The organism is Geodermatophilus bullaregiensis, assembly GCF_016907675.1.
Lineage (GTDB): Bacteria > Actinomycetota > Actinomycetes > Mycobacteriales > Geodermatophilaceae > Geodermatophilus > Geodermatophilus bullaregiensis.
In genome coordinates this window covers 4,564,304-4,621,399 of the sequence record NZ_JAFBCJ010000001.1, presented here as the reverse complement: position 1 = coordinate 4,621,399, position 57,096 = coordinate 4,564,304, and the positions used below count along the sequence as shown (strand labels likewise).

Here is a 57,096-nt window from a genome sequence, read left to right as displayed (position 1 = left end):
GGAGGGTCACGTCGCGTCGATCTTCCCGCACTCGCCCGCGGCCACGGACGAGCGGCCGGTGGTCGCCGTCCGGGACTGCCCCAAGCCCCCGCCGACCCGGCTGAGCCTCGGCTTCCCGGCCATCACCAGCGCCGAGGAGGTGTGGCTGCTGGTCTCCGGCGAGGGCAAGGCCGACGCCGTGGCGAGCGCGCTGGGCGGGGCGGACCCCGTCGACCTGCCCGCGGCCGGGGCCCGCGGCCGCCGGGCCACCCGCTGGCTGCTCGACGCCGCGGCCGCCGGCCGCCTGCCGGGGGCGGAGGCCTGAGCCTCCGCCCCTCAGGGGTTCACGCGCCGCGACGAGCGCGGAGCTTCGCCAGGGCCTCCTCGAGGAGGGCGTCGCCGTCGGCGTCGCTGCGCCGCTCGCGGACGTAGGCGAGGTGGGTCTTGTAGGGCTCGGTGCGCGGCGCCGGGGGCGGCGTCTGCTCGTCCTGGCCGGCCGGCAGGCCGCACCGGGGGCAGTCCCACAACTCGGGGACCTCGGCGTCGGAGGCGAAGGCCACCCGCGTCTCGTGCCCCTGACTGCACCAGTAGGCGATCCGGTTGCGCGGCGCGGCCTCACCGCGCTCGGCCTCACCCATCGGACCCGCACCGACCCGTGTCCCCCGGATCGCGTTGCCACCAGCCACGAGCGCCCCCCTCAGGACCGACCTGCTCTGCGACGTGCCATGACGTCGTTCCGCGGCGCGGGTCGCACCGCCCGCGCAGTCTATGGCCTGGGACGCGTCTGCTCGATCACGTTTTCGCCGCAACGCGTGCGGAGCGTGACGCTCAGACCTTGAGCAGGATGCCGAGAGTCACGATGCACACCGTCCAGATCGCGCCGGTGAACACGGTGAGCCGGTTGAGGTTCTTCTCGACGACCGAGGAGCCGGACAGCTGCGAGGACACCGCACCGCCGAACATCGAGGACAGGCCGCCGCCCTTGCCCCGGTGCAGCAGGATCAGCACCACGAGCAGCACGCTGGTGAGGACCAGCACGACGTTCAGGGCGAGCTCGACCATGGGCTCCAGGGTAACCGGTGCCCGCGGGCGTCCCGGTCAGCGCACGCCCGCGGTGGCCAGGTCGTAGCCGGCGTAGGGCTGCATGACCACCCCGTTGCGCAGCCGCTGGCCGGCCAGCAGCTGCAGGCGGGTCTCCACGAGCGGCACGTAGGCGTCGGTGGCGCGGGCCGCGGTGGCCACCTCCGCCCACGCCGTCCGGGCGGGTCCCGGGTCGGCGGCCCGGCGGGCGGCGTCGACCAGACCCGAGAGCGCCGGGTCGGTCAGCCGGGCGTAGTTGGTGTTGCCCACCGCGCTCACCGACCGGCCGTCGGCCAGGGGGACGAGGAAGGAGCTGGGGGTCGGGAAGTCGGCGCTCCAGGTGGCCAGCACGATGCCGTAGCCGTTGCGGGCCACGTTGTCCGGGCTGCCGACGTCGGTGGCGTAGAAGCTCGCCGCCGGCAACGGGGTCACCCGGGCGTCGATGCCGACGGCGGCCAGCTGGTCGGAGACCTCCTCGGCGACCCCGATGCTGGTCTCGGCGTCGGGGACGGCCAGCACCGTGCTGAACCCCTGCGGCTGGCCGCAGGCGGTCAAGGCGGCGCGGGCGGCGTCGAGGTCCGGGCCCGGGTCGGGCTCCTCCGGCCCGCCGGCGAGCGCCCGCGGCCACAGCTGCGAGGTGCGCACGGCGTTGTCCCCGCCGCCGAGCGCGTCCTGCACGGCGCGCCGGTCGATGGCCGCGGCCACCGCGGCCCGGCAGTCGGCGTTGCCCATCGGCGCCACGTCGGTCGGCAGCGCCAGCATCCGCACCGCGCCGCTGGTGACGTCGTCGACGCGGTCGGCCAGAGGCACCTCTCCCCCGGCCCCCTCGGCGAGCCGGGACGTGGTGGCCGCGTGCACGCCCATCCCGGAGACGTCGACGTCGGCCGACCCGGCCAGCAGCGCCTGGTCGCGCTCGAGGTTGGACATCCCCGTGCGGACGACGACGCGGTCGGGCAGCGCCGAGCGGATGGGGTCGGCCGCGCGGTCCCACTGCGGGTTGCGGTCGAGGACGATGCCGGTCTCGGGGTCGACGGTGGTCACCGCGTAGGGGCCGGAGGAGACCGGGTCGCGGCCGTAGTCGGCGCCGGTGTCGTTCTCCACCGGCACCGGGCTGCTCGAGGGCAGCGCCAGCACGTGGGGGAAGTCGGGCCGGGCGGTGCGCAGCCGGAAGACGACGGTCAGGTCGTCGGGCGTCTCGACGGCGGCCAGCCCGAGCCGGCCCGGGGTCTCGTCCTGGTAGGGCCCGGCGTAGGGGTTGGCGGGGTCGTCGAGCAGGTCGACGACGTAGGTGGGGCCGCCGACGACGACGTCCGAGGCGAAGGACCGCTCGATGCCGTACTTGACGTCGCGCGAGGTGATCGCCCGGCCGTTCTCGAACCGGGCGCCCTCGCGGATGGTGAACGCCCAGGTCAGCCCGCCGTCGGTGGTGGTGCCGACGTCGGTGGCGAGGTCGGGCACCAGGTCGCCGGTGCTGCCGGGCTCGGAGGAGTAGGTGACCAGCGTGCGGGTGTAGAGCCGCATGAGGTTCCACACGCCCGGCTGGTAGGACCGCTGCGGGTCGAGACTGTCGATCTCGCCGGTGACCACGCGCAGCGTCCCGCCCGTCGCGTCGGACGCCGAGCGGACGCCGTCGACCCCGGCGTCGGGCCCGTCGCCGAGGACGGGGACGGCCGTGGCGCCGTCGCGGCCGCCGCCGCAGCTGACCGCGAGGACGACGACCAGCACCACGACGCCGGCCAGGGCGAGGACGCGCCCGGCCGTGCCGCGCAGCCACGCCGGCCGGCGGCCCGGGGGCCGGGTGGACGTGCTCCCGGAGGAGCGCTCGCGCGTGCTGTCCACCCACCCGCCCCCACTGGGCCGCCGGCGGCTGCGACTAGCTGCCCTCAGCGGCGATCCGACAGATCTGCGCGAACTCCTCGGCGTCCAGGCTCGCGCCCCCGACGAGTGCGCCGTCGACGTCCGGCCCGGCCAGGATCCCGGCCGTGCTGGCGGACTTCACCGACCCGCCGTAGAGGATACGGACGACGGCGGCCGTCGCGGGGCTGAAACGCTCGGCGAGCCGTGACCGTAGGGCACCGCACACCTCCTGCGCGTCCTCGGGGGTGGCCACCTCGCCGGTGCCGATCGCCCACACCGGCTCGTAGGCGAGGACTATCCGCTCGGCCTGCTCGGCGGAGACTCCGTCGAGCGCGGCGTCGAGCTGGGCGGTGCAGTGGGGCACGTGCCCGCCGGCGCGGCGGACGTCGAGCCCCTCCCCGACGCACAGGATCGGCGTGAGGCCGTGCCGCAGGGCGGCCTGCACCTTGGCGGCGACCTCGGCGTCGTCCTCGCCGTGCAGCGCCCGCCGCTCGGAGTGCCCGACGACGACGAAGCCGCAGGCCAGCGCCGCGAGCATCGCGCCGCTGACCTCACCGGTGTAGGCGCCGGAGTCGTGCGCCGAGAGGTCCTGCGCGCCGTACCCGACGGCCAGCTGGTCGCCGTTGACGAGGGTCTGCACGCTGCGCAGCGCGGTGAACGGCGGCAGGACGACGACCTCGGCGCCGTCGAGCTGCTTCTCGGTGAGGCTGAAGACGAGCTTCTGCACCAGGCCGATGGCCTCCAGGTGCGTCATGTGCATCTTCCAGTTGCCCGCGATCAGCGGGCGGCGGCCCTCGCGGCGGGCCGGCGGCTGCGTGCGGGCCATCAGGTGCCCCCTCCCTCGGCGAGCACCGCCAGGCCCGGCAGCTCCCGGCCCTCGAGGTACTCCAGCGACGCGCCGCCGCCGGTGCTGATGTGCCCGTAGGCCGACTCGTCGAGGCCGAGCTGCCGGACGGCGGCCGCGGAGTCACCGCCGCCGACCACCGACAGCCCGTCGACGGCGGCCACGGCCTCGGCGACGCCGCGGGTGCCGGCCTGGAACGGCGCCAGCTCGAACACGCCCATCGGGCCGTTCCAGAAGACCGTCCGCGCGCCGGCCAGCTCGCGGCCGAAGGCCTCGACCGTCCGCGGGCCGACGTCGAGGCCCAGCTGCTCGTCCGGGATCTCCTCGACCGGGACGATCGTCGTCTCCACGTCGGCGCTGAACTCCGGCGCGCAGACGACGTCGACCGGCAGGACGATCCGGTCGCCGGCGTCGGCCAGCAGCCGGCGGCAGGTGTCGACCTGGTCGGCCTCCAGCAGCGACTTCCCGACGCCGTGCCCCTGCGCGGCCAGGAAGGTGAAGCACATGCCGCCACCGACCAGCAGCCGGTCGACCTTGGGCAGCAGCGCCTCGATGACGGCGAGCTTGTCGCTCACCTTCGACCCGCCCAGCACGACCACGTAGGGCCGCGCGGGGTCGGTGGTCAGCCGGGTGAGGACGTCGAGCTCGGTGGCCACCAGCCGGCCGGCCACGTGCGGCAGCCGCTGCGCGACGTCGTACACCGACGCGTGCTTGCGGTGCACCGCGCCGAAGGCGTCGTCGACGTAGACGTCGGCCAGCGCGGCCAGCCGGTCGGCCAGCCCGCCGCGCTCGGCGTCGTCCTTGCTCGTCTCGGCGGCCTCGAAGCGGACGTTCTCCACGAGGAGGACGTCGCCGTCGCCGAGGGCCGCGGCCCGGGCGCGGGCGTCGTCGCCGGCGACGTCGGCGGCCAGCGGCACGTCGGTGCCGAGCAGCTCGCCGAGCCGGGCGGCCACCGGGGCCAGCGAGTACTGCGGGTCGGGCGCACCCTTGGGCCGGCCCAGGTGGGCGGCGACGACGACGCGGGCGCCGCCCTCGCGCAGCGCCTGCAGCGTCGGCAGGCTGGCCCGGATGCGCCCGTCGTCGGTGATGGCGCGCGTCTGCTTGTCCAGGGGGACGTTCAGGTCGGCGCGCACGAGCACGCGCCGACCCGAGACGCCCTCGGCGAGCAGGTCGTCGAGGGCGCGCATCTCAGAGGGAACGTCCGACGAGCTCGACGGAGTCGACGAGCCGGTTCGAGTAGCCCCACTCGTTGTCGTACCAGCCGAGCACCTTGGCCATCGGGCCGAAGACCTTGGTGAGCTTGGAGTCGTAGATGCACGACGCCGGATCGGTGACGATGTCGGAGGAGACGATCGGCGCGTCGGTGTACCTGAGGTACCCGGCCAGCGGCCCGGCCGCGGCCTCGCGGTACGCGGCGTCGATGTCGTCGGCCGAGGCCTCGCGGGTGAGCTGGACGGTGAGGTCGGTGGCCGAGCCGGTGGGCACCGGGACGCGGAGGGCGTAGCCGTCGAGCTTGCCCTGCAGCTCGGGCAGCACCAGGCCGATCGCCTTGGCCGCACCGGTGGAGGTCGGGACGATGTTCAGCGCGGCGGCGCGGGCGCGGCGCAGGTCCTTGTGCGGGCCGTCCTGCAGGTTCTGGTCGGCGGTGTAGGCGTGGATCGTGGTCATCAGGCCGCGCTCGATGCCGAAGGCGTCGTTGAGCACCTTGGCCAGGGGGGCCAGGCAGTTCGTGGTGCAGGACGCGTTGCTGATGATCGTCTGCGAGCCGTCGTACTGCTCGTGGTTGACGCCCATGACGATGGTCAGGTCGTCGCCGGTGGCCGGCGCGGAGATGATGACCTTCTTGGCGCCGCCGGCGTCGACGTGCTTGCGGGCGTCGTCGGCCTTGGTGAAGAAGCCGGTGGACTCGACCACCACGTCGACGCCCAGGTCTCCCCACGGCAGGTTGCCCGGGTCCCGCTCGGAGAGCACCTTCACGGTGGACCCGCCGATCTTGATGCCCTCGCCGTCGGCGGCGACGTCCTCGGACAGCACGCCCAGGACGCTGTCGTACTTGAGCAGGTGCGCGAGGACCTCGGGGCTGGTCAGGTCGTTGACCGCCACGATCTCGACGTCCTTGCCGCTGGCCGCGGCCGCTCGCCAGAAGTTGCGCCCGATCCGGCCGAAGCCGTTGATGCCCACGCGTACGGTCACAGCTGACCTCCATGCTCGACTGTCGCCCCGGTCGGCCGCGCGGCGCGCGGCCCCGACTGGGGACGACCCTATCGGGCAGGGCGCGAGCCGTCCGGTCGAGTCTCAGCCGCCGGGCACCAGCTCCGGCACGGGGGCGCCGGCGGCCGCGGCGACGACCCGGTCGCGCCCGGTGGCCTTGGCGGTGTAGAGCGCCCGGTCGGCGGCCTCGAGCAGGGCGGCGGCGTCCGCCCCGTCGGACGGGCAGACGGCGACCCCGACGCTCGCCGTGACGGCGAGGGCCTCGCCGCCGAGCAGGTGCCGGGCGGCGGCGATCTCGGAGCGCACCCGCTCGGCGCGCTCGAGGGCCTGCGCGCGGCCGGCGCCGGGCAGCACGAGCACGAACTCCTCCCCGCCGAGCCGCGCGGCGGTGTCCCCCTCCCGCACGGCGCCGTCGAGGACCGCGGCGACCGCGGTGAGCACCCGGTCCCCGGCGGCGTGCCCGAAGCGGTCGTTGACGCGCTTGAAGTGGTCGACGTCGACGACGAGCACCGACAGCTCGCCGGACCGGGGTCGCCGGGCCAGGTCGGCGGCGAGCGCGCGGTCGAGGTGGCGGCGGTTGTGCAGCCCGGTCAGCGGGTCGCGGACGGCCTCCTCGGCCAGTTCCGCCCGCAGCCGCTCGATGACCGCCACCTGCTCGGCGAGCTGCTCGTTGAGCCGCTCGACGGCGGCCTGCCGCTCCTGCTGCTCGCTGACGTCGCGGACGACGAGGATCCGCCCCAGTGCCCGGCCGCGCGGGTCGCTGACCCCCGATGCGCGCACGTCGAGCCACAGCCCCGGCACCACCTCGGCGACGCGGTGCCCGTTGCGCTGCTCGGTCCGGTCCAGGACGGCGACGGTCTGCGGCCCGGCCAGCTCGACCAGCGGGCGGCCGACGAGCTCGCCGGCCAGCTCCGGTCGCAGCCGGTGCAGCATCCGGGTGGCCGCCGGGTTGACGTCGATGACCAGGCCCGCGGGGTCGACCACGAGGACGGCGTCGGGGACGGTGTCGACCACCTGCTCGCGGGCGACCGGCACGACGCGCAGCAGACCGAGGCGGAAGAGCGCCCAGCAGTCGACCAGGCCGGTGACCAGGAGGAACAGCGGGGTCGGGTCGGTGCCCTGCCCGTCGAGCTGGCTGACCACCGCCACCACGCCGCCGGTGCTGGAGAACGCGGCCGAGGCGAGCAGGACCCCGATCTGTCGGCGGAAGACGCCGGTGGCGCGCACCCAGCGGCGCACCAGGTGGCCGTAGGCGGTGCCGGTGAGGACGTAGTTGTAGGCGGTGGCGGCCAGGAACAGCGGCCCGAGGGTCACCTGCGCCTCGGCACCCACCGGGCCCGGCGGGACGTCGGTCATCACCAGCTCGCGCGTCGCCGGGAGGGCCGCGGCCAGGACCACCAGCACGGGGACGACCGCGAGGTGGAACCGCGTCCGGGGGGTGGCACGCCACGAGGGGTCGGACACCGTCCGGGCCGTCGCGTAGGTGCCGACGACCGCGAGGCTGATCGCGGCCAGCAGGACCGGCGCGTAGAGCCGGTGGACGACGTCGGACCCGACCAGGAGGACCGCGGCGTCGGTGGCGGACCAGAGGGCGACCCCGGCCATCGTGGCGGTCAGCGCGGTCGCGGCGGGCGTGCGGTGCCGGTGCCGGTGGGCCAGGACGGCGGTGCAGACGGCCACCAGGGCGGCGCAGCAGAACACCACCTGCAACACCGTCGTCATGGCGGCTCCCGCGTCGAGGGGCGCGACTCCGTTGCACGCCACTGCTGCGGGATCGACGCCGGGGCGGGCCGGCTGGAGGTCCCCTCACCCGGCCGGGTGAGGGGACCTCCCAGGCGCTACTGCGCGAGCATGTCCTCGGTGACGACCGACTCGGTGTCGGGGATGCCGAGGTCCTTCGCCCGCTTGTCGGCCATCGCCAGCAGACGCCGTATGCGACCGGCGACGGCGTCCTTGGTCATCGGCGGGTCGGCGCGCTGACCGAGCTCCTCCAGCGAGGCCTGGCCGTGCTCGAGGCGCAGCCGGCCGGCGACCAGCAGGTGCTCGGGGGCGTCCCCGGCGAGGATCTCCAGCGCCCGCTCGACCCGGGCGCTGGCGGCGACCGCGGCGCGCGCGGAGCGGCGCAGGTTGGCGTCGTCGAAGTTGGCCAGCCGGTTGGCGGTGGCCCGGACCTCGCGGCGCATCCGCCGCTCCTCCCAGGCCAGGACGGCGTCGTGCGCGCCCATGCGGGTCAGCAGCGCGCCGATCGCGTCGCCGTCGCGGACGACGACCCGGTCGGCGCCGCGGACCTCGCGGGCCTTGGCGGCGATGCCCAGCCGCCGGGCCGCGCCGACCAGGGCCATGGCCGCCTCCGGGCCGGGGCAGGTGACCTCGAGCGAGGAGGACCGGCCGGGCTCGGTGAGCGAGCCGTGCGCCAGGAACGCCCCCCGCCAGGCGGCCTCGGCGTCGTTGATGCTGCCGGACACCACCGACGGCGGCAGCCCGCGCACCGGGCGGCCGCGCTGGTCGACCAGCCCGGTCTGCCGCGCGAGGCCCTCGCCGTGCTTGGCGATGCGCACCAGGTAGCGCACGCCGCGGCGGATGTTGCCGCCGGCCAGCACGCTGACCCCGCTGGTGTAGCCGTAGACCTCGCTGATGTCCCGCCGGAGCCGGCGGGCCACCGACCCGGTGTCCAGCTCGGCCTCGATGACGACGCGACCGCCCACGATGTGCAGTCCGCCGGAGAAGCGGAGCAGCGCGGTGACCTCGGCCTTGCGCTCGGAGGTCCGCGTGCACTCCACCCGGGACAGCTCGTCCTTGACCATGGCGGTCATCGCCACGACGACCACCCCCTCGCCTGCTGCGGCGCCATACGCGGCGTCACCTCTCCCCCTCGAACCGTCCGGTCACCGTCGGTACCGGTGTACCGGCTGCGACCCCTACCCGTCACCGCGCTCCGACCACCGAGGTCAGTGCGGCGGACAGCCGCGTGGGGTCGTGGCGCGGTGAGCCGTCGAGCTCGGCGACCGGGGCCAGGACGAGCTCGGCGCCGCACTCGCGCACTGCAGACAGGAGACCACAACGGTCAACCACCGATTCCGCATCCGCGATCACGGTGTGCAGCGCCACACCGCCCAGGTGGGCGTGCAACACCCTCAGGTGCTCCTCCGGCGAGAAGCCGTCGGTCTCCCCCGGCTGCGGCTCCAGGTTGAGCACCACGACCACCCGGGCCGGGCTCGCGGCCAGCGCCGCGCGCAGCCTGGGCACCAGCAGGTGGGGCAGCACGGAGGTGTACCAGGAGCCGGGGCCCAGCGACACGACGTCGGCCGTGGCGATCGCGGCGAGCACGTCGGGGTGCACGGGCGGGTCGGGCGGCGCGAGCAGGATGTCGCGCACCCGGCCGGGGGTGGAGGCGATGGCCACCTGGCCGCGGATGGTGCGGGTGCGGGCCGGGTCGTCGGGGTCGATCGTCTCCACGTGGGCGACGAGGTCGAGCGGCACGTCGGCCATGGGCAGCACCCGCCCGCAGGCGCCGACCAGCTCGCGGGCGGCGTCGAGGGCACGGACGGTGTCGCCGTCGTGCAGCTCCACCAGGCCGGTGAGGACGAGGTTGCCGACCGGGTGCCCGGCCAGCACGCCGGTGCCCCCGAGCCGGTGCTGGAACAACCGCGCCATCTCCTGCCGGGCCGGGTCCTCCCCGGCCAGCGCGGCCAGCGCCATGCGCAGGTCGCCGGGGGGCAGCACGGGCATCTCGCGGCGGATGCGGCCGGAGGAGCCGCCGTCGTCGGCCACGGTGACGACGGCGGTCAGGTCCGGGGTGATCCGCCGCCAGGCGCCCAGGGCCGCGGCCAGTCCGTGGCCGCCACCGAAGGCGACCACCCGGGGAGGCGCGCCCACTACTCGCGGCCCAGGTCGCGGTGGCGGGCGACCGCGTCGAGGCCCTCGGCCCGGAGCCGGCGGGCGAACTCCTCGGCGATGGCGACGCTGCGGTGCTTGCCGCCGGTGCAGCCGACCGCGAGGGTCAGGTAGCGCTTGCCCTCGCGGCGGTAGCCGGGCACGAGCAGCCGCAGGACGTCGGTGTAGCGGTCCAGGAAGGGCCCGGCGTCCTCCTGGCCGAGGACGTAGTCCCGGACGTCGGGGTCCTGGCCGGTGTGCGGGCGCAGCTCGGGCAGCCAGTGCGGGTTGGGCAGGAAGCGGGCGTCGACGACGAGGTCGGCGTCCAGCGGCAGGCCGTACTTGAAGCCGAAGCTCAGCACGGTCGCCGTCAGCGGCGGGGTGCGGCCCTCCCGCGCGAAGGCGTTCTCCAGGGTGGCGCGCAGCTGGTGGACGTTGAGGTCGCTGGTGTCCACCCACAGGTCGGCCTCGCCGGCGATGCCGGTGAGCAGGGACCGCTCGGCCGTGATCCCGTCGATGAGCCGCCCGGAGCCCTGCAGCGGGTGCTCGCGGCGGTTGGACTCGTAGCGGCGGACCAGCACCTCGTCGCGGGCGTGCACGTACACCACCCGCGGCCGGTGCCCGGCCTCGGCGAGCACCCGGATGGCCTCCTGCAGGTCGCTGGAGAAGGCCCGGCTGCGGACGTCGACGACGGCCGCGAAGCGGCGGACGTCGCCGCGGGCGCCGAGCTCCACCATGGGTGCGAGCAGTGCCGGCGGCAGGTTGTCGACGACGTACCAGCCGAGGTCCTCCAGCACCCGCCCGGCGCTGTTCTTGCCCGCGCCGGACAGGCCGGTGACGACGACCACCTCGACCGGCGGCGTCTCGGTGCTGCTCCCGTCGAGGCCGGCCGGGACGTCGGCCTGGGGCCCGGCCTGCCCCTCCCGTGCGGCGGCGCCGGCGGTCGGGGCCGCCGTCCCGGCCCCGGTCCCCTGCTCGGTGCTCACGAGGCGACCCGGCCGACCTCGGCGGTGTCACCGGCGCCGGGGACGGGCGTCCCCCGCTCGGCCGGCCCGGCCGGCGCGGTCGTGCTCTCGACGACGTCGTCCGCGTCGACGTCGTCGGCGGGCCGGTCCGCGGCCGGCTCGGCGACGGCGGCCAGCACCGCCTCGGCGGTCCGGCGGCCGATGCCGGGCACCGCGACGAGCTCGTCGACCGAGGCCGCGCGCAGCCGCTTGAGGGACCCGAACTGCTTCATCAGCGCCTTCCGCCGCGTCTCCCCGAGACCGGGGACGTCGTCCAACAGGGAGACCAGCATGCTGACCGAACGCTTCTGCCGGTGGTAGGTGATCGCGAACCGGTGGGCCTCGTCGCGCACCCGCTGCAGCAGGTAGAGCGCCTCGGAGGTGCGCGGCAGGATGACCGGGTCGCTCTCCCCCGGCAGCCACACCTCCTCCATGCGCTTCGCCAGCCCGCAGACGGCGACGTCGACGACGCCGAGCTCGTCCAGCGAGCGGGCGGCCGCGGCGACCTGCGGGGCGCCGCCGTCCACCACGAGCAGGTTCGGCGGGTAGGCGAACCGGCGCGGCCGGCCCTCCTCCGCGGCGACGCCCTGCTCGTCCCGGCGGTCGGCCTCCTCCTTGAGGTGGCGGGCGAACCGGCGGCGGACCACCTCGGCCATCGCCGCGGTGTCGTCGGTGCCGTGCTGGACGGAGAACCGGCGGTAGTCGGACTTCTTCGCCAGGCCGTCCTCGAAGACGACCATGCTGGCCACGACGTTGGTCTGCTGCACGTGCGAGACGTCGATGCACTCGATGCGCAGCGGCGCCTCGGGCAGCTCGAGCGCCTCCTGCAGCTCGGACAGCGCCAGGCTGCGGGCGGTGAGGTCGCTGGAGCGCTTCACGCGGTGCCGGGCGAAGGCCTCCTTGGCGTTGCGCTCCACGGTCTCGAGCAGGCTGCGCTTGTCGCCGCGCTGCGGCACCCGCAGCGACACCCGCGAGCCGCGCAGCTCGGTGAGCAGCTCCTCGTAGACGTCGGCGTCCTCGGGCAGCTCGGGGACCAGCACCTCCTTGGGCACCGCCTCCCCCGCCTCGCCGACGCCGGTCTGCTCGTCCACACCGCCGTACACCTGCAGGAGGAACTGCTCGACCAGCTCGCCGGTGTCGACCTCCTCGACCTTGTCGATGATCCAGCCGCGCTGGCCGCGCACCCGCCCGCCGCGGACGTGGAACACCTGGACGGCGGCCTCCAGCTCGTCCTGGGCGAAGGCGACGACGTCGGCGTCGGTGCCGTCCCCGAGGACGACGGCCTGCTTCTCCAGGGCCCGCCTCAGCGCGCCGAGGTCGTCGCGCAGCCGGGCGGCCTTCTCGTACTCCATGGCCTCGGCGGCCTCGGCCATCTCCCGCTCCAGCCGCTTGACCATGAGGTCGGTGCGGCCGGCCATGAAGTCGCAGAAGTCGTCGACGATCCCGCGGTGCTCCTCGGCGCTGACCCGGCCCACGCAGGGGGCGGCGCACTTGCCGATGTAGCCGAGCAGGCAAGGCCGGCCGATCTGCCCGGCGCGCTTGAAGACGCCGTTGGAGCAGGTGCGGGCGGGGAAGACGCGGGTGAGCGTGTCGAGCGTCTCGCGGATGGCCCAGGCGTGCGCGTAGGGCCCGAAGTACCGGACGCCCTTCTTCTTCGGCCCGCGCATCACCTGCAGCCGCGGGTACTCCTCGTTGAGCGTCACGGCGAGGCTCGGGTAGCTCTTGTCGTCGCGGTAGCGGACGTTGAACCGCGGGTCGAACTCCTTGATCCAGTTGTACTCGAGCTGGAGGGCCTCGACCTCGGTGCCGACGACGGTCCACTCGACGCCCGCCGCCGTCGTCACCATCTGGCGGGTGCGCGGGTGCAGGCCGGCGACGTCGGCGAAGTAGCTGTTCAGCCGCTGGCGCAGGCTCTTGGCCTTGCCCACGTAGATGACGCGGCCGTTGGGATCGCGGAACCTGTAGACCCCGGGGCTCTCGGGGATGCTGCCGACCGCGGGGCGGTACGTGGACGGGTCGGGCATGGCTCACAGGTTAGGTCGGGGGGACGACACCGGTGTGGTTCGCCCCCGCCGGCGTCATCCGGGCCGCCCGCGTCATCCGGCCAGCCGCTGCTCCAGCCAGGCCAGCAGGTCGGCGGTCACCTCGTCGCGGTTGGTCTCGTTGAACACCTCGTGGCGGGCGTCGGGGTAGACCCGCTGCTCGACCGGCAGCCCCCGCCCGCGCAGCAGCTCGGCCAGCGCGGTCACCTGGGCGGCGTCCTCGCCGCCGACCGGGTCGCGCTGCCCGGACAGCAGCAGGACCGGCAGACCGCCGGGCAGCCCGGCGACGCCCTCGGGGCTCGCGGCCCGCGTCACCAGGGCGAACATCCCGGCGCCGTAGCCGTACGTCGGCGGGACGTCGTCGCCGCACAGCGGGTCGGCCAGGTAGGCGTCGACCTCCTGCTCGTCGCGGCTCAACCAGTCGTAGGGGGTGCGGGCCGGCTCGAAGGGCGCGTTGAAGGCACCGAGGGCGTCCATCGGCTGGTCCCCCATCCCGCCGGCGACGGCGGCCTCCAGCTGCGGCACGGCCTCGGCGAAGTGCGGCGCGACGCCGATCGGCCCGGACAGCACGAGGCCGGCCAGGACCGCGCCGTCGCGCTCGGCGGAGGCCAGTGCCACGGCGGAGCCGAGCGAGTGGCCGAGCAGGAACCGCGGCACGCCGGGGTGCTCGGCGGCCAGCCGCTCCCCCAGCTCGCGGACGTCCTCGAGGACGGCGTCGCTGGTCGCGCCCTCCCCGAAGCCCCCGGGTCCGGTCGACTCCGCGGTGCGCCCGTGCCCGCGGTGGTCGAGCGCGGCGACGGCGAGGCCGCGGGCGGTGAGCGCCGCGGCCAGCCGCTCGTAGCGGCCGGCGTGCTCGGAGAGCCCGTGCACCAGCTGGATGGTCCCGCGCACCTCACCGTCGGGACGCCAGCGGCGCTCGGCCAGCCGGACGCCGTCGGCGGCGTCGGTCCAGGTGACGGGTGCGGGGCTGGTCATCGGGCGGCCTCCTCGGACGGCGTCGTCGCGCGGTCAGCCTGCCGCGCCCGGGCCGGCTCGGCAGCCCGGGGTGCCGTCGTCGTGGCGGTGCGGGTCAGCCCGCCGGGCGGGACCGGCGCACCTCGGGCGCCCACGAGGCGGCGGCGTTCACGGCCCGGCGGGTGAGGCGCACGCCCCGGCCGCCCAGGACCAGTGCCGAGACCAGACCCACGCCGCCCGCGAGGAAGGCGACGGCACCCGGCACGGCGTCGCCGGTGACGGCGAGCACCGCGACGGTCACCAGGGCGAGCAGGACGACCGTGGAGCGCACGCTCCCACCCGGCGTCGAGCCCACGGGTGAGCCACAGGTGGACAGGTCCGGGTCGCAGTCGGGCGTGAGCGCGCTCATGGGCGTCTCCTCCATCGGGCACCCGCCACACCGCGACGGCGGCGTGACGTCCGTCACAGCGGACGATACGGCCCGTCCCCGTATCCGCTCAAGCAGGTACCCCTCCAGGGACGGCGCCGGCGCGGCCGGGAGCCGGGCTCCGAGCGCATCAGGTGGAGGGCTGCGGGGTCATCTGGGCGACGCGGATCGAGTTGCCGAACGGGTCGCGGAAGCCGAAGTCGATGCCGTAGGGCTGCACGACCGGTTCCTCGGGCACGTCCACGCCCTTCTCCCGCAGCGCGGCGTGGGTCTTGTGCGCGTCGTCCGTGGTGAAGAACAGGTGGCCGCCCCCGGCACCCCGGGTGACCAGGTCGCGCACCTGCTCGGCCAGCTCCGGGCTGACCGAGGGCGGGGCAGGCAGCTCCAGCAGCACCGCGTGGCCGGGGTCGGAGGGCAGGGCGACGGTGAGGAAGCGCATCGGCCCGAACTGCTGGTCGGTCTTGACCTCGAAGCCGAGCTTGCCCACGTAGAAGTCGAGCGCCCGGTCCTGGTCGAGGACGTAGATCTGCGTGATCGAGATGGTGTTCAGCACGCGTCGGACGCTAGGGCGCCGGGACCTCGCCGGGCTTCTCCGTTCCTGCGCTGTGCTCGCTCGGTCTCAGCCACCGCATCCCGAAGCAGCTGGGCACGGCCGCCAGCGGCCCGCGGCGGCGGTACGCGCTCGGCGGCTCCCCCACGACCTCGGCGAACACCCGGCTGAAGGTGCCGAGACTGGAGAAGCCGACCGACATGCAGACGTCGGTCACCGACCGGTCGGTGCTGCGGAGCAGCCACATCGCCCGCTCCACCCGGCGGCGCTGCAGGTACCGGTGCGGCGTCTCGCCGAAGGTCGCCCGGAAGGTGCGGATGAAGTGCGCCTCGGACACGTGCGCGATCCGGGCCAGCGTGGGGACGTCGAGCGGTTCGGCGTAGGAGCGGTCCATCTCGTCCCGTGCCCGCAGCATGCGACGGTTGGAGTCCTCGCTCGCCCGGCTCACCGGGGCAGCATCGCAGCGAACCGGGTGTGCGGCGGGGCGCCGTCGGTCTCGCCCTCCCGGAGCAGCTCGCTCACCCGGCGCTGGTCGCTGTCGACCGCACGGCCGGGTCCCAGCGCCGCGGACGACACGTCCGCGCCGACGGCCGAGACCACGCACCGCCTGCGGCCGCGCAGCGGGTCGGTGCGGTGCAGGCCGGACGCCACCCGCTCGTCCACCGCCGGCACGACGAACCCCGGGATGGTCAGTGCGCGCAGTGCTACCGGACCCGTGGGACCTCCTCCCTCTCGTAGCCGAGCACGGCACTGCACCTCCCGGCTCGGCCGTCGCGCACCCCTCCTGACCTGCGCATTCCTCGCCCGAGTGGTGCGCGTCACCGCGTTCGAACGTATGATCGAATGCGTGGACGACGTGCTGACCGCTCCGGTGGGCGCACCGCCGGTCGGGCTGGCGTCCGGTCCGCTGGGGGCGGTAAAGACCGCCTGGCGGGAGGTGTCCCGGCAGACCGCGCTCCAGGCGCGGGCGGTGGCGGCGTTCGCGGTGTCCCGGCCGGCGTCGGCCGACCGGGCTCCGGGTGAGCCGGGGGCGATGTCGGCCGAGCGGTGGGCCTCGAGGTCGGAGGTGCTGCGGGCGGTGAGCGAGTGGGCGGCTCAGGAGCTGACGGTGGCGCTGTCGATCAGCGAGCAGGCCGCCGAGGCGCTGCTGGAGCGGTCCCTGACGCTGGTGCACCGGCTGCCGGCCACCCTCGATGCACTGGAGGCCGGGTTGCTGCACCCCGGGCTCCTGGGGTGCCTGCTGGACAAGGTCGCCCCCATCGCCGATGACGGCCTGCGGGCGGAGGTGGAGCGGGTGCTGCTGACCTGGGTGGCCGCACGCGGGGTGACCACCCCGGCGCAGCTGAGCGACGAGGCGCGGCGGGAGGTGCTGCGCCGCAACGCCCGGAACGCGGCCGACGAGCTGGCCCGGGCGGTGCGCCGGCGCGGCATCGAGGTGCGCCCGGACCGGGTGGACGGCATGAGCGTGCTGACGGCGCTGCTGACCACGCCGGAGGCGCGGGCGCTGATCCAGGCGTTGGGTGCCTACGCCGACGCGCTGCCCCGCGATGGGCGCACCCGGGGGCAGAGGATGGCCGACTGCCTGCTGGACCTGGTGCTGCGCCCCGGTGAGTCCGCCCTGCCGCCGGTGCAGGTGACGCTGACCGTGCTGGCGCCGGCCGGGGCGCTGCTGGGCGGGGACGCACCGTGCGAGATCGACGGGCAGCTCGTGCCCGCGGAGATGGTGCGGGCGCTGCTCGCCGCGCTGTCCGGTGGCCAGGTCACTCTCACCGACCGGGCCGCCGGCGCGCCTTGCGCCGATGGGACCGCCACCAACGCGTCTTCCGCCAACGACCCCGCCGTCGACGAGACCGCCGCCGACCCGATCGTCGCCGACGAGGCAGCCGCCGATGAGGCGGCCTCGGCGGAGCTGCGCGCTCTCCTGGCCGAGCAGGAGGACCTCGCCCGCTGGTCGGCGCAGTTCGAGGACCGCATCCTGGCCGGCGAGTTCGACGACGAGCCGTGCGACGACCGGCCGCCGGAGGGCTGCTGTGGCCCACCGACCGACGACCGCGATGACGGCGACCAACCAGCATCCGACTCCTCCGAGCCCGCTTTGACACCGGCGGCACCGGCCGGTGACGTGTCCGAGGGCTGGTGGGTGCGCGCTGACCGGGCCGTCGACGACGCCGGCACCGCCGTGCTCGCCGCCCAGCAGGCACTCGGCCGCGCCCGTCGGGTGGTGCGCACCGCCGAGGCTGCCGCAGCCGCCGACGAAGCGGCGTTCCAGGCGAGTGCCGGCGGGCGGGTCAGCACCGCACCCGACGCCCTGAGCGCCCTGCGCGCGGCCACCGACGAGGCGCGGGACACCCTGGCCGCCCTGCTGGGCGCCACGGGCGGAGGCGGGCTGACCGACCGGCCCCGCATCGCCCTCACCTCCGCGGTCAGCGGCGCGCTGCTCTGCCTCACCGACCTGCCCGCGATGCGCCGCACCGGCACCTGCGGCGCACCTGCCTGCCGACGCCGGCCGGAGACCTGCGACCACGACCTCACCGGCCGCCCCGGCCTGGGCACCCCCGGACCGACCGACGGCTACCGGCCCGCGGCAGCGCTGGACCGGCACGTCCGCGCCCGCGACCGCCGCTGCCGCTTCCCCGGCTGCCGCCGCCCCGTGCCCCACGGCGGCGAGCTCGACCACCTGATCGCCTGGCCGCACGGCGACACCTGCGCCGCCAACCTCGTCGGCTTCTGCACCCGCCACCACCGCGGCAAGCACCAGGCACCCGGCTGGACCCACGAACTCGCCCCCGACGGCACCCTGACCGTCACCACCCCCACGGGCCTCACCGCCGGGACCAGCCCACCGCCTTGCTGAACGACGGCGCGGGCGGCTCGCGGGACGGTCAGGGGCGCTGGTCCCACCCCTCGACGGCGGAGGCCTGCGCCACCGAGCCCGCCGCCGACAGCACCGTGACGACCACCCCGCAGGCGGTCGTGCTCACCTCCACCGCGAGCATCCTCGGCGGTGAGGTCACCGTGTCCGGCCCCGACGGTGCGCCCGTCGGGGCCGGGCCCGTGGCGCACGACGGCGCCGCGCTCACCGCGCCCGTCGCCCACATGCCCCCGACGTCGGCTCCGCCGTCCGCAGCGGTCTCCGACGCTGCCGAGCCGACCCCGGCCGGGGACGCGACCACCGCCACCGACCCCGGGACGGGGACCGACGCGGCGTCCGCCGAGAGCGCGGGCGGGCTGCCGGGCTGGGTGCCGGCCGTCGCCGTCGCGGTTGCGGTGGTGGTCGCCGCCGCGCTGGCGCTGCGTCGCAGGCCGCGCCGCTGACGTCCCCCGGACACGGCTCGGCGCCGGCCCCGGGACCCCCGGGACCGGCGCCGAGGCGGTGTTCAGCTGGCGCGCTTGCGGGTGGCCCGCTTCCTCGGGCCGGCCGCGGCGGACTCGACGGCCGCCGGGTCGAGCAGCGGCACGAGGTAGCGGCCGGTGTGCGACTCCGGGACCGACGCCACGAACTCCGGCGGCCCCTCGGCCACGACCGTGCCGCCCCGGAACCCGCCCTCGGGCCCCATGTCGATCAGCCAGTCGGCGCTCTTGATCACGTCGAGGTTGTGCTCGATGACGATCACCGAGTTGCCCTTGTCGACCAAGCCCTGCAGCACCAGCAGCAGCTTGCGGATGTCCTCGAAGTGCAGGCCGGTGGTCGGCTCGTCGAGGACGTACACGCTGCGGCCGTTGGACCGCTTCTGCAGCTCGCTGGCCAGCTTCACCCGCTGCGCCTCGCCGCCGGAGAGGGTGGTGGCCGGCTGGCCGAGCCGCACGTAGCCCAGGCCGACGTCGGTCAGCGTGCGCAGGTACCGCGCGATCGACGGGATCGCCGCGAAGAAGTCGGCGGCCTCCTCGATCGGCATGTCGAGGACCTCGGCCACCGTCTTGCCCTTGTAGTGCACCTCGAGGGTCTCCCGGTTGAACCGGTTGCCCTTGCACACCTCGCAGGGGACGTAGACGTCCGGCAGGAAGTTCATCTCGATCTTGATCGTGCCGTCGCCGGAGCACGCCTCGCAGCGACCGCCCTTGACGTTGAACGAGAAGCGCCCCGGCTGGTAGCCGCGGATCTTCGCCTCCGACGTCTGGGCGAACAGCTTGCGGATCTGGTCCCAGACCCCGGTGTAGGTGGCCGGGTTGGACCGCGGGGTGCGGCCGATCGGCGACTGGTCGACGTGCACGACCTTGTCCAGGTGCTCCAGGCCGGTGACCGTGCGGTGCCGGCCCGGGACCATCCGGGCGCGGTTGAGCTGGTTGGCCAGCACCGTGTAGAGGATGTCGTTGACCAGGCTGGACTTGCCCGACCCCGACACCCCGGTGACGCCGACCAGGCAGCCCAGCGGGAACGTCACGTCGACGCCCTTGAGGTTGTGCTCGCGGGCGCCCTTGACCACCAGCTCCCGGCCCGGCTGCGGCTGCCGCCGCACCTTCGGCACGGTGATCTCTCTCCGGCCGGACAGGTACTGGCCGGTCAGCGAGCGCTCGCTCGCCAGCAGATCCTCGACGGTGCCGCTGACGATGACCTCACCGCCGTGCTCGCCGGCACCCGGGCCGATGTCCACCACCCAGTCGGCGGTCTTGATCGTGTCCTCGTCGTGCTCGACGACGATCAGCGTGTTGCCCATGTCGCGCAGCCGCACGAGGGTCTCGATCAGCCGGGTGTTGTCCCGCTGGTGCAGCCCGATCGACGGCTCGTCGAGCACGTAGAGGACGCCGACCAGCCCCGACCCGATCTGCGTGGCCAGCCGGATGCGCTGCGCCTCGCCGCCGGCCAGCGTCGCCGCCGGCCGGTCGAGCGAGAGGTAGTCCAGGCCGACGTCGACGAGGAACGACAGCCGGGCCTGGATCTCCTTGAGCACGCGGTCGGCGATCGCCCGCTCGCGCTCCCCCAGCTCCAGCGCGCCCAGCCACTCGGAGGCCTCGCCGATCGACAGGCCGGTGACCTCGGCGATCGAGCGGTTGTTGAGCTTGACCGCGAGGATCTCCGGCTTGAGCCGGGTGCCGTGGCACACGGGGCAGGGCACGTCGCGCATGTAGCCCTCGTACTTGTCCCGCATGTACTCGCTGTCGGTGTCCTCGTGCCGGCGCTCGAGGAAGGGCAGCACGCCCTCGAACGCGGCGTAGTAGCTGCGCTCGCGGCCGTAGCGGTTCTTGTAGCGGACGTGCACCTGGTCGGGCGAGCCGTGCAGGACGGCCTTCTGCACCTTGGCCGGCAGGTCCTGCCACGGCGTGTCCATGGAGAACCCGAGCATGTCCGACAGCCCGGACAGCAGCCGCTGGAAGTACTCGTTGCTCATCGAGCCGGCCCACGGGGCCACCGCGCCCTGCGCGAGGCTCTTCTCCGGGTCGGGGATGACGAGGTCCGGGTCGACCTCTTTGCGGGTGCCGATGCCGGTGCACTCGGGGCAGGCGCCGAACGGCGAGTTGAACGAGAAGCTGCGCGGCTCGAGGGCCTCGAAGGACAGCCCGTCGTCGACGCAGGCGAGGTGCTCGGAGAAGGTGCGCTCGCGCTGCGGGTCGCCGTCGGGCAGGTCGACGAAGTCGAGGACGACGAGGCCGCCGGCCAGGCCGAGGGCGGTCTCGACCGAGTCGGTCAGGCGGCGCTTGGCGCTCTCCTTGACCGTGAGCCGGTCGACGATCACCTCGATGGTGTGCTTCTCCTGCTTCTTCAGCTTCGGCGGCTCGGTGAGCGGGTGCACCGTGCCGTCGACCCGGACGCGGGAGAAGCCCTGGGTCTGCAGCGAGCTGAACAGGTCCACGTACTCGCCCTTGCGGGCCCGCACGACCGGCGCGAGCACCTGGAAGCGGGTGCCCTCCTCCATGGCCAGCACCTGGTCGACGATCTGCTGCGGCGTCTGCCGCGAGATCGGCTTGCCGCAGTTGGGGCAGTGCGGCTGGCCGGCGCGCGCGTAGAGCAGCCGCAGGTAGTCGTAGACCTCGGTGATCGTGCCGACGGTCGAGCGCGGGTTGCGGTTGGTCGACTTCTGGTCGATCGAGACGGCCGGCGACAGCCCCTCGATGAAGTCGACGTCGGGCTTGTCCATCTGGCCCAGGAACTGGCGGGCGTAGGCCGACAGCGACTCGACGTAGCGCCGCTGGCCCTCGGCGAAGATGGTGTCGAAGGCCAGGCTCGACTTCCCCGACCCGGACAGCCCGGTGAAGACGATCAGGGCGTCGCGGGGCAGGTCGAGGTGGACGTCCTTGAGGTTGTGCTCACGGGCGCCGCGGACGACGAGACGGTCCAATGTGATCCCTGTCGGTCAGCCGGGCCGGCCGGTCTCGCCGGGCCCGCGGTGGAGGTGTCGAGGTGTCGATGCGCGCAACGCCGTCACCGTCCGGGCGCAATCCGTGACGACGGCGACGTTGCCGTGTGGCGGCAGCTCAGACGGAAGCCGGGGACGGCGCCCCGGCGGGGTCGAAGACCGGCGCGTGACGACGCCAGGGCTGCCGGCGCTCCAGCTCCCCGGCCAGCCAGAGTAGTCGCGTCTCGCTGCCCGGGGGGCCGGCGATGTGGACCGCCAGGGGGTGCCCCTCGGCGCGCGTCCCGGCGGGCAGGACCAGCGCGGGCAGGCCGGCCAGGTTCCACGGCGGCGTCCACGGCGCCCACCGCGCGTTGGCCCAGACGTTGGAGGTGAACGACCGCTCGTGCCAGGGCCGGGCCGGCAGGGGCGGCCCGGTGGTCACCGGCGTGAGCAGCAGGTCGACGTCGGAGAAGAACGCGGTCATCCGCCGACGGAACCGCTCCGCCGTCCGCGGCCGCACCAGGCCGGCCCGGCGGACCAGCCGGCCGATCCGTGCGTGCGCCCGGCTGCGCGGCTGCAGTGCCGCCCGGTCGACCCCCAGGGCGTCGGCGCCGGAGTCGGCGCCGGCCAGCCACCGGGCGAGCGTGCCGCCGGCCGCTCCCGGCGGCACGACCAGCCGCCGTCGGACGACGGTGTGCCCGGCCGACCGCAGTTCGGCGGCGACCGCCTCGACCGCCGCCCGTGCCGGGCCGTCGGTGGGGACGCCGGGCACCAGCGGGGCGGTGGCCACGGCGATCCGCAGCGGGCCGGCGGGCGCGGCGGGAGGGCCGGGCCGCTCCCCCGCGAGCAGCGAGGTGGCCAGCGCGAGATCGGCCACGGTCGTGGCCAGGACCCCGTTCTCGACCATGCCGGACCAGTCGTCGGGGAGGGTGGGGACCACGCCGCGGCCCGGCTTGAGCGTCACCAGCCCGCACGCCGCGGCGGGCAGCCGCAGCGACCCCATGCCGTCGTTGCCGAGCGCGAGGGGGACGACGCCGGCGGCGACCGCGGCGGCGCTGCCCCCGGAGCTGCCCGCCGGGGACCGCGCGGTGTCCCACGGGTTGCGGCTGACGGCGCCGGGGGCGTCGGTGGCGGCGTAGAGGCCGAGCTCCGGCATGCGCGTGATCCCGAGGACGACGGCGCCGGCCGCGCGCACGCGGGATACGACGGGGTGGTCCTCGGACGCGGGCGCCGCCGGGCAGGCCGGGGAGCCCCCGGTGGGCGTCTCCCCCGTCACGGCGATGTTGTCCTTGACCGCGACCGGGACGCCGGCCAGCGGCAGCGACGACCGGTCGGGCGCGGCGTCCACCGCCGCCGCCTCGGCCAGGGCCGCCTCGGCGCGGACCACCCGGAACGCCCCGATCCGCGGCTCGACGTCGGCGAGGTGGGCCAGGTGGGCGCGCACCACCGCGACGGCGGAGAGCTCGCCGGACCGCACCCGCGCGGCGATCTCGGTGGCCGGCAGACCGACGACCCGGGCGCCGCCGGGACCTCCGCTAGCGTCCATGCGGCGACCGTATCCGCGGTGGCCGACAGATCTCGAACGGAGGCCCGATGAGCTACACCGGCGACGTCGAGGTGGGCGGTCCGGCCGACGTCCGGGAGCTGCCCGGGCTGACCGTCGGCAAGGTCGCGGTCAGCGAGATGGCCAACAACGCCTACCTGCTGCGGTGCACCGCGACCGGGCAGGCGCTGCTGGTCGACGCCGCCGCGGAGCCGGAGACGCTGCGTGCCCTGGTCGGCGACGCCGACCTGCGCACCGTCGTCACCACGCACGGGCACTGGGACCACCACCGCGCCCTGCCCGACGTCGTCTCGGCCACCGGCGCGCGGACCGTCGCGCACGCCGCCGACGCCGGCGACCTGCCGGTGCCGGTGGACCGCACGGTGGCGCACGGCGACACGGTCGCCGTCGGCGAGCAGGTGCTCGAGGTGGTGCACCTGCGCGGGCACACCCCGGGCAGCATCGCGCTGGTCTGGCGCGGCCCGGGCGACGCCGGCACGCACGTGTTCACCGGCGACAGCCTGTTCCCCGGCGGCGTCGGGAAGACCTGGTCGCCCGAGGACTTCGCCAGCCTGGTCGAGGACGTCGAGCAGCGGCTGTTCGCCGTCCTGCCCGACGACACGTGGGTCTACCCGGGCCACGGGAAGGACACCACGCTCGGGACCGAGCGCCCGCACCTCGGGGAGTGGCGCGACCGGGGGTGGTGAGAGCCGTCAGGCGGCCGCGGGGCGCGGGTCGCGCACGTCGGTGCGGTCGGCGAACAGCGGGGGCAGGAACCGCAGCATCAGCGCCGACCAGGTGACGTGGGTGAGCACCGGGGCCTGGATGCCGCCGGTGACCCGCCGCTGGACCCCGAACAGCGCCCCCATGACCAGCGAGGCGAGCAGCAGGGCCGGGTTGCGGGTGGCCGCGGTGGCCAGGGCGTAGACCGCGGTCGAGGTGAGCACCGGGCGGTCGGCGCCGATGGCGGCGTACAGCGCGCCGCGGAAGAAGACCTCCTCGGCCACGCCGTTGGCCAGCGCCGTCGTCGCCACCAGGGGGGTCGAGCCCTGGTGGGCGTAGCGCATGACCCTGGTGATCGACCGGTCGAGGACGGGGACCCGGCGGGCCACCAGGGCCGCGCCGTAGAAGACGCCGAAGGCGCCGGCCCCGGTGACCACCGGCGTCACCACGGGGCGGCGCAGCTGGTGGCCGGGCGTGAGCATCCAGCCCAGGTGCAGCGGCCCCGAGGCCAGGCCACCGGCGACCCAGGTGCCGGCCACCGCCAGCGTGAGGCCGTAGAAGGCCGGCGAGCCGGGCCTCGTCGACAGCGAGACCCCGAGCAGCCCGGCACCCCCCAGCGCCACGCCCGCGGTCACCCGCCGACGACGGCGGAAGGCCGCGTCGGTCTCGCGGTGGTCCCGCGGGACCGGCTCGACCAGCCAGTCCGGCAGCCGGTCGGCCGCTCGCGTCAGCAGACCCCGGTGCCGTCGGCTCACGAGCGGGCGCCGCGGGCGAGCAGGCCGGCGCGGCGGGCGCGGTCCGCGCGCCGGCGGTCGGCGGCCCGCTCGCCCAGCGCCACCAGCACCATCTCGTCGTAACCCATCGGCTCGAAGGGCACCACCGTGCGGATCGCGTCGTCGGTGACGACCACCTCGTTGATCATCGAGTCGACCAGCGAGCGGCCGGTGGTCACGTCGACGTCGGTGACCAGCGCCAGCCAGCGCGAGGACAGGCTCGGCGTCAGCAGCGGCACGGGGACGACGAACAGGTGCCTGCCCTGGATGTCGGCGACCCGGCTGAGCATCTCGAGGTAGGTGAGCACCTCGGGGCCACCGACCTCGAACGCCCGGCCCCTGGCGTCGGGCGCCTCGAGGACGCCCACCAGGTAGCGGACGACGTCGGCGACGGCGATCGGCTGCGTGCGGGTGTGCACCCAGCGCGGGGTGACCATCGCCGGCAGGTGCGCCACGAGCTGGCGGGTCATCTCCCAGGAGACGCCCCCGTGCCCGACGACGATGCCCGCGCGCAGCGTGGTGACCGGGACCCCCGTCGAGGCGAGCAGCCGCTCCACCTCACGGCGGCTGCGCAGGTGCGCGGAGAGGTCGTCGCCGTCGCGGCCCAGGCCGCCGAGGTAGACGATCCGCTCGACGCCGGCGTCGGCGGCGGCGCGGGCGAAGGTCCGCGCGGCACCGGCGTCCTTGCGCTGGAAGTCGGCGTCGCCGAGGGAGTGCACCAGGTAGTACGCGGCCTCGCAGCCGCGCAGCGCCTGCCGCAGCGACGCCTCGTCGGTGACGTCGCCGGCCACCGGCGTGCCGGCGCCGCCGTAGTCGTCCGGCCGGCGGGTCATGGCGCGCACGTCGTGGCCCGCCTTCACCAGGGCCGGCGCGAGCCGGCCGCCCACGAACCCGGACGCGCCGGTGAGGAGGAGTCGCATGAGCAGCGGGTACCCGGGCGGGCCGACCGGAATCCCGCCGGCCCCCTGGCTCCCGGCCCGGACGGACGGGAGCCGGGGAGGTCAGAGCTGGATGCCGCGGGTGAGCGCGCCGTCGACGACGAGGTTGGTGCCGGTCGTGAAGCTCGACACCGGGCTCGAGAGGAACACCACCGCCCTGGCCATCTCCTCCGCCGTCCCCATCCGGCCGGTCGGGTTGAGCGCCTGTGACGCGGCGAACAGCTCCGGGTCGCCGTGCTCGATGCCCTGCCAGAAGCCGCCCGCGAAGTAGGTGTTGCCCGGCGAGACGACGTTGGCCCGGACCCCGCGCCCGGCCAGCTGGAAGGCCAGCCCGGAGACGTAGCCCACGATCGCGGTCTTCATCGTCCCGTAGGGCCCCGCGGCGAAGTCGGCCTCGCGCCCGGAGACGCTGGAGATCGCGACGATCGAGCCCCGCCCGGAGGCCTCCAGGTGCGGCAGGGCGGCCGTGGCGAGCCGGACGGTGCCCATCAGGTCGACCTCGAAGGAGGCGTACCAGTTCTCCTCCCCCGGCCCCGCCGCCAGGGCACTGACGTTGGCCACGACGGCGTCGAGCCCGCCCAGCCGGCCGGCGGCGGCCTCGACCCAGCCGGTCAGCGCCGGCCCGTCCCGCACGTCGAGCCGCACGCCGGTCGCCCGGCCCCCGCGCTCGGTGATCGCCTTCTCGGTCGCCTCGATCTCGGCGGCGTCGCGGGCGCAGAACTCCACGACGGCGCCCTCGTCGACGAAGGCCTCGACGATCGCCCGGCCGATGCCGCGGGTCCCCCCGGTCACGAGCACGCGGGAGCCGGTCAGCTGCAGGTCCATGCGGGGTCCTCCCGGAGGTGGGTCAGCGCAGGGTCGCCGCGCGGCGGCGGAGGTCGTCGTGCAGCCCGCCGTAGGCGGTGGCCCGGGGCAGGAGCGACTTGCGGGCCTTCACCACGGTGCTGTAGTTCGCGTCGACGACGTTGGCGATCGGCACCTCGGTGATCTGCGAGAGGAGCTGGTAGGCGTCCATCGGGTGCAGCCCGTAGAGCTCGCCGAACCACCGCACCAGCTCGACCTGGCCGATCCGCCAGGCGTCCTCCAGCGGCCGGCTCGACCCGACCGTCATCCAGTGCGTGTCGTCCTCGATCCGCGGCCATGCCGGGAACCCGCCCACCCCGCCGCCCTTGATCAGCTCCACGACCAGGGTGGTGGTCATCGCGCCCTCGACGGCGGTGCCGCAGGCCTCGCCCTCGCCCTGCCGGTAGTGCCCGTCCCCGACGGAGAACAGCGCGCCCTCGACGTTGACGCCGAGGAAGCAGGTGGAGCCCGGCCGCATCTGCGGGGTGTCCATGTTGCCGCCGAAGCGCTCGGGCACCAGCGAGCTGCGCACCTCCCCGCCGGGTGGCGCGACCCCCACCGTGCCGAGCATCGGCTCGACCGGGAGCGCGATCTCCAGGTCGCTGTGCCGGGCCGCGAAGGTCACCGTGTTGCGCGCGCGGTCGAGCTCGTAGATCCACGTGGTGTCCGGCAGCGGGTCCTGCAGCGTGGCCACCCGGTCGGTGCTGGTGAGCCCGCCGAAGAACGGGATCGCCGCCGACGCGCCCCAGTCCCGCGCCGGCTCCATCGCGACGAAGTGCAGCGCCAGGGTGTCCCCCGGCTCGGCACCCTCGACGAAGAAGGGGCCTGTCTGCGGGTTGACGAACCGCAGGTCCACCTTCTCGCCGGAGAGGTCGGAGGGCTTGCGCAGCACACCGCAGAAGGCGTCGTCAGACCACACCCGCAACGCCGTCCCGGGCGCGATCCGCATCAGCGGGCGGACGCCGCCGAAGGTGAACGCGTACTGCTCGAACGTGGGAACGACCTCGACGACGTCCATCGCCGCACCCTAGGAACCCGCCGGTGGAAGGGGCAACCGGCGCCGGTCAGGCGCGCAGCCGCACCCGGTCCGGCGTCAGCTCGGCGACCGAGGTCACCCCGAGCAGCTGCAGGGTCCGGGCGACCTCCCGGGCCAGGATGTCCGCCGCCCGCTGCACCCCGCGCTCGCCGCCGGCCATGAGCCCGTACAGGTAGGCCCGGCCCACCAGGCAGCCGCGGGCGCCGAGGGCGACGGCGGCCACCACGTCGGCGCCGTCCAGGATGCCGCCGTCGAGGTAGACCTCGGCGCGGTCGCCGACCGCCCGCACCACCGCGGGCAGCTCCTCCAGGGGCGTGGGCGCCCGGTCCAGCTGGCGGCCGCCGTGGTTGGAGACGACGACCGCGTCGGCGCCGGCGTCCACCACCGCCCGCGCGTCCTCCGCCGTCTGCACGCCCTTGACGACCAGCGCGCCGCTCCACGTCTCCCGGAGCGCACGGACGTCGTCCAGCGTCGCCGCCGGCTCGAACACGCGGTCGGCGAGCTCGGCGACGGTGCCGCCCCACGAGCGCAGCGAGGCGAACTCGAGCGGCTCGGTGGTGAGCAGGTCGATCCACCAGCGGGGGTGGACGGCGGCGTTGGCGACGGTCCTCGGCGTGAGGGCCGGCGGGATGGTGAAGCCGTTGCGCACGTCGCGCAGCCGCGGCCCGGCCACGGGGGTGTCGACGGTGAGCACCAGCGCCTCGTACCCGGCCGCGCCGGCCCGCTCGACGAGCGCGGCACTGGCCTCGCGGTCCCGCCAGAGGTAGAGCTGGAACCAGCGGCGGACCGCGGGTGCCGCGGCCGCCAGCGCCTCGATCGTCGTGGTCCCCATGGTCGACAGGGCGTGCGGGATGCCGACCCGCTCGGCCACCCGGCCCACCGCGGTCTCGCCCTCGGCGTGCATCAGCCGGGTGAACCCGGTCGGCGCGAACGCCAGCGGCAGGGCCGAGGGGCGGCCGAGGAGCAGGGTCGAGGAGTCGACGACGGACACGTCGCGCAGCACGCTGGGACGGAACTCGACCCGCTGGAACGCCTCGCGGGAGCGGCGCAGGCTGATCTCCGCCCCGGCGGCGCCGTCGGTGTAGTCGAAGACGGCCCGCGGTGCCCGCCGGCGGGCGATCTCGCGGAGGTCGCCGATGCTGGCGGCGCGGGCCAGGCGCCGGTCGGTGGCGTCGCCGGCCGGTCGGCGCGGCCGGGCCAGTTCCCTCAGCTCGGACCAGCGGGGCAGCCGGCGCTCTCCCACGAGGACCCCCTCCGTCGTCGTCCGGTCACCCTGCCAGGACGGCGGCCGGGGTGGCGCGCCCGGGGCGGGTGGACCCCGGGCGCGCCGGACGGGCTCACCGCCTCACTTGCGGCCGGGGGTCCAGTCCATGCCCCAGCCGTACTGGCGGTCGAGGACGTCCTGGCCGCCGTGCACGTAGCGCACCTCGCGGTTGACGACGAGCTGCCCGCCCTGGTTCTCGATCATCGCGATCGCGCAGATCCGGGCGCGCGGGTCGTGCTCGTCGAGACGCACCTCGATCTGCGGGCCGTTCGACGGGTACATCGTGACGACGGCGTCGGCCTGACCCCAGTTCGGCACGCCCTCGTAGATCAGCGCGAACACGAGCACCCGGCGGATCAGCTGGGTGTGCTCCAGGTTGATCAGCAGGTTCTCGCCGCCGCTCGCGGCACCGGACCGGTCGTCCCCGTCCAGCCACACGATCGACTGGCCGCCGCCCAGCGAGTGCTGACCGCGGAAGGCGTTGCCCAGCGCCTGGATGACGCCCTTCGACCCGTCGGCGTACTCGTACAGGCAGCCGAGGTCGAGGTCGATGGCCCCGGACGACGCGGCCGCGGCCAGCCGCTTGAGGAAGCCGCCGCCACCCCCGCCCGCGGGCCTCGAGTTCCAGTTGAGGTTGACCCTCAGGATGCCCGTCGTCCCGGCCGTCTTGGTCAGTGACACCGACGGCGACGACTTGGTGAGCGACACCTTGCCCAGGTCCACGCCGCCGGACGGCGGCGGCTGCTGCTGCGCGTACGGCGGCTGCCCGGGCGGTGGGTACTGACCCGGGGGCGGGTACTGGCCGGGCGGCGGGTACGGCGGCTGGCCCGGGAGCGGGTACTGGCCGGGCGGCGGGTACGGCGGCTGTCCGTACGGCTGACCGGGCGGCGGTGGCTGCTGCGGAGGTGGTGGCTGGTACGGCGGCGGCTGCGGCGGCGCCGGGGGTGGCGGCTGCTGCGGCGGCGGGGACTTCGGGCGCTTCGTGTAGTCGACCAACTGGGGCCCTCCCGCAGGTCCCCCGACGGAGGCCCTGCTCTGTGAGCGGCGGACGCGTTCCCCGACCCTAGGGGGCGCCGCCACCCTCCCGCGCCGCCGCTCGCTCGCCGGCCGGGTCGGGGCCCTCGGCCGCGGGCAGCCAGCGGTCCCACCAGCGCAGCAGGTGCTCCAGGCGGGCCAGCCGGTGCCGCGGGCGACCGGCGGCGGCCGGATCGGTGGCGGTCGGGTCGGGACCCTCGCCCGGGAAGAGCAGCAGCTCGCTGGGGACGCCGCGCCGCTGCAGCGCGGCGAACAGCCGCTGCCCCTCCTCCGGCGGGCAGCGCCGGTCCCGCTCGGCGGAGACGACGAGGGTCGGCGTGCGGACGGCGTCGAGGACGTCCGGCACGGTCCCCGCCGGCGGGCGCTCCACCACGGCGGCGCCGAACCGGTCGGTGCGGCCGGCGAGTGCCCCCGCGAGCCCGCCACCCAGGACGCCGACCCGCTCGGCGTCCAGCGCGGGGTCGGCCAGCGCGGCGTCGAGGACGGCCAGCGCGGCGTCGGCGGACGCCGGCGGGCCGCACTGCACCACGGCGTACCCGGCCGACGCGTGCACCTGGACGTCGTCCCGCAGCGACCAGCCGCCGCCCGACACGACCAGCAGCACCGGGTGGGGGCCGGGACCGTCGGGCACGGTCACCCAGCCGTGCACCCGCCCGCCGTCGGCGGCGGCGGTGAGCTCCGCCGCCCGGTGCAGCCGGCCGGTGGCGCCCAGCCCGCGGCCGAAGCCGGTGAGCAGCCGGCGCCGTCCGGGCGTGATGGCGACCAGCTCCCCCGCCGACCGGTCGTGCGCCACCGTCGCGACGACGACCCCGCCGGCGGCGGCGAACCCGCGCACGGTGAACGGCCCGTCCACGAGCGGCTCGGGCGACCGGCCGTCCAGCGGGACGCGCAGCAGCTCGACCGCCCCGGCCCGCCGGACCCCGACCAGCGTCGCCCCGTCGACGACGACGGTCCCGGGCGTCCCGTCGGCGCGGTGCGTCTCCCGCGGGTCCAGCAGGGGCTCGAGCGGGCCGCCGGTGACCGGCACGCGGCACGGGGTCGGCCCGCTCCCGGCGACGTCGAGCCCCTCGGGGCCGAGGTCTGGGCGGGCGGTGACGAGGAGGGTGGCGCCGCCGGGGTCGAAGGACGGCGTCCGGCACCGGCCGCGGCCCCGGGTGACCCGCCGCGGGTCCCCGCCGGTGGCCGGGACCAGGTAGACGTCGCGGACGAGGTCGCGGTCGGCACGGGCGTGGCGGGCGGAGACGAAGGCCAGCGCCCGGCCGTCGGGCGACCAGGCGACGTCGGTGTCCCCGCCGGCGCCGTCGGTCAGCTGCCGCGGCTCCGGCAGGGGCACGCCGTCGTCGTCGGGGTCCCCGGGCAGGTCGAGGACGAACACGCAGCCGGGCCGGTCGCGGGTGTGCTCGTCCTCGTCGGCTCCGCCGGGGCGGAGCCGGGTGAGCAGCCGCGGGGCGCCGGCGTCGGCACCGTCCGGGGGCACCGGACCCACCCAGGCCAGCCGCCGGGAGTCCGGCGACCAGACCGGTGCCCCGGTGCCCAGCGGCGCGTCGGTCAGCCGGCGGGGGGCGCCGCCGGCGGTGGGCAGCAGGTGCACCTGCGGCGGGTCCCCCGGCGCGGCGGAGAGGTAGGCCAGCCACCGGCCGTCCGGGGAGAACGCCGGAGCGGAGTCACGGGCCCCGGAGGTGAGCGGGCGGGCCGGCGCCGACCCGTCGGTCGGCACCGCCCACAGCTGCGCCCGGTACCCGTCGCCGTCGACGTCGGGCCGCTCGACGGCGACCACGGCCATGCGGCCGTCCGGGGAGACGGTCGGCACCCCCGGCGTGCGCAGCAGGGCGAGGTCGGCGGGCCGCATGGGGCCCCGAGACTAGTGGAGCCCGGTCCCCGGCCCGGTCGTCCGCGCCGGGCCGGGGACCGGGCTCACGACTGCTGCGCGCGGGCGACCAGCCGCTGCCCGAGGGCGCCGGCCTGGGTGTCGGTGAGCAGCTGGGTCTGCGACTCCACGAGCCGGAGCACCGCCGGGTCCTCGCGGGCGACCTCGGAGGACTGCAGCAGGATCGTGCCCTGCCCGGTGAAGTCGTACTGCCGCTCCTCCCCGGAGGCCCGGCCCAGCGCCCCCGAGAGCATGCCGCGGAGGCTCTGCGTCATCCACTGCGCGTCGTGGTGCACCGACGGCGACGGGCAGTCGGCCCAGCCGAGCAGCGCGTCCGGGTCGGCGCGGAACGGCGGCTCGACGAAGATCACCGGCCCGTTGGAGGAGGCGATGAACTTCCCGGTGCCGAGCAGGGTGACGAAGCCCGGCACGATCGACTGCTTGAGCTCCAGCTGCGGGGAGAACGCGCAGAGGTTGCGCGCCTTGATCGTCAGGTTCCCGTCGTCGAGGTCGTAGCTGTTGAGGTCGAAGCCGCGGTTGCCGATGAGGACCTTGCCCCGGCCGGAGGCGACCACCCAGTCCTGCACGTAGACGGGGCTGGAGAAGCGGGCGGCCACCCACGCCTGCACGGAGGAGTACTCGGTCACCGCCTCGAAGCGGACGTCGCCGTAGTAGGCCAGCATCGCGCCCTTGCTCATGAACCAGTCGCCGTTCAGCGCGACGCAGAAGACGTAGGGGTTGACGTTGTCGTCGTCCGGCAGCGTCTGCGCGTCGAGCGTGTCCGGCACCCCGGCCGGGGCGCCGCCCGGCGGCGGGCCGCCGTAGCCGGGCTGGGGCTGGCCGCCGTAGGGGTTGCCGCCGTAGGGGTTGCCGGGCGGGTACGTCATGGTCGCCGTCCTCAGGACTTCTGCTCGCTGGCCTGCACGTACACCGTGCCGTGGCCGCTGATCCGCAACTGGAAGGCCTCGCCGGAGCCCCGGCCGACCACGTCGCGCAGACCCACCTTGGCCGCGAGGTCGACGGTGAGCCGGCCGACGTGCCCGACGTAGGCCTGCGGGTCGACGCCGACCTGCGTGCCGTTCAGCTGCAGCGGGAAGGCGCCGCCGTGCGAGAGCAGCGCCACCGACCCGCGGCCGTGCACGTTGGTGGTGAACAGCCCCTGCCCGGTCATGGCGCCGCCGATCGCCGACCGGATGCCGCCGGAGCCGAGGAACGCGACGCTGGTCTGCAGGCCGGCGTCGTGCACCAGGAGCCGGTCGGCCTCGCAGACCAGCGGCGCGCTGCCGTCGAGCTCCAGGAGCGTGGCGTGGAGCCCCTTGTAGCCGTAGAGGACCTCGCCCTGCCCCTCGGTGGCCATCATCGGGGTGGACTCGCCGGAGAGGGCGGCGCCGGCCATGCCGCCGACGCCCCGGCCCTGCCCGTGCACGGGGCGGAAGGTGACCTGCCCGGAGTAGCCGAGCATCGCGCCGCGGCGGGCGAGGACCGGCGTGGCGGGGCTGACGCGCGCCCGGACGACCTTGCTGTTGACCGCTTCGAAGGGCACGGGTCAGCGCTCCGAGGACTGGACCAGCACCAGGCCGTGCCCGGTGAAGCGGAGGGAGAAGGGCTCGCCGGTGCCCTCGCCGACGAGGGACTTCCACGAGACGCCGCTGACCAGGTTCATCGACAGCTGCCCGCGCGAGCCGACGTAGGCGTCGGGGTCGACGACCAGGTCCATCCCGGGCCGGACCTCCAGCGCCATGACCGGCCCCTGCGACACGATCGCCACCTGGCCGTGGCCGGTGACGGTGGTGGTGGCCAGGCCCTGCCCGCTGGTCATGCCGCGCAGGCCGGCGAACTGGACGTCGAGGCGCAGCTGGTCGGTGTGGGCGAGGATGTGCTCGCTCTCCACGGTGAGCGTGTCGCCGGCCAGGTCGACGACGCGGACGTCCATGGCGTCGAGGGCCAGGTACACGCGGCCGTGGCCGGTGCAGTCCATGAGCGAGAGGCTCTCCCCGGCGACGGCGCGCTTGAGGGCCGCCCGCATGCCGCCGCCCCCGCCCATGCCGGAGGACCTGAACTCGACGGTGCCCTCGACGGCGACCATCGAGCCGCTGGCGGCCCGGATGCGGTCGCCCTGCAGGTCGGCGTGCAGGACGCGTCTGTCGGCGGTGAGCAGTGCCACGGGTTCCTCTCGCAGGACGGGACGGGGGACGGCGCGGGACCGTATCGGGCCGGGCCGGTGCAGCGGTAGGTCCCGCGCCGCGGCCCGCCGGGTGCGACGGCGGCCCCGGGGCAGGTGCCCCGGGGCCGCCGTCGTGCCGGACCGTGCGCGCGGTCAGCGCCCGACGGTCACCTCGTCGCGCTCCTCGGCGCGGACGGGCTCGGCGGCCCGCTCCCGCCGGCTCTCGACCACGCTGCTGATCACGGCGGCCACGATGAACAGCAGGCCGGTCAGGCCGGTGACGTACTCGCTGATGTGGAACCGCAGCTCGAGGATCATGATCGCGGCGAGGAAGCCGATGGCCCACATCGCCCCGTGCTCGAGGTAGCGGTACTCGTCGAGGGTGCCCTTGTCGACCATGTAGATGGTCAGCGACCGCACCCAGAAGGCGCCGATGCCCAGGCCCAGCGCGATGATGAAGATGTCGCTGCTGATGGCGAAGGCGCCGATGACGCCGTCGAAGGAGAACGACGCGTCGAGCACCTCGAGGTACAGGAACGCCGCCGCGCCGGCGCCGGCCACGGCCTTGGTCGCCGTTCCCACGTCGTTCCGGGTCGTCGAGCCGCCGGTCGCGGTGACGTCGTCGGCGTCGTCGTCCACCTCGGGGGCCTCCATGAGCTCGTTGAGGCCGCCGATGAGCAGGTAGGTGAACAGGCCGGCGATGCCGGAGACCAGGACCGTCGAGTACTTCTCGGGGTCGGCGATCTGCGAGCCGACGTAGATGACCGTCAGCGCGATGATCACCGCGAGGTAGGGCAGCTTGCCTGCCTTGGCCAGCGGCCGCTCCAGCCAGGACAGCCAGTGGATCTCCCGGTCCTCGTCGAAGAGGAAGTTGAGGAAGATCATCAGCAGGAAGATGCCACCGAAGGTGTAGATGGCCTCCGCGGCGGACTCGACGTTCTCGCCGTAGGCCTGCTGGTCGGTCAGCGCGAGGTCCCAGACCTCGGGGATCGACAGGCCGGCGGTGACCGACACCAGCACGATCGGCAGCAGCAGCCGCATGCCGAACACGGCGATGAAGATGCCGACGTAGAGGAACAGCTTCCGCCACAGCGGGCTCATCCGGCGGAGCACCTTGGCGTTGACCACGGCGTTGTCGAACGACAGACAGACCTCGAGCACGCCGAGGACGGCGACGGCCAGCAGGGCCGCCGGCCCGCCGAAGACCACGGCGGTGACGAGCGCGGCCACCGTCAGGAAGACGGAGAAGCCGAAGTAGCGGAGCATCAGGGGATCCTTTCCGACGCCTGACGGACGAGGCGGCGACGAGTTCGGCACGGACGACCGAGCCGGATCGGCCGGGAGGCGGGTCCTGCTGTCAACGAGACCCGGCAGACCCCGGTTCCCGCCGACCCCGCTGGTGCGACGAAGGACACGTCCGGCCGGGCGGGCGGCCGCGGCCGCCCGCCCGGTGCAGCACCGCCCCGCCGGAGGGTGTTCCGGCGTGGTAGGCATCGGCCGCCGGTGCGCAGGAGCACCGGCCGGTCCCCGCCGGACGGGGACCACGGGCAGGACGGGAGGCGCGCATGGCCGGGCTCGGCGGGAGCGCCGCCCCCCGCTGGTGGCGCCGCGACGCGGACGCCGCCCGGCGCGAGGCCGCCGCGGCGCGGGAGGCCGCGGCCGCGGCGATGCTGGAGCTGGACACCGCGCTCAGCGACCTGCCCGACGCCGTGTCCGTCGCGGAGGAGTCCGGTGCGGGCGGTGGCGCACGGGCTCAGCACCGCATCTCCGCTCCCGACTCGTTGGCCAGCGACTGGCGCGACCTCTCCGTCCACGCCGACGCGGTCATCGGACAGTACCTGCAGACCCTCGCCGAGCACGACGACGAGGCCGACCCGGAGTCCGGCCCGTCGCGCAGGGCGGCCACCGACCTCGGCCGGGCCGCCGCCGCGCTGCGCGAGGTCCTCGCCCAGGTGCTGCGCTTCCGCGACCAGTACGGCGAGGTGCTCGCTGCCGCCACCCGCGTCCGCGCCGCGGCGGCCCGGGCCGTCCCCGCCGCCCGGGACGCCGTGGCCGGCGCCCGCGCCGCCCTCGCCGAGGCGACCGCCGCCGGGCTGCGCGACCCGGCCCTCGAGGCCGCCCTCGCCGACGCCGCCGCCGCCGTGACCGCGGCCGAGGCCGCGCTGGCCCAGCGGAGGGCCGGACCGGCCGCGGCGGACGCCGAGCGGGCGCGGCGGTCGGCCGGGTCCGTGGCCGAGCGGGCCCGGGCCCTGCCCGCACGCGCGGCGGACGTGCGACGGGGCGCCGCGTCGGTGCACACCCGCCGCGAGGCGCTCGGCACCCGTCACGAGCGGCTTGCACCGGTGATGAGCACGCTGCGCCGCCGCTATCCGCTCTCGGCGTGGGGCGACGTCGAGCGGGCACCGCAGCGGGCGGCCGCCGCCCTGGGCGAGGTCGACGAGGCCCTGGCCGGGCTGGACGCCGTCCTCGCCGCGCCGGTGCTCGACGTCCCCGCCGCGGCCGGGCTGCTGGCCCGGGTCCGGACGGCGGCCGGCCGGGTCGACGACGAGGTGCGCGCGGCGACCGGGCGTCTGGAGCGGCTGGACGCCGTCGCCGCCGACCCGGGTGCGCTGCTGACCCAGGTGCAGCGGGCGCTGGTGGACGCGCGGCGCTTCCTCGCCGGTCTGCCCGAGGAGCGGGCCCGCCGCTTCCGCCGGACCTTCGAGGACCTCGCGCGGCGGCTGCCCCCGCTGGAGGAGGCGGCGCGGGCCGAGCGACCCGACGTCGGCGCGGTGCTCCGCGAGGCCACCGCCATCGAGGGCGGCCTGGCCGGGCTGGTGCGGACCGCCCGGGCGGACTGAGCGCCTCAGGCCCGCGCGAGCAGCCAGCGGACGATCTCCTCGCCGGCCGCGGCCCCGGTGGCGGCGGTGACGGCGACCCGCGCGCCGGTCCAGCCCTGCTCGTGCAGCTCGCCGTGCGCCGGGCGGACGGCGGCGTCGGCGGCCAGCAGCATCGGCGCGTCGAGCAGGCTGTCGCCGGCGCACAGCAGCCGCGGCGCGGAGCCGTCCCCGGTCAGCAGTCGGCGCAGCCGCAGCAGCCCGGCGGCCTTGGACAGCCCCGCGGGGACGACGTAGACCTTGCGGCCCTGCACGCTCAGCGTGGCGCCGGCGGCGGAGGCGGCCGCGGCGGTGTCGGCGAGCCACCCGGCCGGGATCGCGTCGCGGGCGTGCGCCACCAGGTAGCAGAACAGGTCCTCGGCGGCCCGGACCGTCCTCACCCACGGCTCCCCCGCCACGGCCTGCAGCAGGCCGAGCAGCTCGGGCAGCGGCGCCGCCTCCGCGGCGGTCGCGGCGGCCCAGTCGTCCCAGTCGCGGTCGCGGACGCCGTCGGCGAGCAGCACCCCGCCGTTGCCGCACAGCGCGTACCGGGGCACCACCGGCAGCCGCACCCGCCCGTACTGCGCGGCGGTGCGGGTGGTCACCGGCACCACCAGCGCCCGCCCGGCCAGCTCGGCCAGCAGCGCCCACGACCCGGAGGTGGCGTAGGACAGCGGCGCGCCGTCCAGGTGCTCGACCACCTCCAGGCCGGCCGCGTCACCGGCGGCGGCCGCGGAGTAGACGAGCGTGCGGTCCAGGTCGACGGCGGCGAGGGTCGTCGTCAGGACCGCGGTCACCGGCCCACCGGCCGGATCAGCCCGACGCACGAGTACGCCAGGTCGGGCACCTCCACCAGCGGGACGCCGCGGGCGGTGGCCAGGGCGGCGACGTGCCGCAGGTCGCCGGCGCGGTCGGGGCGGACGAGCACCTGCCACGGCACCCGGCGCAGCAGCACCCGGGTGGTCTCCCCCACCCCGGGCTTGACCAGGTTGACGTCGCCGATGCCGTGCCCGGCGGCGATCGCCTCGACCGCCGCCCACCCGGCCCAGGTCGGCCGGCGCTCGGCGGCCGGGACGTCGTCGACCGGCGGGACGGCGGGGAACGCCGCGGCCACGGTGTCGACGAACCGGGCGGAGACGTCGGCGCCGGCCAGCTGCGCGTAGTACTTCGCGCCGTGGAACATGCCCGGGCCGATCAGGTCGTCGCGCAGCACGGTGCGCGAGACCAGCCCCGACACCGTGCTGTTGAGGCAGGCGCTGGGGATCAGGAAGTCGTCGCGGGTGCCGTACAGGTCGGTGCAGACGCCGGGGTCGGCGAGGACCGCCAACCGGTCGTCGAGCGCGGCGTCCTCCGGGTGCCGCGCAACCCAGCCGGCGACGGCCTCGGTGAGCTGCCGCTGGATGGCGCCCTTGCCGGTCCACCCGTCGACGAAGCGCAGCGCCGCGGCCGGGTGGCGGGCCAGCACGTGCGCCAGCGCCACCTCGTCGATGCCGCGGCCGCGGATGATCGAGATCGTGTAGTGCGGCACGTCGGCACCGCGAGAGGCCCGGTACCAGCGGCGCAGCAGCACGCCGATCGGCGTCCCGGCGCGGGCCAGCGACACCAGGACCGGCCGCTCCCCGGCGGCGGCCGCGGCGTCCCACACCAGCTCGCCGACCCGGGCGACGGCGTCGGCCAGCCGCCCGGCCGACTGCTCCAGCGCCGCGGTGAACAGCGCCAGGTAGGCCTCGTCGGGCTGGTACTCGACCGGCAGCATCTCCGAGTAGTGGGTGCCCGACTGGATGGCCTCCTCGCGGTCCTCGGTGCCGCGCTCGAGCGCCACCGACGACAGGTCGGTGAGCAGCCAGGTGACGTCCTCGACCGGGTAGGACCCGAACTCGCCCGCGACGGCGGGTGCCAGGGCGGTCCCGACCGCGGTCACGGCGCGGGCTCCGCGAGCGGCACGGTCACCAGGTGCACCGTCCGCGCGGCGAAGGGCCGCAGCACCTGCGCCATCGGCGCGCAGTCGGCGGCCCGGGCGTCGGCGACCACCACGACGTCGTCGGCCCGCAGGTCCGACCACGGCCGGTCCGCGGGGACGGCCGCCGGGTCGGCGAGGTTGTGCACCCGCGAGGTGCGCGCGGGGTCGTCGGGCGCGGGGAAGGCCACGCTCCGGCGGAGGGCGTAGCCGGGGTGGTCGGCGGCGTGCACGGGGCTCCGGGTGGTCGACTGGGTCGTGACGGGCACGCCGGGCAGCCGGTCGGCCAGCCGCGCGCCGACCACGGTGGGGGCGTGCATGAGCTCCTCGGTGCCGAGCACCAGGACGCCGCGGCTGCCGGCCAGCACCGGCGCGAGCGCGGCGGCGACGGCGTCGGCCGCCGCGTGCAGACGCGCGGTGCCGGCGGCGGTGAGGCCGTGCCGGGCGGTGGTCGGCACGCCGGCCGGCCAGAGCCCCTCGTGCACGCGGACCCCGCCGGGCACGCCGGCCGGCGGGGGTGCCGGGGCGGGCAGCCCGGCCCGGGCGGCCGCGGCCCGCTCGAGGACGTCGGCGGGGAGGGTCAGCCCGGAGGTGAGGACGGCGGCGACGTCGACCCGCACCCCGAGCGCGGCGGCCCGCTCGGCGAAGGCCCGGCGGGCGGCGTCGGTGCGGGCGTCGAGCAGCGTGGCGACGACGTAGCGCTCCCGCGGCCAGCGGGCGTGCAGCTCGGCGACGGTGTTGAGCGCCGTGCGGCCCGAGGTCAGCTCGTCGTCGACCAGCACCAGCGGCCCCGGCGCGGCGAGGTCGACGTCCCCGGCGGGCTGCAGCGCGTGCGCGACGGCGTGCGAGTGCTCCTCCGCGAACGCGGCGGCCACCGGCACGCGCGGGTGCACGCGGCGGGTGGTGTGCAGGTAGCTCGCGCCCAGCCGCGCGGCGGCCGCGTGGCCCAGGCCGGTCGCCGTCTCGCAGTAGCCGACGACCAGGCCGGGGACGTCCCCGCCGAGGACGGCGGCGACGGCGTCGCCCACCGCCGCGCCGGCGCCGAGCACGTCGGCGGGCGCGACGGGCACGTGCTTGCCGAGCACCCGGGAGACGACGAGGTGGGCACGGCGCGGGTTGTCCCGCAGCGCCAGGCCGCACAGCGCGGCGAAGCGGTCCGGGTCGCTCACCCGGACGTCGAGCAGGCGGGAGACGGTGCGGCCGAGGTCGACCGCACCGGTGGGAGGGGCCGTCACGCGCGCCGGGCCTCCCCCACCGCGAACACCTCGGCCAGCCGGCGCTGCCCGATCGCGAGCAGCTCGACCAGCGCCGCCTCGTCGGCGACGACGCCGTAGACCGCGGCGCGGCGGCTGACCAGCTCGGCCCACAGCGCGTGCGGCCCGATCTCGTTCATCCGCCCGTGCCCGGAGACCGCGATGCCGCCGCGGCCGCGGGCCGTGAGGACCTCCAGCGCGTCGTCGTACTCCGAGCGGGAGACGGTGAGCAGCGCGTTGACGACCGAGACGTGCGCCGGGTGGATGACCGTCTTGCCGAGCACGCCGTTGGCCTTGTCGAGCGCGACCTCGCGCACCAGGCCGTCGAGGTCGTCGTCGATCATGCGCTGCCGCAGGCCGGTCTCGTGCTGCTCGGTGAACGGCGACTGGCGCAGTTGCGGCTTGAACAGCCGGGGCCCACCGGGGATGTGCTCCCACACGGCGCCGGTGACCACGTGCTCGCCGCCGCGGGTGAAGCGGTTGACCACGTCGGCCAGGCAGTCCCGGACGACCGCGACGTCCCAGATGGTGGTGTGCCGGTCGCGGCGCAGGCCGAACAGCCCCGACAGGTCGGTGCCGCCGACCCGCAGGCACAGCACGTGCTCCCGGTGCGCGGCCACGACGTCGGCCAGCACGGCCAGCGTCTCGGCACGGGTCTCCCGCCAGGCGAGCTCGGGCGTCTCGAGGATCGGCATGCCGTACAGCGGGTGCCCGGTCGCGGCGCTCACCTCGGCGATCGCCTCGAGCATCGGTCCGAGCGTCGTCCCGGTGGCCTTGGGCAGGCTGAAGCCGGTGAGCCGGGCCAGCGCCGGGCCGGCGGCCAGCGCCAGCGAGCGGATCTGCCCGGGCGTGCGCACCCGCACGAACAGCAGCGGCAGCAGCGGCGCCTCGCCGTCGGCGACCCGGCGGGACAGCCGCTGCAGCGCGGCGACGACGTTGGCCTCGGCGTCGGCGACGGCGGCGTGCGGGATGGCGTCCTCGAGGCACCAGACCACGCTGGTCGCCCCGACGGCGGCGGCCCGCTCGGCGTCGGCGTCCAGCGCCGGGCGGGTGCCGGGGCTGTAGAGCGTGGCCCCGAGGGCGAGGGCCAGCACGCCGCGCTGGGTGGCCGGTCCCACCTCCTCCGGGGGGACGGCGAAGAGCCGTCCGCGCTCGTCGTCGGTCAGGTACGCGAAGTGGCGCACGGTCGTTCCCTTCCACCCTGTGCTGGATGTGGGGTCGGTCGAGGGCAGTGCGGTCCCGGACCGGCAGCTCACCGGAGCAGGCCCTGGGCGCGTGCCCGGCGGAGCCAGTCGGGGTACTCGGTCATGAGCCGGTCGAACAGCGCGTCGTCGCTGATCGGCCGGCGGCCCATGAGGTCGTCCTGGGAGACGGCGAAGAAGTCGGCGTTGTCGGTGTAGCGGCCCTCGAGGTCGTCGAGGCGCTGGAGGTAGGAGAACTGGCGCTCCGGGCCGATGCCCATGAACTGCCAGAACACCGGCTCGAACGACGCCGCCCTGATCTGCCTGGTCGCGGCCGACTTGTCGCTGGGGGCGCCGTCGGTGAGGAACATGACGTAGACCGGCACCTGCGCCGGCTGCGGCTCGGCGCGCTCGCGGCTGCTGCCGAAGTAGGCCTGCCGGACGGCCGCCATCGCCGCGCCGTAGCGGGTGTCGTACTCCAGCGGGTACTGCCGGGACAGGTCGGCGATGTACTGCTGGTGGCCCTCCAGCCGCAGCCCCGGCTCGGGCCGGTGCACGTCCTGCCCGAAGAGGAAGACGTCGACCACGCCGTCGTCGTCGAAGCGCAGCCCCAACGCCAGCACCCGCTCGGCCAGCCGCTGCACGGCGCCGGCCCGGTAGAGGGCGGCCATCGACCCGGAGATGTCGAGGACCAGCGCGACGCGGGCGGTGTGCTCGCCCAGGCCGCGCTTCTCCAGGCTGACGCCGGCGGTCTTGACCAGGCTGAGCAGCTGCGGCGCCGAGCCGGCCAGCTTCTTCTCGAGGTCGACCAGCCGGCGCTTCTCCGTGCTGACCGGGGGCGCGGCGGGGGCCGGCGCGGGCGGCGGGGTGGGTGCCGGGGTGGGCGGCGCGGCGGGCTCGTCGTCGATGCTGACGCCGACGTCGGTGGCCATGCCGGCCAGGCCGTCGGTGAAGCCCTGGCCGACGGCGCGGACCTTCCACTCCGGTCCGCGGCGGTAGACCTCGGCGAAGACCAGCGCGGTCTCCGGGCCGGCTGCGAGCTCGCACCGGACGGCGGGCGGCCCGCCCTCGGCGGCCACCTCGACGGCGAGGCCGGACAGCCCGCCGAAGGTGCCCGCGCCGTCGAGCGAGGCGCCGATGACGACCTTCTCGACGTCGCCGGGCAGCGCGGCCGGGTCGATGCGGACCTGGTCGACGGTGGCGCCGCCGCGGGTGGACTTGCCGAGGTGGCGCACCGCGCCGCCGGCGCCGGCGGGCTGGTTGTAGAAGACGAAGTCCTCGTCGCTGCGCACCCGGCCGGCGGCGGTGGTGAGGAACGCCGAGAGGTCGGCGTCGACGCCGGGCGCCGGCGTCCAGGTCAGCGTGACGACGACGGGGCCGGTCAGGCCGGCCTGCGCGAGGCCGACGTTGCCGCCGCGGGTGAGGACGTGGACCACGGCGCTCAGCCGCGGGGAGCCGGGCGGCTCACTTGCGCCCGCTCGTCCAGTCGAGGCCCCAGCCGTAGGCGCTGTCGAGGTCGCGCTGCACGCCGCGCAGGTAGCGGATCTCGCGCTGCACGGTGAGCGCGCCGCCGGAGTTGGTCAGCAGCGCGATGGCGCAGGAGCGGGCGCCGGCGGCGTGCTCGTCGAGGCGGACCTCGATGGGCGCGGCGCCCTGCGGGTACAGCGTGACGACGCCGTTGGCCGCGGCCCAGTCGGGCGCGCCCTCGTAGATGTAGGCGAACACGAGGACGCGGCGGATCGCGTCGAGGTGGTCGAGGTTGACGACGAGGTTCTCCCCGCCGCTCCTCGCGCCGGAGCGGTCGTCGCCGTCGAGCAGCACGTAGGGCGGCCGGTCGAGTGCGCCGAAGGCGTTGCCCAGCGCCTGCACGACGCCCTTGCGGCCGTCGGCGGTCTCCCACAGGCAGCCGAGGTCGAGGTCCACGGCGCTGCCCTTGGAGAACAGACCCCGGCGGCCGGACTCCCAGTTGAGGTTGACCCGCATCTGCCCGCCGGCCCCGTGGCCCTTGGTCAGCGAGACCGACGGCGCGCCCTTGGTGAGCGTCACCTTCGACAGGCTCACGCCGCCGGCGGGGGCTGCGGGTGGGGCGGACGGTCGGCGGGTGTAGTCGACCACGACGGGGACCTCCGGGGCTCGGGGTGCGCAGGTGCGCCGGGCAGGGCGCCGGGCCCGGACGGGTGCCGTCCGGGCCCGGCGGGAGAGCCGGAGGTCAGCCGACGTTGACGCCGAAGTCCTGCGCGATGCCGCGCAGGCCGGAGGCGTAGCCCTGGCCCACGGCGCGGAACTTCCACTCGGCACCGTTGCGGTAGAGCTCGCCGAAGACCATGGCCGTCTCCACCGAGGCGTCCTCGGTCAGGTCGTAGCGGGCGATCTCCGAGCCGTTGGCCTGGTTGACCACGCGGATGAAGGCGTTGCGGACGGCGCCGAAGTTCTGCTTGCGGCTGTCGGCGTCGTAGATCGAGACCGGGAAGACGATCTTCTGACAGTTCGGCGGGACGGAGGCCAGGTCGACCTGGATGACCTCGTCGTCGCCCTCGCCCTGGCCGGTGAGGTTGTCACCGACGTGCACCACCGAGCCGTCGGGGCTGCGCAGGTTGTTGAAGAAGACGAAGCCCGAGTCGTCGGGGGTGACCTTGCCCTCGGGGCCGATCATGATCGCCGACGCGTCGAGGTCGAAGTCGCCACCGGCGAACGTGTTGACGTCCCAGCCGAGGCCGACGTTGACCGCGGTGAGACCCGGCGCCTCCTTGGTCAGCGAGACGTTCCCGCCCTTGGAGAGGCTGACACCCATCTGTTGGACTCCCATGCGCTCTAGGGGCGGACCGGCGGTCGCCGCTCCGCAGCGCGCCGGCCCAGGCCGACGCCGCCGGGCGACGGCGCGGGCGCTGGGCCCGGCCGCCGTCGCCGGCACCGCTCCGCCGGGCGCCCGTTCGGCACCCGGCGGAGCGGACGTGTCCTCCGATACTGCCGAACGGCGCCGGGGAGCAACAGGTTCCGCGGCGCGGCCCCTGGCCGGGGTCGCCGCGCAGGTCACCGGCCTCGCGGCAGGCCGCCCCTCAGCGGTCGCCGTGCCCGTCGCGGCGGTCCGCCGTCCCGGCAGGGGCGGGCGCGTGGGCGCCCGGTCGGGCGGCGTCCCCTGCGGCCGGCCCGACGGGATCGCCGACCGGCGGGCCGTCGGGACCGGTGGTGCCCAGCGTCGGCGTCCCGGTCGTCCCGGCGCGGGCGGCGGCCTCTCGCTCGTCGCGGCGGCTGCGGGCGAGGCTCGCGACCGTGGTGACGAACAGGGTGACGACGATGACCGCCAGCGACAGCCAGGTAGGCACCTCGGGGATCGCGGTGACGTGCTCACCGCCGTTGATGAACGGCAGCTCGTTCTCGTGCAGCGCGTGGATCAGCAGCTTGATGCCGATGAAGCCGAGGATGACCGCCAGGCCGTAGTGCAGGTAGACCAGCCGGTCGAGCAGGCCGTCGATGAGGAAGAACAGCTGCCGCAGGCCCAGCAGCGAGAAGGCGTTGGCGGAGAAGACGAGGAAGGTCTCCTCGGTCAGGCCGAAGATCGCCGGGATCGAGTCGACCGCGAAGAGGATGTCGGCGCTGCCGATGGCCACGAGCGCGATGGCCAGCGGGGTGATGAACCGCTTGCCGTCGATCTTCGTGGTCATGCGGTCGGAGTGGTACTCGTTCGTCGTCGGCACCAGCTTGCGGGTGAGCCGGAGGAACGCGTTCTCCTTGAACTCGTCGTCGTCGTGACCGCTGGCCCGCGCCTGGGCGACGGCGGTGTAGATGAGGAACGCGCCGAAGAGGTAGAAGACCCAGCTGAAGTTCTCGATCGCCGCGGCGCCGAGGAAGATGAAGATCGTCCGCAGGACGAGGGCGAAGGTGATGCCGAACAGCAGCACCTTCTGCTGCAGCTCGCGGGGCACCGCGAAGCTGGCCATGATCAGGACGAAGACGAACAGGTTGTCCACCGAGAGGCTCTTCTCGGTGATGTAGCCGGCGAAGTACTCGCCGCCGTACTGCCCGCCGGCGAAGATCCAGACGAGGATCCCGAAGACGACGGCGAGGGCGACGTAGACCGCCGACCAGGTCGCCGCCTCGCGCAGCGATGGGGCGTGTGGTGTGCGCACGTGGCCGACGAAGTCGAACACGAGCATGCCGATGATGGCGGCGATCGTGATCGCCCACACCCAGAAGGGGACGTCCAAGGCAGAACCTCCGGTGACTCGGCGGCGCGCGGCGCCGCGATGTCGCGCCTGAGGTCTCTCCCGCTCCCTCGCCTCTGAGGGAGCCGGCGGCACCGGAGGCCCTCGGGGACCTCGTGTTGACGACACCGCCGCGCGGGGATACTCCCCTCCACACGGATGACCGCTCGACGGCGTCCGCGTACACGGGCCACCGTCGGACGGTTACTTCCCCTAGGACGTGATCGGGAAGCACGGTGTTCCGCCGATGAGAGAACTCTCATCGGCGGGGTCCGGTCAGGCGTGGGCGGCGTCGAGCTGCCGCAGCTCCTTCTTCAGCTCGGTCAGCTCGTCGCGCAGCCGGGCGGCGACCTCGAACTGCAGCTCGCGGGCGGCGGCCAGCATCTGGTCGTTCATCTGGGTGATGAGGTCGGCCAGCTCGGCCCGCGGCAGGCCCTGCACGTCGATCGCGCCGGCCTTGCCCCTGCCCTTGGCCTTGGACGACAGGCCGGGCACCGGCGCCTTGCCGCGGGACTGCTGCCGGCCGGAGCCGCCGACGAGCTCGACGCCCTCGGTGTCCTCGGCCGCGCGGTAGATGCCGTCGAGGATGTCGACGATCTTCTTGCGCAGCGGCTGCGGGTCGATGCCGCGCTCGGTGTTGTAGGCGATCTGCTTCTCGCGGCGCCGGTTGGTCTCCTCGATCGCCGTGGCCATCGACGGGGTGATCGTGTCGGCGTACATGTGCACCTGGCCGGAGACGTTGCGCGCCGCGCGGCCGATCGTCTGGATCAGCGAGGTGCCCGAGCGGAGGAACCCCTCCTTATCGGCGTCGAGGATGGCCACCAGCGACACCTCGGGCAGGTCGAGGCCCTCGCGCAGCAGGTTGATGCCGACGAGGACGTCGAACTCCCCCTGCCGCAGCTCGCGCAGCAGCTCGACGCGGCGCAGCGTGTCGACCTCGGAGTGCAGGTAGCGGACCTTGATGCCCAGCTCGAGCAGGTAGTCGGTGAGGTCCTCGGACATCTTCTTGGTCAGCGTGGTGACCAGGACCCGCTCGTCCTTCTCCACCCGCACCCGGATCTCGTGCACCAGGTCGTCGATCTGGCCCCTGGTCGGCTTGACCACGACCTCGGGGTCGACCAGGCCGGTGGGGCGGATGACCTGCTCGACGACCTCGCCGCCGCTGCGGCCGAGCTCGTAGGGGCCCGGCGTCGCCGACAGGTAGACGGTCTGCCCGATCCGGTCGGTGAACTCCTCCCACTTCAGCGGGCGGTTGTCCATCGCCGAGGGCAGCCGGAAGCCGTGCTCGACCAGGGTCCGCTTGCGGCTCATGTCGCCCTCGTACATGCCCCCGATCTGCGGGACGGTCACGTGCGACTCGTCGATGACCAGCAGGAAGTCGTCGGGGAAGTAGTCGATGAGACAGGCGCCGGCGGTGCCCGGCGCCCGGCCGTCGATGTGCCGCGAGTAGTTCTCGATGCCGGAGCAGAAGCCGACCTGGCGCATCATCTCGATGTCGTAGGTGGTGCGCATGCGCAGCCGCTGGGCCTCCAGCAGCTTGCCCTGCCGCTCCAGCTCGGCCAGCCGCTGCTCGAGCTCGGCCTCGATGGTGGCGATCGCGCGCTCCATGCGCTCGGGGCCGGCGACGTAGTGGGTGGCCGGGAAGACGAACAGCTCCTGGACCTCCCGGACCACCTCGCCGGTGAGCGGGTGCAGGTAGTACAGCCGCTCGACCTCGTCGCCGAACATCTCGATCCGGACGGCGAGCTCCTCGTAGACCGGGAAGACCTCGATCGTGTCGCCGCGGACGCGGAAGGTGCCGCGCGTGAAGGAGAGGTCGTTGCGGGTGTACTGCTCGGTGACCAGGGTGCGCAGCAGGTCGTCGCGGTCGCGCTCCTCCCCCACCGAGATCTTCAGCGCCCGGTCGACGTACTCCTGCGGCGTGCCCAGGCCGTAGATGCAGGAGACGGTGGCCACCACGACGACGTCGCGGCGGGTGAGCAGCGCCTGGGTGGCCGAGTGCCGCAGCCGCTCGACCTCGTCGTTGACCGAGGAGTCCTTCTCGATGTAGGTGTCGGTCTGCGGGACGTAGGCCTCGGGCTGGTAGTAGTCGTAGTACGAGACGAAGTACTCGACGGCGTTGTCCGGCAGCAGCTCACGGAACTCGTTGGCCAGCTGCGCGGCCAGCGTCTTGTTCGGCGCCATCACCAGGGTGGGCCGCTGCACCTGCTCGATCAGCCAGGCGGTGGTGGCCGACTTCCCGGTGCCGGTGGCACCCAGCAGCACGGTGTGCTCCTCGCCGGCGTCCACCTTCTCCGCGAGCGCCTTGATCGCGGCGGGCTGGTCGCCCGAGGGCTCGAACTCGCTGACGACGCGGAAGCGCCCCTGGGTGGGCCGGATGTCGGTGGTCGCGCGCACGGGACGACGGTACGACCGGCGTGCGACAGAACCGCGGGTGTGACGGGACGGGTGGATGCGGCGCCCCGGCACGGACGCGACGAGCGGGACGGGCGGGGCGCACCGGACGACCGGGGTTGACCGATCGGGGACGTCCTGCTCGCCCCGCTCCGGGCCGCCCGCTAGCGTGCACTCTCGCAGGAGCGCCCCGGTCGGGGACCAGTGCCACCCGGGACGTCCTCCGGGCGAGGTCGGACCCCGCCGCCCGCTCCCGGCCTGCGCCGGACCTGCGCACGACGCCCCCCGCGGCCCCGCCGTGGGGGGCGTCGTCGTCCCCGGGACGCTGCCCTCCCGGCGCGGGTCGCCGGCCGCCGCAGTGACCTCCGCCGCGTCACGTGTGGGCCGGTCCGGATCGGGCACTGGCAACGCGGGCATCCGTGCCCCGACCCCCTGCCGACGGCCGCGGCAGGGGGCCACCGCGCCCCGCGGACGGGGGCGCCAGTGCAGGAGGAAACACTCGATGACCCAGGTGTGGCCCGGAACCGCCTATCCCCTCGGAGCCACGTTCGACGGCACCGGCACCAACTTCGCGATCTTCAGCGAGGTGGCCGAGAAGGTCGAGCTGTGCCTGTTCGACGACGCCGGCACCGAGACCCGCATCCGGCTGCCCGAGATGGACGGCTACGTCTGGCACGCGTTCCTGCCCGGCATCCAGCCGGGGCAGCGCTACGGCTACCGGGTGCACGGGCCCTACGACCCGTCCCAGGGCCTGCGCTGCAACCCCAACAAGCTGCTGCTGGACCCCTACGCCAAGGCGATCGACGGCCAGATCGAGTGGGACCCGTCGGTCTTCGGCTACGACTTCACCAGCGGTGAGCGCAACGACGAGGACTCGGCCGAGCACATGCCGAAGTCCGTCGTCGTCAACCCGTACTTCGACTGGGGCGTGGACCGCCCGCCGCGGACGCCGTACCACAAGACCGTCATCTACGAGGCCCACGTCAAGGGCCTGACGATGACGCACCCGGACGTGCCCGAGGAGCTGCGCGGCACCTACGCCGGCATCGCCCACCCGGCGGTCGTGTCCTACCTGCAGGACCTGGGGATCACCGCCATCGAGCTCATGCCGGTGCACCAGTTCGTGCAGGACGACACCCTGCAGCAGAAGGGCCTGCGCAACTACTGGGGCTACAACACGATCGGCTTCTTCGCGCCGCACAGCGAGTACGCGAGCAACACCGACAACGGCATGCAGGTGCAGGAGTTCAAGGGGATGGTCCGCACCCTGCACGAGGCGGGCATCGAGGTCATCCTCGACGTGGTCTACAACCACACCGCCGAGGGCAACCACCTGGGCCCCACGCTGTCGTTCAAGGGCATCGACAACCGCGCGTACTACCGGCTGGTCGAGGACGACCCGCAGTACTACATGGACTACACCGGCACCGGGAACTCCCTCAACGCCCGCACCCCCCAGGCGCTGCAGCTGATCATGGACTCGCTGCGGTACTGGATCACCGAGATGCACGTCGACGGCTTCCGCTTCGACCTCGCCTCGACGCTGGCCCGCGAGCTGCACGCCGTCGACCGGCTCTCGGCCTTCTTCGACCTGGTGCACCAGGACCCGGTGGTCAGCCAGGTGAAGCTCATCGCCGAGCCGTGGGACGTCGGCGAGGGCGGCTACCAGGTGGGGAACTTCCCCGCCCTGTGGACCGAGTGGAACGGCAAGTACCGCGACACCGTCCGCGACTTCTGGCGCGGCGAGGACGCCACGGTCGGCGAGTTCGCCAGCCGGATCACCGGCTCCTCCGACCTCTACCAGCACTCCGGACGGCGGCCGGTCGCGAGCATCAACTTCGTCACCGCGCACGACGGGTTCACGCTCAACGACCTGGTCTCCTACAACGAGAAGCACAACGAGGCCAACGGCGAGGGCAACAACGACGGCGAGAGCCACAACCGCAGCTGGAACTGCGGGGTCGAGGGCGAGACCGTCGACAAGAAGGTGCTCACCCTGCGCGCCCGCCAGCGGCGCAACTTCCTGGCCACGCTGATGCTGTCCCAGGGCGTGCCGATGCTGTTGCACGGCGACGAGCTGGGGCGCACGCAGAAGGGCAACAACAACGGCTACTGCCAGGACTCGCCGTTGACCTGGATCCACTGGGACGAGGTCGACGAGGGCCTGCTGGAGTTCACCAAGCTGGTGACCCGGCTGCGCCACGACCACTCGACGTTCCGCCGTCGCCGGTTCTTCCACGGCCGGCCGGTCCGGCGCGAGGCGGGCGCCCCGGTGCAGGACATCGCCTGGCTGACGCCCGGCGGAGACCTCATGACCGAGGACGACTGGGACGCCGGCTTCGCCAAGTCGATCGCGATGTACCTCAACGGGCACGGCATCCGGTCGACCGACGAGCGCGGCGAGGACGTCGTGGACGACCACTTCTACCTGGCGTTCAACGCCTCGCACGAGCCGATGGACTTCACGCTGCCCGCCGAGGAGTACGCCGCGGCCTGGACGGTCGTGCTGGACACCGCCGAGCTGGGCGAGGTCGAGCCGACGCAGCTCAAGCCGGGCGAGACGATCACCGTGCGGGACCGCTCGATGATCGTGCTCAGCGCCCCCCGCCGGTCGTGACGGTGAGCGAGCCGCTCGGCGCCGACCGGCGCCGCGACGTCCCGACGGCGACCTACCGGCTGCAGGTGACCGCCGACTTCACCCTCGACGACGCCGCGGCCGTGGCCGGCTACCTCGCCGACCTCGGCGTCAGCCACGCCTACACCTCGCCGCTGCTGCGCAGCGCGACGGGCAGCACCCACGGCTACGACACCGTCGACCACGCGCACGTCGACGAGTCGCGCGGCGGGCAGGCCGGCCTCGACCGGCTCGTCGCGGCACTGCACGAGCAGGGCCTGGGGCTGGTGCTCGACCTGGTGCCCAACCACATGGGCGTGGCCGACCCGGCCGAGGCACCGTGGTGGTGGGACGTGCTGCGGCACGGCCGGGACAGCGCGCACGCGTCGGCGTTCGACGTCGACTGGGACTTCGGCGGCGGCCGGGTGCGCATCCCGGTCCTGGGGTCGGCCGACGACGTCGAGAAGCTCGAGGTGGTCGACGGCGAGCTGCGGTACTACGACAACCGCTTCCCGCTCGCGCCCGGCACGGGCGAGGGGACGCCGCAGGAGGTGCACGACCGGCAGCACTACGAGCTGGTCGACTGGCGGCGCGCGGACTCCGACCTCAACTACCGGCGCTTCTTCGCGATCAACACCCTCGCCGGGCTGCGCGTGGAGGACCCCGCGGTCTTCGACGCCACGCACGAGCTGGTGCTGCGGCTGGTGGAGCAGGGCGCCGTCGACGGGCTGCGGATCGACCACCCCGACGGCCTGGCCGACCCGAGGGGCTACCTCGACCGGCTGGCCGGGGCCACCGGCGGGCGCTGGACCGTGGTGGAGAAGATCCTCGAGCCCGGCGAGGACCTGCCGGAGAGCTGGGCGACGGCCGGCACCACCGGCTACGACGCCCTCGCCGAGGTCGACGACGTCCTGGTCGACCCGGCCGGCGAGGCGGCGCTCACCGCGCTGGACACCGAGCTGTCCGGGCGGGAGGTCGACTACGCGCAGCTGGTCCACGACTGCAAGCGCGAGGTCACCGACGGGATCCTCGGCTCGGAGGTCGCCCGGCTGGTGCGGGTCATCGGCGAGCTGCCCGGCATCGATCCCGAGCAGCAGACCGAGGCGCTGGCCGAGCTGCTGGCGACCTTCTCCGTCTACCGCAGCTACCTGCCCGACGGCCGCGAGCACCTCGACGCCGCGGTGTCCGCCGTCCGCGACCGCCGGCCCGACCTGGTCGCGGCCGTGGACGCGCTGCACCCGGTTCTCGCGCAGGCCGGCACCGAGGCGGCCACCCGCTTCGAGCAGACCAGCGGGCCGGTGATGGCCAAGGGCGTCGAGGACAGCGCCTACTACCGCTGGTCGCGGTTCGTGGTGCTCAACGAGGTGGGCGGCGACCCGGCCCGCTTCGGCAGCACGGTCGAGGAGTTCCACGAGGCGCAGGGCCGGCGGGTGGCGCGCAAGCCGCGGTCCATGACCACGCTGACCACCCACGACACCAAGCGCAGCGAGGACACCCGGGCCCGCCTGGCCGTGCTCGCCGAGGTGCCCACCGAGTGGGCGGAGCTCGTGCGGCGGTGGCTGTCCCGGCACCCGCTGCCCGACCGGCCGCTGGCGCACCTCGTGTGGCAGAACCTGGTCGGGGCCTGGCCGCTCTCGCGCGAGCGGGCGCACGCCTACGCCGAGAAGGCCGCCCGCGAGGCGGGCCTGTCGACGACGTGGACCGACGTCGACGAGGCGTTCGAGACCCGGCTGCACGCGCTGGTCGACGCCGCCTACGACGACGCGACGACGCACGCCGAGATCGAGGAGTTCGTCGCCCGCACCGGCCCGGCCGGGCGGTCGAACGCGCTGGCGCAGAAGCTGCTGCAGCTCACGATGCCCGGCGTCCCCGACGTCTACCAGGGCACCGAGCTGGAGGACCGCTCGCTGGTGGACCCGGACAACCGCCGCCCGGTCGACTACGCCCGGCGCCGCGAGCTGCTGACCCGGCTCGACGGCGGGGAGGTGCCGCCCGTCGACGACAGCGGCGCGGCCAAGCTGCTCGTCGTCTCCCGGGTGCTGCGGCTGCGCCGGGACTCCCCGGAGCTGTTCGCCGGCTACCGCCCGGTCGAGGTCACCGGGCCGGCCGCCGGTCACGTGGTCGCCTTCGACCGGGGCGCCGAGGGGCGCGACGGCGCGGTGACCGTGGCGACCCGCCTGCCGGTCGGCCTGGCCGCGGCCGGCTGGGGCGACACCGCGCTGGCCCTGCCGACCGGCGCCTGGCGCGACGTGCTCACCGGCACGCGCGTGGTCTCCGACGCCGGCGGCACGCCGGTGGGCGAGCTGCTGGCCCAGCTGCCGGTGGCCCTGCTGGTCCGCGACTGAGGGCGAGGTCACACCGCCGCGGGGGGCGTCCCGACCGCGGCGGTGTGACCAGCGGGTTCCCGGAGGGCCTCCGGGCGGGCGCGGACCGACACGCCCGGGGCCCCTGGGGCGCGATGTGCCCCGCCGAGACCCGGCCGTTACCTTTGCCCGCGCACCCGGCCGACAGAGAGCCGGGCGTCGGAGCCGATCCGCCCAACCCCGTCCGTCGGCGTCCGTTCCTCCTGCACCGCCAGGACGGGGGTGGGGGACCCACTTCGACGGTCGCCGCCGTGGTCACGGGGCCACGCAGCACCGTCTCGGGGTGAAGCCGCACGTCGTGCGGCCGGGGCACCGATCGCTCCGAACCCGACAGCTCACCTCGCAGGCGGCGGATCGGAGTACAGCCATGTCCTCGTCCGTGCCCACGACCACGCCCTCTGCCGGTCGCCTCCGCGCTTCGACGCCGCAGCGGATGGCCACCCTGGCCCGCCGCACCGCCGTCACCGTCGGCATCGCGGCCACCTCGATCGGCGTCCTCGCCGGCCCGGCCTCCGCGGCCGCGCCCAACGACTGGGACGCCGTCGCCCAGTGCGAGTCCAGCGGCAACTGGAGCATCAACACCGGCAACGGCTACTACGGCGGCCTGCAGTTCAGCCAGAGCACCTGGGCGGCGTTCGGCGGCCTCGACCACGCCCCGCGCGCCGACCTGGCGAGCAAGGCGCAGCAGATCGCCGTCGCCGAGCGCACGCTCGACGTACAGGGCCCGGGTGCCTGGCCGACCTGCGGCAAGGCCCTCGACCCGTCCGCGCCCGAGGCCGGCGCGGCCCCGGCCGCGGCACCCGCCCCCGCTCCGGCGGCGGCTCCGGCCGATCGGGAGCCGGAGGCTGCGTCGCGGGACGCACGCCCGTCGGGTGAGACCCACACCGTGCGCTCCGGCGACACCCTGTCGAAGATCGCCGCGGCCAGCGGCACGACCTGGCAGGCCCTGTTCGCCGCCAACGAGGGCACGGTCAGCGACCCGAACCGCATCCACGTCGGTCAGGTGCTGCAGCTGCCGTGAGCCGCACGGCAGCCGGGGGGAGCTCCTCCCCCCGGCTGCCGGGCCCGGCCGGGGTTGACGGCAGCCCGCGCGGGCACACCCTCCCGGTCACCCGCCGACTCCTGGAGGCCCCTGCATGTCCGCACCCGTCGAGTTCGCCGTCTGGGCGCCGGTCCCCGAGCGGGTCCGGCTGCAGGTCGACGGGTCGGTGCACGAGATGCGCCGGGACGACGACGGCTGGTGGCGGGCCGAGGTCGCGGCCGCCCCCGAGGCCGACTACGGCTACCTGCTCGGCGACGACGACGCGCCCCGCCCGGACCCGCGCTCGCGCCGCCAGCCCGAGGGCGTGCACGGCCTCTCCCGCCGCTTCGACCCGGCCGCGCACGCGTGGGGCGACCGTGCGTGGACCGGGCGCCCGCTGGCCGGCGGCGTCGTCTACGAGCTGCACGTCGGCACCTTCACCCCCGAGGGCACGCTGGACGCCGCGATCACGCGACTGGACCACCTGGTCGACCTCGGCGTCGACTTCGTCGAGCTGCTGCCGGTCAACGGCTTCGACGGCACGCACAACTGGGGTTACGACGGCGTCCTCTGGTACACGGTGCAGGAGAGCTACGGCGGGCCGGCGGCCTACCAGCGCTTCGTCGACGCCTGCCACCAGCGCGGCCTCGGCGTGGTCCAGGACGTCGTCTACAACCACCTCGGCCCGTCCGGGAACTACCTGCCGCTGTTCATGCCGGTCTTCGCCGAGGGCGGGGCGAACACCTGGGGCGAGTCGGTCAACCTGTCGGGCCCCGACTCCGACGAGGTCCGCCGCTACATCGTCGACAACGCGCTGATGTGGCTGCGCGACATGCACGTCGACGGGCTGCGGCTCGACGCCATCCACGCGCTGGTCGACGAGCGGGCCACCCACGTGCTCGAGGAGATGGCCCGCGAGGTCGACCGGCTGTCGGTCGCCGAGCGCCGGCCGCTCACGCTGATCGCCGAGAGCGACCTCAACGACCCGCGGACGGTCACCCCGCGGGCGTCCGGCGGCCTGGGCATGACCGGGCAGTGGAGCGACGACTTCCACCACGCGCTGCACGCCACGCTCACCGGCGAGGGCCAGGGCTACTACCGCGACTTCGCCGAGGCCGGGCTCGCCGGGCTGGCCAAGACGCTGACCGGCGCCTTCTTCCACGACGGCGCCTGGTCGAGCTTCCGCCGCCGCCACCACGGCCGGCCGGTGGACACCGCGCGGCTGCCGGGCTGGAAGTTCCTCGGCTACCTGCAGGACCACGACCAGATCGGCAACCGCGCCGTCGGGGACCGGGTGTCGGCGTCCCTGTCCCCCGGCCTGCTCGCCGTCGGCGCGACGCTGGTGCTCACCAGCCCCTTCACCCCGATGCTGTTCATGGGCGAGGAGTGGGGCGCCTCGACGCCGTGGCAGTTCTTCACCAGCCACACCGACCCGGAGATCGGCCGGGCGACGGCGGAGGGCCGCAAGGGCGAGTTCGCCGAGCACGGCTGGGACGCCGACGAGGTGCCCGACCCGCAGGACCCCGAGACCTTCACCCGCTCGAAGCTCGACTGGTCCGAGCCGCAGCGGGAGCCGCACGCGCAGCTGCTGGCCGTGCACCGGGCACTGCTGGCCCTGCGCCGGGCCCAGCCGGAGCTGACCGACGCCGACCTGGCGTCGGTGGCGGTCGCCTGGGACGACGCCGACCGCTGGCTGGTCGTGCACCGCGGCGCGCTGCGCGTGGTGGCCAACCTCGCCGACCAGCCGCGCGAGGTGGACCTCGACCGGGCGCCCACCGAGGTGCTGTTCGCCACCGGCGAGCTCCCCGCGCTCGACGGCGCCACGGTGACGCTGCCGCCGGAGAGCGCGGCCGTCCTCAGCACGCACTGACGTGCGCCGGCTGCTGCCGGACCCGGACGGCGGGCCGCTGGACGACGCCGCGCTCGCGGACGCCTACGCGCTGCCGCCCGGGCGCTCGGTGCGGGTGGACTTCGTGGTCTCCCTCGACGGCGCGGTCACCGTGGACGGGCGGAGCGCGGGTCTGGGCTCCCCGGGCGACCAGCGGGTGTTCCGGGTGCTGCGGGCGCTGGCCGACGCGGTGCTCGTCGGGCACGGGACCGCGGCGGCCGAGGGGTACCGCCCGGTGGCCGCGGACTCCGCGGTCGGCCGGCTGCGGGCCGCGCTCGGGCGGCCGGCGTCCGCGCCGGTCGTCGTCGTCTCGCGGCGGGCCTCCCTGGCCCCGGGCGACCGGCTGGCCCTCGCGCCGACCGTCCTCGTGACCTGCGCGGCGGCCGATCCCGACCGGCGGGCCGCGCTGGCCGACGCCGGCGTCGACGTCCTCGTCTGCGGGGACGGCGACGTCGACCTCCCGCTGGCGCTGGACCGGCTGGCCGACCGCAACCTGCGACAGCTGGTCTGCGAGGGCGGCCCGGCCCTGCTGACGTCGGCCCTGGCCGCCGGGGTGGTCGACGAGCTGGACCTCACGATCGCACCGGCGCTCGTCGGCGGGGGGAGCCGGCTGGTCACCGACGCGCTGCCCGGCGTCGTCCGGCCCCGCCTGCTGCAGGTGCTCGAGGAGGACGGCGTCCTCTTCACCCGCTACGCCCTCCCGGACCGCCCGGAGCGGGCGACCCGGACCGCCCAGGCCACGTAGCCGAGGTTCACCAGCACCCGCGCCGCCACCCCGGCGGGGCGGTCGGACGCACGCTGCGCGGTGCCCACGCGGCGGAGCGGGTCGAGGTGGGCGGGCAGGTACGCGGTGACCAGGGCCGCGGTCGCCCAGCCGCCGGCGCGGCGGGTGGCGGGGACGGCGACCAGCACGCCGACGGCCACGTCGGCCGCGCCGCTGAGCGCGACCACGGCCGGGCGCGCCGGCACCCACGGCGGGACGAGGTCCCGGTAGTAACGGGGGGAGGTGACGTGCGTGATCCCGCTGACGGCCATGAACGCGGCCAGCGTCCGCGCTGCGGTGTCCCTCACCCCGGTCCTCCCGTGACGACGAGCGGCCCGCCCGGGCCGACGGGTCAGCCTACGAACCGGACGACGTCCCCGTACGCGGCCAGGCGCGCGTCCGCGGTCAGCAGCACCGCTCCCTCGGCGACGGCCTGGGCGACCAGGAGCCGGTCGAAGGGGTCGCGGTGCACGTCCGGGAGGTGCTCGACCGCCGCGGCGTGCTCGGCGGTGACGGGCAGGTGGTCCAGCTCCAGCTCACGGGTCACCCGGCGCGCCCAGGTCCGGACGTCGGAGCCGACCGACAGCTTGCCCAGGCCCTGCTTGATCGCCAGCTCCCACACGCAGACGGCCGACACGAGGCGCTCGTCGGCCTCGCCGATCAGGTCCGTGGCGACGCCGAGCCGCTCGGGTGCCGCCGCGGCCCACACGAGCACGTGCGTGTCCAGGAGGACCCTCACTCCTCCCCCTCGAACGCCCGCTGCAGCTCCCCCGGCAGCGGGTCGTCGAAGTCGTCGGCGATCCACACCCGGCCGCGGTCGAACCCGAAGTTGGGTGTCCGGCGGGCCGGGCCGACCAGACGGGCGACGACGCGCCCGCGGTTGGTGATCTCGACCTCCTCGCCGGCGGCCACGTGCTCGAGCAGCCGGGACAGGTGCGTCTTGGCCTCGTGCACGCCCACCGTCCTGGTCATGTCAGCTAGTCTACTGGCGGGCGTCCCCGGGGAGCGGCTCTCCGCCACCCGTTCGGTCGACGGCGCGCTGTGCGCGGTCGGACCCCGCTGCTTGACTGACCGGCATGGACCTGCCCCTGCTGCCGCCCGTGAAGCCGATGCTGGCGAAGGCCACGACGAAGCTGCCCACCGGCGACGGGCTCTTCTACGAGCCGAAGTGGGACGGTTTCCGCTGCATCGTCTTCCGGGACGGCGACGAGGTGGAGCTGGGCAGCCGCAACGAGCGCCCGCTGACCCGCTACTTCCCCGAGGTCGTGGCCGCGGTCAAGGAGGCACTGCCCGAGCGCTGCGTCGTCGACGGCGAGATCGTCGTGC

At 75.1% G+C, this 57,096-nt stretch carries 52 protein-coding genes and 1 riboswitch (2 of these 53 only partly in view); of the genes, 11 read left to right on the top strand and 41 right to left on the bottom strand.

The window, feature by feature from the left end; genetic code table 11:
* On the top strand, window positions 1-304 hold the 3' portion of the coding sequence (pgl, locus tag JOD57_RS22160) for a 6-phosphogluconolactonase (protein WP_204693996.1). Its footprint begins 512 nt before the window's first position; only the last 304 of its 816 coding nucleotides appear in the window; the start codon falls outside the window, past its left edge; it ends in the stop codon at window positions 302-304.
* Window positions 305-323: 19 nt separating this feature from the next.
* Here pgl and JOD57_RS22155 read toward each other — a convergent pair whose 3' ends face one another.
* The 16 genes from JOD57_RS22155 to JOD57_RS22080 form a co-directional block, all read right to left on the bottom strand.
* Window positions 324-665, bottom strand: coding sequence for an RNA polymerase-binding protein RbpA (locus tag JOD57_RS22155; protein ID WP_204693995.1), 342 nt, complete (start codon window positions 663-665; stop codon window positions 324-326).
* A gap of 142 nt (window positions 666-807) precedes the next feature.
* Window positions 808-1,041, bottom strand: coding sequence for a preprotein translocase subunit SecG (gene secG / locus JOD57_RS22150; protein ID WP_204693994.1), 234 nt, complete (start codon window positions 1,039-1,041; stop codon window positions 808-810).
* 36 nt (window positions 1,042-1,077) lie between these two features.
* Window positions 1,078-2,898: an ABC transporter substrate-binding protein gene (locus JOD57_RS22145; protein ID WP_204693993.1), complete on the bottom strand. Its 1,821-nt coding sequence runs from the start codon at window positions 2,896-2,898 to the stop codon at window positions 1,078-1,080.
* A gap of 34 nt (window positions 2,899-2,932) precedes the next feature.
* The gene (gene tpiA / locus JOD57_RS22140; RefSeq protein WP_204693992.1) at window positions 2,933-3,742 is read right to left on the bottom strand and encodes a triose-phosphate isomerase; all 810 of its coding nucleotides are present in this window, start codon (window positions 3,740-3,742) and stop codon (window positions 2,933-2,935) included.
* The gene (locus tag JOD57_RS22135; protein WP_204693991.1) at window positions 3,742-4,947 is read right to left on the bottom strand and encodes a phosphoglycerate kinase; all 1,206 of its coding nucleotides are present in this window, start codon (window positions 4,945-4,947) and stop codon (window positions 3,742-3,744) included. The genes tpiA and JOD57_RS22135 overlap by 1 nt, the downstream gene beginning before the upstream one ends.
* Before the next feature lies 1 nt (window position 4,948).
* The gene (gene gap, locus JOD57_RS22130; RefSeq protein WP_204693990.1) at window positions 4,949-5,953 is read right to left on the bottom strand and encodes a type I glyceraldehyde-3-phosphate dehydrogenase; all 1,005 of its coding nucleotides are present in this window, start codon (window positions 5,951-5,953) and stop codon (window positions 4,949-4,951) included.
* A 102-nt stretch (window positions 5,954-6,055) separates the two neighbouring features.
* Window positions 6,056-7,693: a histidine kinase N-terminal 7TM domain-containing diguanylate cyclase gene (locus tag JOD57_RS22125; RefSeq protein ID WP_204693989.1), complete on the bottom strand. Its 1,638-nt coding sequence runs from the start codon at window positions 7,691-7,693 to the stop codon at window positions 6,056-6,058.
* 116 nt (window positions 7,694-7,809) lie between these two features.
* Entirely contained in the window at window positions 7,810-8,784 is a 975-nt protein-coding gene (gene whiA / locus JOD57_RS22120; RefSeq protein WP_239572990.1) for a DNA-binding protein WhiA, read from the bottom strand.
* A 112-nt stretch (window positions 8,785-8,896) separates the two neighbouring features.
* Window positions 8,897-9,847, bottom strand: a complete 951-nt coding sequence (locus JOD57_RS22115) for a gluconeogenesis factor YvcK family protein (RefSeq protein WP_204693987.1) — start codon at window positions 9,845-9,847, stop codon at window positions 8,897-8,899.
* The gene (gene rapZ, locus JOD57_RS22110) at window positions 9,847-10,830 is read right to left on the bottom strand and encodes an RNase adapter RapZ (protein WP_307824860.1); all 984 of its coding nucleotides are present in this window, start codon (window positions 10,828-10,830) and stop codon (window positions 9,847-9,849) included. Before rapZ ends, JOD57_RS22115 begins: the two co-directional genes overlap by 1 nt.
* Window positions 10,827-12,872 carry an excinuclease ABC subunit UvrC gene (gene uvrC, locus JOD57_RS22105; RefSeq protein WP_204693986.1) on the bottom strand — a complete coding sequence of 682 codons (2,046 nt, stop codon included), beginning with the start codon at window positions 12,870-12,872 and terminating at the stop codon, window positions 10,827-10,829. The genes rapZ and uvrC overlap by 4 nt, the downstream gene beginning before the upstream one ends.
* 72 nt (window positions 12,873-12,944) lie before the next feature.
* Window positions 12,945-13,865, bottom strand: a complete 921-nt coding sequence (locus tag JOD57_RS22100; protein WP_204693985.1) for an alpha/beta fold hydrolase — start codon at window positions 13,863-13,865, stop codon at window positions 12,945-12,947.
* A gap of 94 nt (window positions 13,866-13,959) precedes the next feature.
* Window positions 13,960-14,253, bottom strand: coding sequence for a hypothetical protein (locus tag JOD57_RS22095; protein WP_204693984.1), 294 nt, complete (start codon window positions 14,251-14,253; stop codon window positions 13,960-13,962).
* Window positions 14,254-14,401: 148 nt separating this feature from the next.
* The gene (locus JOD57_RS22090) at window positions 14,402-14,824 is read right to left on the bottom strand and encodes a VOC family protein (RefSeq protein WP_204693983.1); all 423 of its coding nucleotides are present in this window, start codon (window positions 14,822-14,824) and stop codon (window positions 14,402-14,404) included.
* A gap of 10 nt (window positions 14,825-14,834) precedes the next feature.
* Window positions 14,835-15,269 carry a helix-turn-helix domain-containing protein gene (locus JOD57_RS22085; RefSeq protein ID WP_307824859.1) on the bottom strand — a complete coding sequence of 145 codons (435 nt, stop codon included), beginning with the start codon at window positions 15,267-15,269 and terminating at the stop codon, window positions 14,835-14,837.
* The gene (locus JOD57_RS22080; RefSeq protein WP_204693982.1) at window positions 15,266-15,493 is read right to left on the bottom strand and encodes a DUF6191 domain-containing protein; all 228 of its coding nucleotides are present in this window, start codon (window positions 15,491-15,493) and stop codon (window positions 15,266-15,268) included. Before JOD57_RS22080 ends, JOD57_RS22085 begins: the two co-directional genes overlap by 4 nt.
* A gap of 175 nt (window positions 15,494-15,668) precedes the next feature.
* Between JOD57_RS22080 and JOD57_RS22075 the strand changes: the two genes are divergently transcribed.
* Together JOD57_RS22075 and JOD57_RS22070 are read left to right on the top strand one after the other, a co-directional pair.
* Entirely contained in the window at window positions 15,669-17,675 is a 2,007-nt protein-coding gene (locus JOD57_RS22075) for an HNH endonuclease signature motif containing protein (RefSeq protein WP_307824858.1), read from the top strand.
* A complete protein-coding gene (locus tag JOD57_RS22070; RefSeq protein WP_204693980.1) occupies window positions 17,669-18,136 on the top strand; it encodes a copper resistance protein CopC in 468 nt (155 codons plus the stop codon). The genes JOD57_RS22075 and JOD57_RS22070 overlap by 7 nt, the downstream gene beginning before the upstream one ends.
* 62 nt (window positions 18,137-18,198) lie before the next feature.
* On the opposite strand, the gene uvrA is transcribed toward JOD57_RS22070, so the two are convergent.
* Window positions 18,199-21,096: an excinuclease ABC subunit UvrA gene (gene uvrA, locus JOD57_RS22065; protein ID WP_239568732.1), complete on the bottom strand. Its 2,898-nt coding sequence runs from the start codon at window positions 21,094-21,096 to the stop codon at window positions 18,199-18,201.
* Between the two features lie 136 nt (window positions 21,097-21,232).
* Window positions 21,233-22,639, bottom strand: coding sequence for an amidase (locus JOD57_RS22060; RefSeq protein WP_204693979.1), 1,407 nt, complete (start codon window positions 22,637-22,639; stop codon window positions 21,233-21,235).
* Between the two features lie 47 nt (window positions 22,640-22,686).
* Between JOD57_RS22060 and JOD57_RS22055 the strand changes: the two genes are divergently transcribed.
* The gene (locus tag JOD57_RS22055; protein ID WP_204693978.1) at window positions 22,687-23,343 is read left to right on the top strand and encodes an MBL fold metallo-hydrolase; all 657 of its coding nucleotides are present in this window, start codon (window positions 22,687-22,689) and stop codon (window positions 23,341-23,343) included.
* 6 nt (window positions 23,344-23,349) lie between these two features.
* On the opposite strand, the gene JOD57_RS22050 is transcribed toward JOD57_RS22055, so the two are convergent.
* The 11 genes from JOD57_RS22050 to JOD57_RS22000 form a co-directional block, all read right to left on the bottom strand.
* The gene (locus JOD57_RS22050; protein ID WP_204693977.1) at window positions 23,350-24,114 is read right to left on the bottom strand and encodes a CPBP family intramembrane glutamic endopeptidase; all 765 of its coding nucleotides are present in this window, start codon (window positions 24,112-24,114) and stop codon (window positions 23,350-23,352) included.
* Window positions 24,111-25,052, bottom strand: coding sequence for an NAD(P)H-binding protein (locus JOD57_RS22045; RefSeq protein ID WP_204693976.1), 942 nt, complete (start codon window positions 25,050-25,052; stop codon window positions 24,111-24,113). The genes JOD57_RS22050 and JOD57_RS22045 overlap by 4 nt, the downstream gene beginning before the upstream one ends.
* Window positions 25,053-25,133: 81 nt before the next feature.
* A complete protein-coding gene (locus tag JOD57_RS22040) occupies window positions 25,134-25,895 on the bottom strand; it encodes an SDR family NAD(P)-dependent oxidoreductase (RefSeq protein ID WP_204693975.1) in 762 nt (253 codons plus the stop codon).
* A gap of 22 nt (window positions 25,896-25,917) precedes the next feature.
* A complete protein-coding gene (locus JOD57_RS22035) occupies window positions 25,918-26,931 on the bottom strand; it encodes an acetamidase/formamidase family protein (RefSeq protein WP_204693974.1) in 1,014 nt (337 codons plus the stop codon).
* 46 nt (window positions 26,932-26,977) lie between these two features.
* A complete protein-coding gene (locus JOD57_RS22030) occupies window positions 26,978-28,192 on the bottom strand; it encodes an alpha-hydroxy acid oxidase (RefSeq protein WP_204693973.1) in 1,215 nt (404 codons plus the stop codon).
* Window positions 28,193-28,294: 102 nt separating this feature from the next.
* A complete protein-coding gene (locus tag JOD57_RS22025) occupies window positions 28,295-29,209 on the bottom strand; it encodes a TerD family protein (RefSeq protein WP_204693972.1) in 915 nt (304 codons plus the stop codon).
* Between the two features lie 67 nt (window positions 29,210-29,276).
* Window positions 29,277-31,097: a S9 family peptidase gene (locus JOD57_RS22020; protein ID WP_204693971.1), complete on the bottom strand. Its 1,821-nt coding sequence runs from the start codon at window positions 31,095-31,097 to the stop codon at window positions 29,277-29,279.
* Window positions 31,098-31,162: 65 nt separating this feature from the next.
* Window positions 31,163-32,002 carry an AIM24 family protein gene (locus tag JOD57_RS22015; protein WP_204693970.1) on the bottom strand — a complete coding sequence of 280 codons (840 nt, stop codon included), beginning with the start codon at window positions 32,000-32,002 and terminating at the stop codon, window positions 31,163-31,165.
* Between the two features lie 11 nt (window positions 32,003-32,013).
* The gene (locus JOD57_RS22010; protein ID WP_204693969.1) at window positions 32,014-32,658 is read right to left on the bottom strand and encodes an AIM24 family protein; all 645 of its coding nucleotides are present in this window, start codon (window positions 32,656-32,658) and stop codon (window positions 32,014-32,016) included.
* Window positions 32,659-32,661: 3 nt separating this feature from the next.
* Window positions 32,662-33,279: an AIM24 family protein gene (locus JOD57_RS22005; RefSeq protein ID WP_204693968.1), complete on the bottom strand. Its 618-nt coding sequence runs from the start codon at window positions 33,277-33,279 to the stop codon at window positions 32,662-32,664.
* Window positions 33,280-33,432: 153 nt separating this feature from the next.
* Window positions 33,433-34,545: a DUF475 domain-containing protein gene (locus JOD57_RS22000; RefSeq protein WP_204693967.1), complete on the bottom strand. Its 1,113-nt coding sequence runs from the start codon at window positions 34,543-34,545 to the stop codon at window positions 33,433-33,435.
* A gap of 299 nt (window positions 34,546-34,844) precedes the next feature.
* Here JOD57_RS22000 and JOD57_RS21995 point away from each other — a divergent pair, with 299 nt between their 5' ends.
* Entirely contained in the window at window positions 34,845-36,119 is a 1,275-nt protein-coding gene (locus JOD57_RS21995; protein ID WP_204693966.1) for a hypothetical protein, read from the top strand.
* Window positions 36,120-36,124: 5 nt separating this feature from the next.
* Here the strand turns inward: JOD57_RS21995 and JOD57_RS21990 are convergent, their stop codons facing one another.
* From JOD57_RS21990 to uvrB, 9 genes are all read right to left on the bottom strand, one after another.
* Window positions 36,125-36,931, bottom strand: a complete 807-nt coding sequence (locus tag JOD57_RS21990) for an HAD family hydrolase (protein ID WP_275582114.1) — start codon at window positions 36,929-36,931, stop codon at window positions 36,125-36,127.
* Window positions 36,928-38,055: a cysteine protease StiP family protein gene (locus tag JOD57_RS21985; RefSeq protein WP_204693964.1), complete on the bottom strand. Its 1,128-nt coding sequence runs from the start codon at window positions 38,053-38,055 to the stop codon at window positions 36,928-36,930. The genes JOD57_RS21990 and JOD57_RS21985 overlap by 4 nt, the downstream gene beginning before the upstream one ends.
* Window positions 38,052-39,326 carry a phosphoribosyltransferase domain-containing protein gene (locus JOD57_RS21980; RefSeq protein ID WP_204693963.1) on the bottom strand — a complete coding sequence of 425 codons (1,275 nt, stop codon included), beginning with the start codon at window positions 39,324-39,326 and terminating at the stop codon, window positions 38,052-38,054. Before JOD57_RS21980 ends, JOD57_RS21985 begins: the two co-directional genes overlap by 4 nt.
* Window positions 39,323-40,528, bottom strand: coding sequence for an HpcH/HpaI aldolase/citrate lyase family protein (locus tag JOD57_RS21975; RefSeq protein ID WP_204693962.1), 1,206 nt, complete (start codon window positions 40,526-40,528; stop codon window positions 39,323-39,325). The genes JOD57_RS21980 and JOD57_RS21975 overlap by 4 nt, the downstream gene beginning before the upstream one ends.
* Before the next feature lie 68 nt (window positions 40,529-40,596).
* Window positions 40,597-41,961 carry a VWA domain-containing protein gene (locus JOD57_RS21970; RefSeq protein ID WP_204693961.1) on the bottom strand — a complete coding sequence of 455 codons (1,365 nt, stop codon included), beginning with the start codon at window positions 41,959-41,961 and terminating at the stop codon, window positions 40,597-40,599.
* Between the two features lie 28 nt (window positions 41,962-41,989).
* Window positions 41,990-42,640 carry a TerD family protein gene (locus JOD57_RS21965; protein WP_204693960.1) on the bottom strand — a complete coding sequence of 217 codons (651 nt, stop codon included), beginning with the start codon at window positions 42,638-42,640 and terminating at the stop codon, window positions 41,990-41,992.
* Window positions 42,641-42,734: 94 nt separating this feature from the next.
* Complete coding sequence (locus JOD57_RS21960; protein ID WP_275582113.1) at window positions 42,735-43,331, bottom strand: TerD family protein; 597 nt, start codon at window positions 43,329-43,331, stop codon at window positions 42,735-42,737.
* Between the two features lie 250 nt (window positions 43,332-43,581).
* On the bottom strand, window positions 43,582-44,730 hold the full coding sequence (locus JOD57_RS21955) for a TerC family protein (protein ID WP_204693959.1): 1,149 nt from the start codon (window positions 44,728-44,730) through the stop codon (window positions 43,582-43,584).
* Window positions 44,731-45,003: 273 nt separating this feature from the next.
* Window positions 45,004-47,124, bottom strand: coding sequence for an excinuclease ABC subunit UvrB (gene uvrB / locus JOD57_RS21950; protein ID WP_204693958.1), 2,121 nt, complete (start codon window positions 47,122-47,124; stop codon window positions 45,004-45,006).
* 499 nt (window positions 47,125-47,623) lie between these two features.
* Here uvrB and glgX point away from each other — a divergent pair, with 499 nt between their 5' ends.
* The 5 genes from glgX (at window position 47,624) to JOD57_RS21925 (ending at window position 55,752) form a co-directional block, all read left to right on the top strand.
* Window positions 47,624-49,738, top strand: coding sequence for a glycogen debranching protein GlgX (gene glgX / locus JOD57_RS21945; RefSeq protein ID WP_204693957.1), 2,115 nt, complete (start codon window positions 47,624-47,626; stop codon window positions 49,736-49,738).
* A gap of 2 nt (window positions 49,739-49,740) precedes the next feature.
* A complete protein-coding gene (gene treY, locus JOD57_RS21940) occupies window positions 49,741-52,080 on the top strand; it encodes a malto-oligosyltrehalose synthase (RefSeq protein ID WP_204693956.1) in 2,340 nt (779 codons plus the stop codon).
* A 252-nt stretch (window positions 52,081-52,332) separates the two neighbouring features.
* A riboswitch (cyclic di-AMP (ydaO/yuaA leader) is annotated at window positions 52,333-52,462 on the top strand.
* Between the two features lie 69 nt (window positions 52,463-52,531).
* Window positions 52,532-53,119, top strand: a complete 588-nt coding sequence (locus tag JOD57_RS26525) for a LysM peptidoglycan-binding domain-containing protein (RefSeq protein WP_204693955.1) — start codon at window positions 52,532-52,534, stop codon at window positions 53,117-53,119.
* A gap of 115 nt (window positions 53,120-53,234) precedes the next feature.
* On the top strand, window positions 53,235-54,989 hold the full coding sequence (treZ, locus tag JOD57_RS21930) for a malto-oligosyltrehalose trehalohydrolase (RefSeq protein ID WP_204693954.1): 1,755 nt from the start codon (window positions 53,235-53,237) through the stop codon (window positions 54,987-54,989).
* 1 nt (window position 54,990) lies between these two features.
* The gene (locus JOD57_RS21925; protein ID WP_204693953.1) at window positions 54,991-55,752 is read left to right on the top strand and encodes a dihydrofolate reductase family protein; all 762 of its coding nucleotides are present in this window, start codon (window positions 54,991-54,993) and stop codon (window positions 55,750-55,752) included.
* Here the strand turns inward: JOD57_RS21925 and JOD57_RS21920 are convergent.
* From JOD57_RS21920 to JOD57_RS21910, 3 genes are read right to left on the bottom strand one after another with little or no spacing between them, the layout of a single operon-like run.
* Window positions 55,698-56,078 carry a DoxX family protein gene (locus JOD57_RS21920; RefSeq protein WP_307824857.1) on the bottom strand — a complete coding sequence of 127 codons (381 nt, stop codon included), beginning with the start codon at window positions 56,076-56,078 and terminating at the stop codon, window positions 55,698-55,700. The two genes, JOD57_RS21925 and JOD57_RS21920, sit on opposite strands and share 55 nt — an antisense overlap.
* Window positions 56,079-56,122: 44 nt before the next feature.
* Window positions 56,123-56,509, bottom strand: coding sequence for a type II toxin-antitoxin system VapC family toxin (locus JOD57_RS21915; protein WP_204693952.1), 387 nt, complete (start codon window positions 56,507-56,509; stop codon window positions 56,123-56,125).
* Complete coding sequence (locus JOD57_RS21910; protein WP_204693951.1) at window positions 56,506-56,742, bottom strand: type II toxin-antitoxin system Phd/YefM family antitoxin; 237 nt, start codon at window positions 56,740-56,742, stop codon at window positions 56,506-56,508. The genes JOD57_RS21915 and JOD57_RS21910 overlap by 4 nt, the downstream gene beginning before the upstream one ends.
* A gap of 104 nt (window positions 56,743-56,846) precedes the next feature.
* Here JOD57_RS21910 and JOD57_RS21905 point away from each other — a divergent pair, with 104 nt between their 5' ends.
* Window positions 56,847-57,096 carry the 5' portion of an ATP-dependent DNA ligase gene (locus JOD57_RS21905; protein ID WP_204693950.1) on the top strand. The gene runs 821 nt beyond the window's last position, so 250 of the gene's 1,071 nt are visible here — the first part of the coding sequence; the start codon lies at window positions 56,847-56,849; its stop codon lies off the right edge, out of view.

Excerpts from the sequence above, each read along its gene's own strand:
- JOD57_RS22100 (WP_204693985.1), bottom strand. The coding sequence starts at position 13,865 with ATGACCAGCCCCGCACCCGTCACCTGGACCGACGCCGCCGACGGCGTC.
- uvrC (WP_204693986.1), bottom strand. The coding sequence starts at position 12,872 with ATGCCCGACCCGTCCACGTACCGCCCCGCGGTCGGCAGCATCCCCGAG.
- JOD57_RS22045 (WP_204693976.1), bottom strand. The coding sequence starts at position 25,052 with ATGCGACTCCTCCTCACCGGCGCGTCCGGGTTCGTGGGCGGCCGGCTC.
- JOD57_RS21910 (WP_204693951.1), bottom strand. The coding sequence starts at position 56,742 with ATGACCAGGACGGTGGGCGTGCACGAGGCCAAGACGCACCTGTCCCGG.
- tpiA (WP_204693992.1), bottom strand. The coding sequence starts at position 3,742 with ATGGCCCGCACGCAGCCGCCGGCCCGCCGCGAGGGCCGCCGCCCGCTG.
- glgX (WP_204693957.1), top strand. The coding sequence starts at position 47,624 with ATGACCCAGGTGTGGCCCGGAACCGCCTATCCCCTCGGAGCCACGTTC.
- JOD57_RS22095 (WP_204693984.1), bottom strand. The coding sequence starts at position 14,253 with ATGAGCGCGCTCACGCCCGACTGCGACCCGGACCTGTCCACCTGTGGC.
- JOD57_RS22020 (WP_204693971.1), bottom strand. The coding sequence starts at position 31,097 with ATGCGGCCCGCCGACCTCGCCCTGCTGCGCACGCCGGGGGTGCCGACC.
- JOD57_RS26525 (WP_204693955.1), top strand. The coding sequence starts at position 52,532 with ATGGCCACCCTGGCCCGCCGCACCGCCGTCACCGTCGGCATCGCGGCC.
- JOD57_RS22015 (WP_204693970.1), bottom strand. The coding sequence starts at position 32,002 with ATGACGTACCCGCCCGGCAACCCCTACGGCGGCAACCCCTACGGCGGC.
- JOD57_RS22040 (WP_204693975.1), bottom strand. The coding sequence starts at position 25,895 with ATGGACCTGCAGCTGACCGGCTCCCGCGTGCTCGTGACCGGGGGGACC.
- secG (WP_204693994.1), bottom strand. The coding sequence starts at position 1,041 with ATGGTCGAGCTCGCCCTGAACGTCGTGCTGGTCCTCACCAGCGTGCTG.
- treZ (WP_204693954.1), top strand. The coding sequence starts at position 53,235 with ATGTCCGCACCCGTCGAGTTCGCCGTCTGGGCGCCGGTCCCCGAGCGG.
- JOD57_RS21995 (WP_204693966.1), top strand. The coding sequence starts at position 34,845 with ATGGCCGGGCTCGGCGGGAGCGCCGCCCCCCGCTGGTGGCGCCGCGAC.
- whiA (WP_239572990.1), bottom strand. The coding sequence starts at position 8,784 with ATGACCGCCATGGTCAAGGACGAGCTGTCCCGGGTGGAGTGCACGCGG.
- JOD57_RS22000 (WP_204693967.1), bottom strand. The coding sequence starts at position 34,545 with ATGCTCCGCTACTTCGGCTTCTCCGTCTTCCTGACGGTGGCCGCGCTC.
- JOD57_RS21960 (WP_275582113.1), bottom strand. The coding sequence starts at position 43,331 with ATGGGAGTCCAACAGATGGGTGTCAGCCTCTCCAAGGGCGGGAACGTC.
- JOD57_RS22055 (WP_204693978.1), top strand. The coding sequence starts at position 22,687 with ATGAGCTACACCGGCGACGTCGAGGTGGGCGGTCCGGCCGACGTCCGG.
- JOD57_RS22135 (WP_204693991.1), bottom strand. The coding sequence starts at position 4,947 with ATGCGCGCCCTCGACGACCTGCTCGCCGAGGGCGTCTCGGGTCGGCGC.
- JOD57_RS22125 (WP_204693989.1), bottom strand. The coding sequence starts at position 7,693 with ATGACGACGGTGTTGCAGGTGGTGTTCTGCTGCGCCGCCCTGGTGGCC.
- JOD57_RS22035 (WP_204693974.1), bottom strand. The coding sequence starts at position 26,931 with ATGGACGTCGTCGAGGTCGTTCCCACGTTCGAGCAGTACGCGTTCACC.
- JOD57_RS22060 (WP_204693979.1), bottom strand. The coding sequence starts at position 22,639 with ATGGACGCTAGCGGAGGTCCCGGCGGCGCCCGGGTCGTCGGTCTGCCG.